At 34.2% G+C, this 57,671-nt stretch carries 61 protein-coding genes and 3 tRNA genes (1 of these 64 running past the window's edge); all 64 read left to right on the forward strand.

Annotated features, from left to right (window positions below):
* Positions 1–456 precede the first annotated feature (456 nt).
* Positions 457–1,527: a helix-turn-helix domain-containing protein gene (locus tag TEPIDINF_RS03535; protein WP_068723793.1), complete on the forward strand. Its 1,071-nt coding sequence runs from the start codon at positions 457–459 to the stop codon at positions 1,525–1,527.
* 6 nt (positions 1,528–1,533) lie between these two features.
* Positions 1,534–3,093 carry a RecQ family ATP-dependent DNA helicase gene (locus TEPIDINF_RS03540; protein ID WP_421691364.1) on the forward strand — a complete coding sequence of 520 codons (1,560 nt, stop codon included), beginning with the start codon at positions 1,534–1,536 and terminating at the stop codon, positions 3,091–3,093.
* The gene (locus tag TEPIDINF_RS03545; protein WP_068723795.1) at positions 3,071–3,652 is read left to right on the forward strand and encodes a CPBP family intramembrane glutamic endopeptidase; all 582 of its coding nucleotides are present in this window, start codon (positions 3,071–3,073) and stop codon (positions 3,650–3,652) included. The genes TEPIDINF_RS03540 and TEPIDINF_RS03545 overlap by 23 nt, the downstream gene beginning before the upstream one ends.
* A gap of 86 nt (positions 3,653–3,738) precedes the next feature.
* On the forward strand, positions 3,739–4,245 hold the full coding sequence (locus TEPIDINF_RS03550) for a LysM peptidoglycan-binding domain-containing protein (RefSeq protein WP_421691365.1): 507 nt from the start codon (positions 3,739–3,741) through the stop codon (positions 4,243–4,245).
* A 391-nt stretch (positions 4,246–4,636) separates the two neighbouring features.
* Complete coding sequence (locus TEPIDINF_RS03555) at positions 4,637–5,632, forward strand: 2-oxoacid:acceptor oxidoreductase family protein (protein ID WP_068723797.1); 996 nt, start codon at positions 4,637–4,639, stop codon at positions 5,630–5,632.
* A gap of 14 nt (positions 5,633–5,646) precedes the next feature.
* A complete protein-coding gene (locus TEPIDINF_RS03560; protein ID WP_068723799.1) occupies positions 5,647–7,926 on the forward strand; it encodes a thiamine pyrophosphate-dependent enzyme in 2,280 nt (759 codons plus the stop codon).
* An 82-nt stretch (positions 7,927–8,008) separates the two neighbouring features.
* Positions 8,009–8,410, forward strand: coding sequence for a hypothetical protein (locus tag TEPIDINF_RS03565; protein WP_421691366.1), 402 nt, complete (start codon positions 8,009–8,011; stop codon positions 8,408–8,410).
* Positions 8,411–8,513: 103 nt separating this feature from the next.
* Positions 8,514–9,422 (forward strand): MerR family transcriptional regulator, encoded by a 909-nt coding sequence (locus tag TEPIDINF_RS03570; protein WP_421691367.1) that lies wholly within the window; start codon positions 8,514–8,516, stop codon positions 9,420–9,422.
* Between the two features lie 304 nt (positions 9,423–9,726).
* On the forward strand, positions 9,727–11,367 hold the full coding sequence (locus TEPIDINF_RS03575; RefSeq protein WP_421691368.1) for a lactate permease LctP family transporter: 1,641 nt from the start codon (positions 9,727–9,729) through the stop codon (positions 11,365–11,367).
* Positions 11,368–11,471: 104 nt separating this feature from the next.
* Positions 11,472–11,547 (forward strand) — tRNA-Asn (locus TEPIDINF_RS03580).
* 40 nt (positions 11,548–11,587) lie between these two features.
* Positions 11,588–11,679: transfer RNA gene (locus tag TEPIDINF_RS03585), tRNA-Ser, on the forward strand.
* Between the two features lie 18 nt (positions 11,680–11,697).
* A tRNA-Ser gene (locus TEPIDINF_RS03590) sits at positions 11,698–11,788 on the forward strand.
* 171 nt (positions 11,789–11,959) lie between these two features.
* Positions 11,960–12,241 (forward strand): hypothetical protein, encoded by a 282-nt coding sequence (locus tag TEPIDINF_RS03595; protein ID WP_421691369.1) that lies wholly within the window; start codon positions 11,960–11,962, stop codon positions 12,239–12,241.
* Positions 12,242–12,554: 313 nt separating this feature from the next.
* Positions 12,555–13,145 (forward strand): genetic competence negative regulator, encoded by a 591-nt coding sequence (locus tag TEPIDINF_RS03600; protein ID WP_068723809.1) that lies wholly within the window; start codon positions 12,555–12,557, stop codon positions 13,143–13,145.
* Between the two features lie 35 nt (positions 13,146–13,180).
* Positions 13,181–14,116: a D-alanine--D-alanine ligase family protein gene (locus TEPIDINF_RS03605; RefSeq protein ID WP_068723812.1), complete on the forward strand. Its 936-nt coding sequence runs from the start codon at positions 13,181–13,183 to the stop codon at positions 14,114–14,116.
* A gap of 308 nt (positions 14,117–14,424) precedes the next feature.
* Positions 14,425–14,844, forward strand: coding sequence for a flagellar basal body rod protein FlgB (flgB, locus tag TEPIDINF_RS03610; protein ID WP_068723814.1), 420 nt, complete (start codon positions 14,425–14,427; stop codon positions 14,842–14,844).
* A 3-nt stretch (positions 14,845–14,847) separates the two neighbouring features.
* Positions 14,848–15,300 carry a flagellar basal body rod protein FlgC gene (gene flgC / locus TEPIDINF_RS03615; protein ID WP_421691370.1) on the forward strand — a complete coding sequence of 151 codons (453 nt, stop codon included), beginning with the start codon at positions 14,848–14,850 and terminating at the stop codon, positions 15,298–15,300.
* 16 nt (positions 15,301–15,316) lie between these two features.
* Positions 15,317–15,619, forward strand: coding sequence for a flagellar hook-basal body complex protein FliE (gene fliE / locus TEPIDINF_RS03620; protein WP_068723819.1), 303 nt, complete (start codon positions 15,317–15,319; stop codon positions 15,617–15,619).
* A 29-nt stretch (positions 15,620–15,648) separates the two neighbouring features.
* On the forward strand, positions 15,649–17,229 hold the full coding sequence (gene fliF / locus TEPIDINF_RS03625) for a flagellar basal-body MS-ring/collar protein FliF (RefSeq protein WP_421691371.1): 1,581 nt from the start codon (positions 15,649–15,651) through the stop codon (positions 17,227–17,229).
* A 10-nt stretch (positions 17,230–17,239) separates the two neighbouring features.
* Complete coding sequence (fliG, locus tag TEPIDINF_RS03630; RefSeq protein WP_421692138.1) at positions 17,240–18,250, forward strand: flagellar motor switch protein FliG; 1,011 nt, start codon at positions 17,240–17,242, stop codon at positions 18,248–18,250.
* Positions 18,243–19,049 carry a FliH/SctL family protein gene (locus TEPIDINF_RS03635; RefSeq protein WP_069798790.1) on the forward strand — a complete coding sequence of 269 codons (807 nt, stop codon included), beginning with the start codon at positions 18,243–18,245 and terminating at the stop codon, positions 19,047–19,049. Before fliG ends, TEPIDINF_RS03635 begins: the two co-directional genes overlap by 8 nt.
* The gene (gene fliI, locus TEPIDINF_RS03640; RefSeq protein WP_069798724.1) at positions 19,046–20,374 is read left to right on the forward strand and encodes a flagellar protein export ATPase FliI; all 1,329 of its coding nucleotides are present in this window, start codon (positions 19,046–19,048) and stop codon (positions 20,372–20,374) included. Before TEPIDINF_RS03635 ends, fliI begins: the two co-directional genes overlap by 4 nt.
* A complete protein-coding gene (gene fliJ / locus TEPIDINF_RS03645; RefSeq protein WP_069798722.1) occupies positions 20,371–20,808 on the forward strand; it encodes a flagellar export protein FliJ in 438 nt (145 codons plus the stop codon). The genes fliI and fliJ overlap by 4 nt, the downstream gene beginning before the upstream one ends.
* A gap of 14 nt (positions 20,809–20,822) precedes the next feature.
* The gene (locus TEPIDINF_RS03650) at positions 20,823–21,710 is read left to right on the forward strand and encodes a MotE family protein (RefSeq protein ID WP_421691372.1); all 888 of its coding nucleotides are present in this window, start codon (positions 20,823–20,825) and stop codon (positions 21,708–21,710) included.
* 44 nt (positions 21,711–21,754) lie between these two features.
* Positions 21,755–23,122, forward strand: a complete 1,368-nt coding sequence (locus TEPIDINF_RS03655; protein ID WP_421691373.1) for a flagellar hook-length control protein FliK — start codon at positions 21,755–21,757, stop codon at positions 23,120–23,122.
* A gap of 15 nt (positions 23,123–23,137) precedes the next feature.
* A complete protein-coding gene (locus TEPIDINF_RS03660; RefSeq protein WP_421691374.1) occupies positions 23,138–23,599 on the forward strand; it encodes a flagellar hook capping FlgD N-terminal domain-containing protein in 462 nt (153 codons plus the stop codon).
* Between the two features lie 11 nt (positions 23,600–23,610).
* On the forward strand, positions 23,611–23,997 hold the full coding sequence (locus tag TEPIDINF_RS03665; protein WP_068723839.1) for a TIGR02530 family flagellar biosynthesis protein: 387 nt from the start codon (positions 23,611–23,613) through the stop codon (positions 23,995–23,997).
* A 71-nt stretch (positions 23,998–24,068) separates the two neighbouring features.
* Positions 24,069–24,890 carry a flagellar basal body rod protein FlgG gene (gene flgG / locus TEPIDINF_RS03670; protein ID WP_421691375.1) on the forward strand — a complete coding sequence of 274 codons (822 nt, stop codon included), beginning with the start codon at positions 24,069–24,071 and terminating at the stop codon, positions 24,888–24,890.
* Between the two features lie 120 nt (positions 24,891–25,010).
* On the forward strand, positions 25,011–25,205 hold the full coding sequence (locus TEPIDINF_RS03675) for a flagellar FlbD family protein (protein WP_068723844.1): 195 nt from the start codon (positions 25,011–25,013) through the stop codon (positions 25,203–25,205).
* 29 nt (positions 25,206–25,234) lie between these two features.
* Positions 25,235–25,684 (forward strand): flagellar basal body-associated FliL family protein, encoded by a 450-nt coding sequence (locus TEPIDINF_RS03680; RefSeq protein WP_068723846.1) that lies wholly within the window; start codon positions 25,235–25,237, stop codon positions 25,682–25,684.
* 33 nt (positions 25,685–25,717) lie between these two features.
* The gene (fliM, locus tag TEPIDINF_RS03685; RefSeq protein ID WP_421691376.1) at positions 25,718–26,710 is read left to right on the forward strand and encodes a flagellar motor switch protein FliM; all 993 of its coding nucleotides are present in this window, start codon (positions 25,718–25,720) and stop codon (positions 26,708–26,710) included.
* A complete protein-coding gene (gene fliY / locus TEPIDINF_RS03690; RefSeq protein ID WP_421691377.1) occupies positions 26,703–27,890 on the forward strand; it encodes a flagellar motor switch phosphatase FliY in 1,188 nt (395 codons plus the stop codon). Before fliM ends, fliY begins: the two co-directional genes overlap by 8 nt.
* A gap of 34 nt (positions 27,891–27,924) precedes the next feature.
* Positions 27,925–28,287, forward strand: coding sequence for a response regulator (locus TEPIDINF_RS03695; protein WP_068723853.1), 363 nt, complete (start codon positions 27,925–27,927; stop codon positions 28,285–28,287).
* 10 nt (positions 28,288–28,297) lie between these two features.
* A complete protein-coding gene (locus TEPIDINF_RS03700) occupies positions 28,298–28,804 on the forward strand; it encodes a flagellar biosynthetic protein FliO (RefSeq protein WP_068723855.1) in 507 nt (168 codons plus the stop codon).
* Complete coding sequence (gene fliP, locus TEPIDINF_RS03705; protein WP_421691378.1) at positions 28,797–29,555, forward strand: flagellar type III secretion system pore protein FliP; 759 nt, start codon at positions 28,797–28,799, stop codon at positions 29,553–29,555. The genes TEPIDINF_RS03700 and fliP overlap by 8 nt, the downstream gene beginning before the upstream one ends.
* Before the next feature lie 15 nt (positions 29,556–29,570).
* Positions 29,571–29,840 (forward strand): flagellar biosynthesis protein FliQ, encoded by a 270-nt coding sequence (gene fliQ / locus TEPIDINF_RS03710; RefSeq protein ID WP_421691379.1) that lies wholly within the window; start codon positions 29,571–29,573, stop codon positions 29,838–29,840.
* Positions 29,841–29,855: 15 nt separating this feature from the next.
* Complete coding sequence (gene fliR, locus TEPIDINF_RS03715) at positions 29,856–30,635, forward strand: flagellar biosynthetic protein FliR (RefSeq protein ID WP_421691380.1); 780 nt, start codon at positions 29,856–29,858, stop codon at positions 30,633–30,635.
* 1 nt (position 30,636) lies between these two features.
* Positions 30,637–31,725 carry a flagellar biosynthesis protein FlhB gene (flhB, locus tag TEPIDINF_RS03720; RefSeq protein WP_421691381.1) on the forward strand — a complete coding sequence of 363 codons (1,089 nt, stop codon included), beginning with the start codon at positions 30,637–30,639 and terminating at the stop codon, positions 31,723–31,725.
* A 23-nt stretch (positions 31,726–31,748) separates the two neighbouring features.
* Positions 31,749–33,779: a flagellar biosynthesis protein FlhA gene (gene flhA / locus TEPIDINF_RS03725; protein WP_068723865.1), complete on the forward strand. Its 2,031-nt coding sequence runs from the start codon at positions 31,749–31,751 to the stop codon at positions 33,777–33,779.
* The gene (gene flhF, locus TEPIDINF_RS03730; RefSeq protein WP_068723868.1) at positions 33,779–34,870 is read left to right on the forward strand and encodes a flagellar biosynthesis GTPase FlhF; all 1,092 of its coding nucleotides are present in this window, start codon (positions 33,779–33,781) and stop codon (positions 34,868–34,870) included. Before flhA ends, flhF begins: the two co-directional genes overlap by 1 nt.
* Positions 34,871–34,872: 2 nt before the next feature.
* Complete coding sequence (locus tag TEPIDINF_RS03735; protein WP_421691382.1) at positions 34,873–35,742, forward strand: MinD/ParA family protein; 870 nt, start codon at positions 34,873–34,875, stop codon at positions 35,740–35,742.
* 10 nt (positions 35,743–35,752) lie between these two features.
* A complete protein-coding gene (locus TEPIDINF_RS03740) occupies positions 35,753–36,844 on the forward strand; it encodes a protein-glutamate methylesterase/protein-glutamine glutaminase (protein ID WP_068723870.1) in 1,092 nt (363 codons plus the stop codon).
* Positions 36,835–38,823, forward strand: coding sequence for a chemotaxis protein CheA (locus tag TEPIDINF_RS03745; protein WP_068723873.1), 1,989 nt, complete (start codon positions 36,835–36,837; stop codon positions 38,821–38,823). Before TEPIDINF_RS03740 ends, TEPIDINF_RS03745 begins: the two co-directional genes overlap by 10 nt.
* An 11-nt stretch (positions 38,824–38,834) precedes the next feature.
* Positions 38,835–39,314 carry a chemotaxis protein CheW gene (locus TEPIDINF_RS03750; protein ID WP_068723875.1) on the forward strand — a complete coding sequence of 160 codons (480 nt, stop codon included), beginning with the start codon at positions 38,835–38,837 and terminating at the stop codon, positions 39,312–39,314.
* A gap of 2 nt (positions 39,315–39,316) precedes the next feature.
* On the forward strand, positions 39,317–39,937 hold the full coding sequence (locus tag TEPIDINF_RS03755) for a chemotaxis protein CheC (RefSeq protein ID WP_068723878.1): 621 nt from the start codon (positions 39,317–39,319) through the stop codon (positions 39,935–39,937).
* Positions 39,934–40,419: a chemotaxis protein CheD gene (locus TEPIDINF_RS03760; protein ID WP_068723880.1), complete on the forward strand. Its 486-nt coding sequence runs from the start codon at positions 39,934–39,936 to the stop codon at positions 40,417–40,419. The genes TEPIDINF_RS03755 and TEPIDINF_RS03760 overlap by 4 nt, the downstream gene beginning before the upstream one ends.
* Positions 40,416–40,730: a hypothetical protein gene (locus TEPIDINF_RS03765; RefSeq protein WP_068723883.1), complete on the forward strand. Its 315-nt coding sequence runs from the start codon at positions 40,416–40,418 to the stop codon at positions 40,728–40,730. The genes TEPIDINF_RS03760 and TEPIDINF_RS03765 overlap by 4 nt, the downstream gene beginning before the upstream one ends.
* A gap of 17 nt (positions 40,731–40,747) precedes the next feature.
* Positions 40,748–41,518: a FliA/WhiG family RNA polymerase sigma factor gene (locus TEPIDINF_RS03770; RefSeq protein WP_068723885.1), complete on the forward strand. Its 771-nt coding sequence runs from the start codon at positions 40,748–40,750 to the stop codon at positions 41,516–41,518.
* Between the two features lie 26 nt (positions 41,519–41,544).
* Positions 41,545–42,966: a DUF342 domain-containing protein gene (locus TEPIDINF_RS03775; RefSeq protein WP_421691383.1), complete on the forward strand. Its 1,422-nt coding sequence runs from the start codon at positions 41,545–41,547 to the stop codon at positions 42,964–42,966.
* Between the two features lie 31 nt (positions 42,967–42,997).
* Entirely contained in the window at positions 42,998–43,249 is a 252-nt protein-coding gene (locus TEPIDINF_RS03780; RefSeq protein WP_068723887.1) for a hypothetical protein, read from the forward strand.
* Positions 43,250–43,272: 23 nt separating this feature from the next.
* Positions 43,273–43,683: a DUF2802 domain-containing protein gene (locus TEPIDINF_RS03785; protein ID WP_069798693.1), complete on the forward strand. Its 411-nt coding sequence runs from the start codon at positions 43,273–43,275 to the stop codon at positions 43,681–43,683.
* On the forward strand, positions 43,676–44,146 hold the full coding sequence (locus TEPIDINF_RS03790) for an MltG/YceG/YrrL family protein (RefSeq protein WP_068723892.1): 471 nt from the start codon (positions 43,676–43,678) through the stop codon (positions 44,144–44,146). Before TEPIDINF_RS03785 ends, TEPIDINF_RS03790 begins: the two co-directional genes overlap by 8 nt.
* Before the next feature lie 146 nt (positions 44,147–44,292).
* Positions 44,293–44,991: a 30S ribosomal protein S2 gene (rpsB, locus tag TEPIDINF_RS03795; RefSeq protein WP_068723895.1), complete on the forward strand. Its 699-nt coding sequence runs from the start codon at positions 44,293–44,295 to the stop codon at positions 44,989–44,991.
* 97 nt (positions 44,992–45,088) lie between these two features.
* Positions 45,089–45,739 carry a translation elongation factor Ts gene (gene tsf / locus TEPIDINF_RS03800; protein WP_421691384.1) on the forward strand — a complete coding sequence of 217 codons (651 nt, stop codon included), beginning with the start codon at positions 45,089–45,091 and terminating at the stop codon, positions 45,737–45,739.
* Positions 45,740–45,865: 126 nt separating this feature from the next.
* Complete coding sequence (gene pyrH, locus TEPIDINF_RS03805; protein ID WP_069798689.1) at positions 45,866–46,606, forward strand: UMP kinase; 741 nt, start codon at positions 45,866–45,868, stop codon at positions 46,604–46,606.
* A complete protein-coding gene (gene frr, locus TEPIDINF_RS03810; RefSeq protein ID WP_069798688.1) occupies positions 46,590–47,147 on the forward strand; it encodes a ribosome recycling factor in 558 nt (185 codons plus the stop codon). Before pyrH ends, frr begins: the two co-directional genes overlap by 17 nt.
* 118 nt (positions 47,148–47,265) lie before the next feature.
* Positions 47,266–48,042 carry an isoprenyl transferase gene (locus tag TEPIDINF_RS03815; RefSeq protein WP_068723900.1) on the forward strand — a complete coding sequence of 259 codons (777 nt, stop codon included), beginning with the start codon at positions 47,266–47,268 and terminating at the stop codon, positions 48,040–48,042.
* Between the two features lie 12 nt (positions 48,043–48,054).
* On the forward strand, positions 48,055–48,846 hold the full coding sequence (locus TEPIDINF_RS03820) for a phosphatidate cytidylyltransferase (RefSeq protein WP_068723902.1): 792 nt from the start codon (positions 48,055–48,057) through the stop codon (positions 48,844–48,846).
* A gap of 14 nt (positions 48,847–48,860) precedes the next feature.
* A complete protein-coding gene (locus TEPIDINF_RS03825; RefSeq protein ID WP_068723904.1) occupies positions 48,861–50,021 on the forward strand; it encodes a 1-deoxy-D-xylulose-5-phosphate reductoisomerase in 1,161 nt (386 codons plus the stop codon).
* A gap of 5 nt (positions 50,022–50,026) precedes the next feature.
* Entirely contained in the window at positions 50,027–51,277 is a 1,251-nt protein-coding gene (gene rseP, locus TEPIDINF_RS03830) for an RIP metalloprotease RseP (protein WP_235589065.1), read from the forward strand.
* A 26-nt stretch (positions 51,278–51,303) separates the two neighbouring features.
* Positions 51,304–52,365, forward strand: a complete 1,062-nt coding sequence (gene ispG / locus TEPIDINF_RS03835; protein WP_068723906.1) for a flavodoxin-dependent (E)-4-hydroxy-3-methylbut-2-enyl-diphosphate synthase — start codon at positions 51,304–51,306, stop codon at positions 52,363–52,365.
* 155 nt (positions 52,366–52,520) lie between these two features.
* Positions 52,521–56,825 carry a PolC-type DNA polymerase III gene (locus tag TEPIDINF_RS03840; RefSeq protein WP_068723908.1) on the forward strand — a complete coding sequence of 1,435 codons (4,305 nt, stop codon included), beginning with the start codon at positions 52,521–52,523 and terminating at the stop codon, positions 56,823–56,825.
* A gap of 186 nt (positions 56,826–57,011) precedes the next feature.
* Positions 57,012–57,473, forward strand: a complete 462-nt coding sequence (gene rimP, locus TEPIDINF_RS03845) for a ribosome maturation factor RimP (protein ID WP_069799946.1) — start codon at positions 57,012–57,014, stop codon at positions 57,471–57,473.
* 22 nt (positions 57,474–57,495) lie between these two features.
* A protein-coding gene (gene nusA, locus TEPIDINF_RS03850; RefSeq protein WP_068723910.1) for a transcription termination factor NusA crosses the window boundary here: on the forward strand, positions 57,496–57,671 show its 5' portion. Its footprint extends 862 nt past the window's final position; 176 of the gene's 1,038 nt are visible here — the first part of the coding sequence; the start codon lies at positions 57,496–57,498; its stop codon lies beyond the right edge, outside the window.

The following is a 57,671-nucleotide window of genomic DNA, read 5'->3' on the forward strand; positions in this document are numbered from 1 at the left end:
ACTTGAGATGAAGAGTAAGAAATCTTTACTTCAAATCACTCGCTGGTTAAAGGCTGCGATTTGGAAGCCAGCATATATTTGGTTACGTCGGTTTGACGAACGATCTAGCACATAAATAAAAGTATGATTCCTGTCACTTTTGCACTAAATGTATATATTTACCAAATGGACAGAATCACCTTTTCTTTAGGTTTTGTCCTTTTGGCTATAATTCACAAAAACATATTTACTGAAAATTTCGACTATATTTATGCAACGCTAGTGAGTTTTAGTATAAAAAAAACAAAAAGATAAATCTATGATAATATGTTACTAGAATGTTACACTTTTTATTGTTCATGATAGCCCACAAAAGTGACGAACTCATTCGAAGCATATTCCGATTACTTTTGTGGGGTCCCATTATAATAATGAAAAGAAAGTTTCTTTCTTTACAATTTAAAAAGGAATGATCACATGGTTCCCTTTTTTATCTTATGGGTGGTTTATCAATTAAATGGAGATCGCTCCATTACTGGGGTGGTGAGGATTTTAAAAGGATCGTATGCTAAGCAAACCATTCAAGATACGCAATTTTACAACCTTCATCCCTATTATGGGCTGTTTGATGGAATCTCGGCTAATGAAATAATAAATCAAATTGAAGAATTAACAAAACACCATTTTCTTTATATACAAAATGAACAATTGATCATTACTCCACAAGGTATCAATCAGTTAGATAAATTGAAGAGGAATATTGTTAAGAATCAACTATTTCATATCGAGCAAGATCATTCTATTTTATTAATTGATCGAACTACGAAAAATACGTTTTGGAAAAGATTAAGTTTGTTAATTCAAACATTATCTTATTTATCATACCATGATTTTCATTTTTCACCGGTGATTTCAGATCTTCCTGTTCAGAAATGGGTAAAGAAGCTTTTAATCTCGAATACAACAGATAGGGTGCAACGACTAACGAATCAGTTACATCTTGAAATGAATCAATTAAAAGATGATTTATCTGAACCAGAACAAAAAATACTTTTGTATCGTTTATCTGGACGACATCGAATGGCTTTTACATGGAGGCAACTTGAAGAAGAATTGGGCTATTCTATTCAAGAAATAAAGATTATGTTTAATAATTTGACCTATCGTTTGTTGCAAAAGGTTTATCATGACCCAACTCGTTTTAAATTATTGAATATGATATCAGAAATTGATAATAAAAGAAGTTATTTGTCTCCATCAACCATAAAAACGATGCAACTTTTAAATCATGGATTTTCAATTGAAGAAATTGCAAGGAAAAGAGGCTTAACAGAAGGTACGATTTATGATCATATCGTGGAGATCATTTTACATTCACCCATTGATCTCACAAGATTTACAGATGAATGGAAGATTGAACAAATTAGAGAGTTGTATCGATCTATAGGTTCAACAAATCTATCTGAATATAAAAAGAGGCTTGATCCAGCAATTTCATATCATGAAATACGTATGGTTTTAGCGGATCAAATAAAAACAAAAGAGTGATTGAAGATGTTAACAAAATATTTATCACGGTACTTTGGCTATGACTCATTTCGTGATGGGCAAGAAGAAATTATTCAGCATCTTCTAAAAGGGGAGCATGTGCTAGGGGTATTGCCAACTGGTGGTGGGAAATCAATATGCTATCAACTACCTGCACTTCTTTTTCCAGGGATAACGATTGTAGTATCACCACTTATTTCCTTAATGGAAGATCAAGTTATACAATTAAAAAATATGGGCCTATTTATTGCTACATATATCAACAGTCAACTTTCTTATGAAGAGATCGTTTATAGATTGAAAGGTTTAGAACAAGGGAAAACTAAAATTTTGTATGTTTCACCAGAAAAACTACAGCAAGAAGCATTTTTTAATCGTTTAAAAAAAATGAATATCTCTCTTTTTGTGGTAGATGAAGCTCACTGTATCTCTCAATGGGGACATGATTTTAGAACGGACTATTTGCGATTAAGAGATTATATAGTTCAACTCAATGAGCCTACAGTCCTTGCATTAACTGCCACAGCAACCCCAATTGTTCAGGAAGATATTATTGAACAATTAGGCCTACAACAAATGTATAAAATCGTTACATCCCTTGATAGGAAAAATATTGCTTATGAAGTGATTCAAGTAGACACGATCGAAGAGAAAAAGGTAGTATTGTTTAATTTACTTGAACATCTTCAAGGGCCGGGAATCATTTATGTAAATACTAGACTCACAAGTGAATGGCTATCTGATGAGTTAAAAAGAAATGGATTTAATCGCATAGAAGCATACCATGCTGGATTACCTAATGAAGATCGATTGATTATTCAACAACAATTTATGCGAGAGGATCTAAACGTTATTATTGCGACGAAGGCATTTGGTATGGGGATAAATAAGAAGAATGTCAGGTTTGTCATTCATTATGATATCCCAGCGAATATCGAAAGTTATTTACAAGAGACCGGAAGAGTGGGAAGGGATGGAAAACAAGGATATGCTGCTCTCATCTATCAAAAAGGAGATGAAGAGACATCTATCCATCTTATCGATAACGAATATCCCGATAAGGAAAAAATACAGTTGGTTTGTCAGCAAATCAATCAACAAAAGAAAGAAAATAATTTCAGAATAGAAGATTTTAAACAAGGGACAATATCTGAACAACAGTTAGAATTGATATTTTTTTATTTAGAAAAAATGGGTCATATTTCTTGGTTGAAAACAAAGAGTGGCTATAAAGTACAAAGGAATGAGGATATATTATCTTATCGGTGTATAAAAGAACTTGAACAAATTTTTGAACAACGCAAAAGAAAACGATATGGTGAAGTGAATCACATGATTCAATTTGTCAACCAAAAAACCTGTAGACGGTTAAGCATTTTGGAGTATTTTTACGAACAAAATCTGGATAAGCCGGCCTTTTGCTGTGATATATGTGGTATAAAGATAGAGAAGATCTTTGAAAAAAGGGAAAAAACGATACAATACAATGCATGGAGTTGGGAACAGGAGTTATCTAAATTGCTTCCCATATCAAGGAGCGCTTATGAAAAAGAGAGAAAAAATTGATATAGAATCATTACCTGTAAGAGTATTGGTTATCAATCTTTACCTGACTCAATTTATTTCAGTAGGACTTGCGTTTATCCTCTATTTAATTTTACACAGAATGAATCCCATTGAAGCTATTGTGTCCATTTTACCCGGCAAATTGATTCAACCTGTGTTGGTTGGTTTTCTTTTTAGTCTCGTTGTTATAGTTGTTGACATCATACTATCAAAGAAATTACCTGAAAAATGGTTAGATGATGGAGGCATAAATGAAAAATTATTTCGCCATTTACCCATCTGGCATATCGCTATTATTGCGGTAATGGTTGGTTTTGTTGAAGAATTTTTATTTAGAGGTGCCGTTCAATCCTATCTTGGCGTTTTTCTTACCAGTCTTATTTTTACTTTGATCCATTTTAGGTATTTAAAAAAATGGGTGCTCATTTCTATGACTTTTCTTATTAGTCTTGGTCTTGGATATTTGGTGATTTTAACTGGCCAATGGATTAGTGCATTTGTTGCTCATAGTATGATAGATTTTGTTCTGGGTATACTCATACGAAAGAATTGGTTATGAATAGCAAGCTTAAGCCTCAATGCAGGATTTTGGCTCATTTTATCGAATAAGAAGGTGGAAGAGGCAACAATCGAAAGGTAGATGTAATGATGGAACAGGTATGTAAACAAGAAAATATTGAATACAGTTCACTACCACCCAGGAAGACAATTCATAAAAACAAAAAGAAAGAAAAAAAATATAAAATTAATCTATTACAACTGATTGTTGGAGCTTTTATCCTTCTAATCTTTATAACAGGCTATATCTTATACCCTGATCATGAAGCAAGAAAAGAACAAAATGGGATTCCTATCAATCCTCCTAATTTTGAAGTCATACAACCACAGAGCAATCTTTCTTCTAATCAAAATTTAAATCCTAATCGTGAGAAGGATCAAAACGAGGTTGTTCAAGAAATAGAAACAAAAGAAGAAACTAAAGAAAGTATTCATATTGTTAAGCCTGGTGAGAATTTGTATAGAATTTCATTAAAGTATTATCAAAGTGGAAAATATGTCTCAGCATTAGCAAAATATAATGGTCTAAAGAATAGTGATGACCTATATGCAGGGTTTAAATTAAAAATTCCTGATAAATCATTGTTACAATAAACATTTTAAATTAATACATCCATTACATACGATTCATCTTTTATTGATGAATTTTTTTTGCAGAAAATGTCATTTATAATCTGTTATAGTCGCCAAAAATAATCTGTTATATATCTCATTATTTAGATAAAGATTAGTAAGTTTTTGAAAAACGTATTTGCACCAACAGTTTTCACTATGTACGTGTTGTTAACTAAGTGATAGATAAAAATTTTTCCGTATCTGTTGCTATATAATATTTATACTGTTATAATCAAAAATGAAAATAAGTTTTTATGTAATTGACTTATTTACACAGCGGATATAATCAAGAAATAGAAAATATTGTTATATCCTTTGTTAAGTGTCTGTTACACTATTTTAGATCTAATGGGTGAGGAGGTATATAAATATGTCAAAATTACCAATTAAAAATGAGCTAGGTTTTTTTGAAATTCGTTTAGAGTCTATTGGGGGACTTGGTGCTCATTTAGCAGGAAAAATGTTAGCAGAAGCTGGCGTACTTGGGTTAGGTCTTAATGGTGCCCACTTTTCTTCCTATGGGTCAGAAAAGAAGGGTTCTCCTGTAAAATCCTTCATTCGCTTTGGGGAAGGTGAAATTCGGGCAAGTAGTCCAGTAGAACGACCACACATTGTTGGGGTATTCCATGAAAATCTTTTTAAAACGATCGATGTTGCAAACGGTTTATATCCAGATGGAGTAATCATTGTTAACACAACAAAATCTCCAGATGAGATTCGTGAAAAACTTCATATTAAATCTGGAACAGTTGCAGTCATTGATGCTTTAGGAATTTCAGTAGAAGAAAAGACTCGTGTAAATACAGCAATGTTAGGTGCACTTTTCCGTTTTGCTGACTTCTTAAATCCAGAAGCCATGAAAAATGTAATTCGTGCTACCTTTGAAGAAAAGTATCCGAAATTAGTTGATTCCAATATTCGTACCTTTGACCGTGGATTTAATGAAGTTAAGTTTAAAACTTACGAAGCTGAAGAAGGGGCTAAGGCTGAATATGTACGTCCAAAGCCAGTATTAGGTTATGAAACTCAACCTATTGGTGGAGTGATTCTTAATCCAGGGAATAGTATTCTTAAAGACTTAAGTGGTTCAAGGGAAGGCTTCTTACCTGCTTTTGAAATAGAAAAATGTATTAACTGTGCTTCCTGTGACATTGCTTGTCCTGATGGTTGCTTTGTATGGGAAGAAAAAGAAGACAAGAAAGGTCGTCCACAATTATTCTTACAAGGAATCGACTATCAATATTGTAAAGGTTGCCTAAAATGTGTAACAGTATGTCCAACACAAGCACTCACTACATTAAGAGAAACTGAGGGATATGCTGATGAACATCGAGTACCACATCAATTTGTTTTAGCATCTAATTAAGGGGAGGGGTTATAATGGCTATCGAAGAAAAAGATTTAAAGATAGAACAAAAAGTAGATATAAAAACAGGTAATGAAATGGCAGCTTTATCTGTTGCACAGATTAACTTCCACGTGATGGGCTATTTTCCAATCACCCCATCTACTGAAATTGCAGAATTTCTAGATGAAATGAAAACACGTGGTGAACATGATATCGTCATGATCCCTGCTGATGGCGAACACGGTTCTGCTGGTATCAACTTTGGGGCTGCAACTGGAGGCGGACGTGTATTTAATGCAACTAGTGCAAATGGATTCTTATATATGTTAGAACAATTACCAGTTCAATCAGGTTCCCGTTTTCCAATGGTGCTTGATTTAGTTACTCGTTCTGTCAGTGGGCCTTTGAACATTCGTGGAGATCATTCTGACCTATACTACGGATTAAATATAGGATGGCCAATTCTTATTGCTAGAGATCCACAGGCTGTATATGATATGAATATTATCGCTACGCGACTAGCTGAACATAAAGATGTACGTTTACCTGTCATTGTAGCTTATGACGGTTTTGTGACTTCTCACCAAAAACGAAGAGTACACTATTTTAATGATCGTAAAATTGTTCAAGATTTTGTTGGAGAAATGCCAGAAGGTTTTGTTCATGCATTAGATCCTAAGAATCCTGTAACGATTGGTCCATACATGAATGATGATTATATCAATAATAAATATCAACAATCACTAGCTATTTACAATGCTGGAGAGGTATTTAAGCAAATTGCGGCTGAATATAAAGATTTATCAGGACGCGAATATCCTGTTTTAGATGAATATATGATGGAAGATGCGGAAGTAGCTTTATTCTTACTTGCATCTGCTGCTGAAACAGCGAAAGATGTAGTAGATAAGCTTCGTAAGCAAGGAATAAAAGCTGGGGTTATTTCACCTAATATTATCCGTCCATTTCCAGCAGAAGAAATCCGTAAATCCTTGAAAAATGTGAAAGCTTTACTTGTAGGTGAACGAGCTGACTCATACGGTTCTAATGGTGGTAATTTATCTCATGAAATTAAAGCAGCCCTTCAGGAAGATAAAGAAAACCAAACGATTGTATTAACTCGAATCTTCTCATTAGGTGGAAAAGATTTCTATTTCGATGAGGCTGAAGATTTCTTTAAGTTAGCTATTGATGCTGCAGAAAAGGGTTATGCAGAAGTACCTTTTGACTATTATGGTGTTAACCCTGGTGATCCTGATAAAGCACCTAAGCGCGTTCTTGAACCAGTAAATACTGATGAATTTAAAACAGGACTTATTAAGGTTGAAAAAGACGAAAATACTGGAAAATTGAATGTAAAAATTCCACCTTTACGTCAATTGATGAAAAAACCTAGACGTTTAGCTCCTGGTCATGGAGCATGTCCAGGCTGTGGAATTTTCCCTGGATTAGAAACGTTCTTTAAAGGAATTGAAGGGGATATCGTTGTTCTTTTCCATACTGGTTGTGGAATGGTTGTTTCTACAGGTTATCCTTATAGTTCACATAAAGGAACTTATATCCACAATCTTTTTCAAAACGGTGCTGCAACGCTTTCAGGATTAGTAGAAATGTTCTGGGAGAAAAAACGCCGTGGAGAAATAGAAGTGAGTGACGACTTTACCTTTGTGATGGTTACTGGTGATGGAGGTATGGATATTGGTATGGGTCCATCGATCGGTGCTGCATTACGTAACCATAAAATGATTATCATTGAATATGATAATGAAGGATATATGAATACAGGAAGTCAGCTTTCTTACTCTACGCCAATTGGGCATATGACATCTACATCTGGTGTAGGAGAAAAACAAGGTGGTAAAGAAACTCATCACAAAGACACGGCTCAAATTATGGCTGCAACAAATATTCCATATGTCTTTACTGCAACTGAAGCATTTCCTCAAGATTTAATTAAAAAGGCTGCAAAAGCACAATGGTATGCACAAAATGAAGGATTAGTTTATGGTAAAATTTTAATCACTTGTACGTTAAACTGGAAAGTGAAAGATGACCAAGGAGCTGCTATTGTTGGCACAGCTGTTAACTCTTGTTTCTTCCCACTTTATGAGGTTGAACATGGTGTAACGACTATCACTTATGATCCAGAAGAAAAAGGGAAAAGGGTACCCGTAAGTGAATGGTTAGGAATGCTAGGTAAAACAAAACATTTACTAAAACCTGAATACGAATCAACACTTAAAGCATTTGAAAATGAAGTGGAACTTCGTTGGCAGCGTCTAAAAGCTAAACACGAAAATCCATTATTGTAATCAAAGGAAGGACCTCAATGAGGTCCTTTTTCCGTTCTATCTAGCTTATTTTTTAATAAGCTAGATAGAGGGGGATGTTTTTATGTTTCCAATATTATATCTTTTCCAAGTTCTGATTGCCGCGATTTTAGCATGGTACACAGTTTATGGGTATGCTGGTCCACCTTCAACAGGAGATCAATTATCAGATTGGGTTTCTTTTTTTATTGCTGAAAAACAAAATCTTCTTTATACCTTTGCACTATTATATTTGATCATGTTTATTTTAAGTAAGCCTACAAAATATGCAATTAAAATTCTAAAAAATCGAAAAATATCTATGTATCAATGGAAAAAATGGCAAGCGATCAGCTTACTATTAATTATTTTTGATGTATATTTCTATCTTATTATTGAAGTTGACGTTTATTTTTTCATTCCTTTTTTGTTATTTTTGATCGTAAAAACTTTTATACGTAAAGAGCAAGGGCTATTTCAAAAATAGCTCTTTTTTATTAAATAAATTCATAAAAAATAAAAAAATTTTCAAAAACTTGTTATAATGAAAATAAATAGAATATTTAGATAAGATTCAGAGGGTGGGGCGAATGGAACGAGAATATTTAAAAAAGGGAATATATAATGTTAAAGCCATTTCAAAAAAGTTAGGAATACAACCTGGCACATTAAGGGCCTGGGAAAAAAGATACAAAATCGTTACCCCGAAACGAAATGAGGTTGGTCACCGAATTTATTCCGAACATGATCTAATGGTTTTAAAGTGGCTTGTAGATAAAGTCCAACAAGGTTTTACGATTAGTCAAGCGGTTGATTTACTTCTAGAAGAAGAGAAAAATTTAACTTCATTAATACCTTCGGATGGGATCTTGAATCTGAAAAAGGAGGAGATCCAAAAAAAGATATTCAATTCGCTTTTGGAATTTAATGAGGTAGAAGCTGAAGAATTGATCAATTATGCATTAAGTTTTTATCAAGTAGAAACCATCCTAATGGACATTTTATTACCGATTGCAAAATCAAGTGAGGGAATTACTAAATCGATCACAGAAGGTCAATTGAGATATATTAAAAATTGGATTCGAATTAAAACATTATCTATTTATCAACGAATCCCAATCCGGCCTATATTACCAAAAGTACTTACAATATCGACATCTGATGAACTAGATGAACTAGTGATTATCATATTATCTATTTTTTTAAGACTTAGAGGCTTCGAAGTGTATTACTTAGGACAATCTTTAGATAAGAAAATTATAATGACCTTGTTACATAAACTAGACCCGGTTTTCCTTTTCACTATCGAAACAGAAGAGCTTACAGTGATAAATCATCTTTTGCCTTGGTTATATGAAAACTTTCCACATGTGAAATTAGGAATTTTAGGTGCTAAATCAGAAGAGGGCCAAAAACATCATTTGGGAGAAAGTATGAAAGAATGGGAAAACTGGTTGAATGCTAACTTAAATACAAATGATATGTTGATGAATTCGTAAAGCTTCTTCGATGAAGCTTTTTCTTTTTTCAATTTTATTTACTATCTTAAAAGTTTTGTAAAAAAGAAAAATTTTGTATTGCTAACTAATTAAATTTATTATTTAATAGTAGTATAAAGCTAGAGCAGGTCATCAGATGACCGTATAATCATAATAACGCTTAACTTTTTTGTTGAAATGAAAGATAGCGCTTTCACAAGTCTAGCTTACTTAGTTAAGGGAAAATTAAGGAGGGAGGGACAATTTTATTTTTTTCTTGTTTTCTAAACTAGATAAATTGAAGTATGGGGGAGTGTAAAAGAATATGTGGAGTCAGATTTATGATCCAATGAATTCAATTTTTCTATCAGCCTTAATTACGGCAATACCAATTATTTATTTTTTATGGGCGCTTGCCATTAAACGAATGAAAGGGCATATTGCTGGAATTACCACTGTTATATTATCTCTTCTAATTGCAATTATCGTTTATGGAATGCCTGTAAAATTGGCATTATTAACAACTGGCTTTGGTGCAATGTACGGTATCTTTCCTATAAGTTGGATTATTATTACTGCTGTATTCTTGTATAAGATTACAGTTAAGACAGGTCAATTTGACATTATTCGTTCTTCTGTTGTTACAATTACAGAAGATCGTCGTTTACAAGCATTATTGATTGCGTTTTCATTTGGTGCATTTCTTGAAGGGGCGGCAGGGTTTGGTACACCCGTGGCCATTTCTGCTGCATTGTTGGTCGGATTAGGTTTTGAACCTTTATATGCTGCTGGGTTAGCTTTGATTGCGAATACAGCACCTGTAGCATTTGGTGCAATTGGTGTACCAATCATTGTAGCAGCTAATACTACAGGAATCGACGTAATGGCAATAAGCCAGATGGTTGGCCGTCAATTACCGTTTTTATCTTTCTTTGTTCCATTTTGGTTAATTTTTATTATGTCAGGGTGGAAGGGTGCAAAAGAAGTAATGCCTGCGATTCTTGTTTCAGGTGGATCCTTCGCATTGGCCCAGTATTTCACATCAAATTTTATTGGTCCGGAACTTCCAGACATTACTTCGGCGTTATTTAGCCTATTTGCAACTGCCTTATTTCTTAAAGTTTGGAAACCAAAAAATATTTTTAGATTTTCGAATGAAGAAAAGGGTAGATTATTAAACCCAAGTGTTGCTGCAGGAAAAGAAACTTATACTACAAGGCAAATCGTTAAAGCTTGGTCATCATTTTTATTATTAACCGGGTTCATCATTGTTTGGGGTATTCCTTCTATCAAAGATGTTTTATCGTTATCCAACATTCAATTTAATATTCCCGGTCTTCATGAAGCAGTTATAAAAACCACTCCAATTGTTACTCAAGATACACCATACGCTGCTACTTTTAAATTTGATTGGTTAGCCGCTGCTGGTACGGCCATTCTCTTTGCTGCATTAGTAAGTAAGTTTGTAGTAGGAATGAAATTTGGGGATTGGATCAAAACTTTTGGTGAAACTGTAAAAGAATTGATCTTCCCATTAATTACAATTGCTTCTGTTTTAGGTCTTGCCTATGTTTATAATTATTCGGGTATGAGTGCAACCTTGGGTTTAGCTTTGTCAAAAACGGGACATTTATTCCCATTTTTCGCTCCAATTTTGGGTTGGTTAGGTGTATTCTTAACTGGTAGTGATACATCTGCTAATGCTTTATTTGGTAACTTACAGAAAATAACTGCAAATCAGATTGGTGTTGACCCTATTTTAACTGTTGCCGCGAACTCAAGTGGTGGAGTAACTGGTAAAATGATATCACCACAATCAATCGCTGTAGCGACAGCTTCAACTGGCTTAATAGGTAAAGAAGGAGACTTATTTAGGTTCACATTAAAACATAGTGTTATGTTTGTGATCATCGTTGGAATTATGACTTATATTCAAGCATATTTCTTGACTTGGATGATTCCATAGAATGTTTTCAAAAAATGTATCCTTGTTATTGAGGATACATTTTTTACTTCATAAAAAATGTTGATTTTTTATCTTATTTCGTCTAATATATGTATTGTAATTGTTCCTCGTTAGCTCAGTCGGTAGAGCACTCGGCTGTTAACCGAGTTGTCGCAGGTTCGAGTCCTGCACGAGGAGCCATTTTTATCTCAATTTATGGAAATCTTTATCATCATTTTTTGGAGAGGTGTCCGAGTTGGCCGAAGGAGCACGATTGGAAATCGTGTAGGCGTTAAAAGCGTCTCGTGGGTTCGAATCCCACCTTCTCCGCCATCAAATTGGTAAAGATTTGGAGAGATACTCAAGAGGCCGAAGAGGACGGTTTGCTAAACCGTTAGACCGAGTTACCGGTGCGAGGGTTCGAATCCCTCTCTCTCCGCCATTACAATGAAGTAAGGGATTCTCACCGCGAGGGGTTCTCCCTCAGCAAGGGTGATGAATCGCAGGGATGTACCTAATAGGTACTTTTTTTATGTAAATTTTGGGGTGTATATAGAAATTCCTATATGTTAATTCTATAAATGAAAGATTTTCATATAGGGGTGAATCATTGATGTTCTGGAATAATCAAAGAAGAAAAAATAATTATTTCTTATGGGGTATGTTATTTGGAGTAATTGCCGGTGGATTTGTTGCCTATAGAATGATGAACCAACCGATGAAGACAGAAACATCCCAGAAAAAAGTTGAAAGTAAACCTTCAGTAGATCAATCCACGCATACAAACAATCAGAAAGGTATGGAAGTGGAGCAAAAAGACATGAAGCAGCTCTTTGATACATTTTTAAATGGTACTGAAGAAGAGTTACGAGCGAAAGCAAATGAACTGAATTAACTAAAGGATTTAAAAAAGCACTAATTTGTAAAAGCATCCAAACATTTGGATGCTTTTTATTGAGCTCTCCAGAAAAGTAGTCCGAAAACGATTCGAAGAAATTGGTCGCTTTTGAGGATTTTCTTATGCAACTCTTTTCAATTTGAAACGTAAAATGATGTATAAGCGTTAAATAATAAGACTTAGTTTTCAAACATATCATTTATTGTTATAATATAATTTATACTTTTATTTATTACATTTTCGAACTAAAGTAGGCTATTCATCATATTCTGTATTACAGGTTTTGTAATTTGAAAGGGGGGTCCCTATCATGCGCGTAGAACGATTAGGTAAAGACAAAATCAAAATCTTTTTAACCTTAGATGATTTGAGTGATCGTGGCATTAAAAAAGAAGATCTTTGGACAGACGTACCTAAAGTGCATGATCTATTTAATGAGATTATGGAAGAAGCTTATGAGGAATTAGGATTTGAATTATCAGGACCCGTCGCTGTAGAAATATTTGCTCTTCCTGCACAAGGGATGGTTGTAATTGTATCGAAAGGAAAAGAACAGATTTGGGCAGATGAAGAGACTGATGAAGATCTATTTGCTTTGGAAGTTACTTTAGAGGAATCAGATTCTATCATCTTTGCTTTTAAGGATTTTGAAGATCTAATCGAAGCAGCCAAGCGAGTAAATTCATATTTAATGTATGGTGGAGAATTATACTTCTATAAAGGACATTATATTTTAGTTTTTGATCAAATGGACGTTCTAGACAAAAATGTAGATGATTTCATTGCATTGCTTTCAGAGTATGGAGAAGTGTCTCCAATATCAAAAGCCGTTCTTGAAGAATATGGGAAAGTAGTTGTGAAAGAGGATGCAGTTAAAATTTTAATTAACCACTTTTCATAAATAAACATACAGACAGTCATGAGGAGTTGAATGGTTTGTTAAATGTTGCTGTGATTTATGGAGGAAAATCAAAAGAAAGAGAAGTTTCGCTAAGAAGTGGTAAAGGTGTAGCTAATGCGTTAAAAGCAAAAGGGTGTAATGTAAAAGAAATAGATTTTACGTCTATGGATTTTATATCTAGTCTTCAAGGAGTCGATCTCGTTTATTTAGCATTACATGGCCGATTTGGAGAAGATGGTCGGATTCAGGGCTTATTAGATATATTGGAGATTCCTTATGTTGGGTCTGGAGTCCTTGCAAGCGCTCTAGCTATGGATAAAGCGAAAGCTAAAAGAATTTTTGACTATGTTGGAATCCGTGTAGCAAAAGATTTATTCGTTCAAATAGAAGATAAAGAAAGATTGAATTTTGATGCGATTGAAGAAGATTTTGGATTTCCTCTTGTTGTTAAACCTAATCAAGAAGGCTCCACGATTGGTCTCTCCATTGTTAAGAATAAAAGTGAGTTAAAAGAAGCCATAAATCATGCATTTACCTTCGATAAACAAATTCTTATTGAAGAATTTATTTCTGGTACTGAAGTGACAGTGGCGGTATTAGAAACAGCATCAGAGATTCAAGCTTTACCAATCATTGAAATTATACCAAATAAGAATCAGTATTATGACTATGAATCAAAATATGCCCCTGGTGGTAGTGATCACATTATTCCTGCAAGAATTAATAAAGAAACTGAAGGTTTATTGAAAAAATGGGCAATAGAAGCACATCGCCAATTAGGATGTGAAACTTTGTCTCGAGTTGACTTTATTATTCCTAGCGATGGAAGTTTACCAGTTATTTTAGAAGTAAATACTTTACCTGGAATGACAGAAACTAGCCTTTATCCCGATGCAGCCAAAGCAATTGGGTTAAGTTATGAGGATATTGTATACAAATTGGTTGAAATTACATTGGATAAACAAAAATAATAAAATTGACCTATAAAAGACCTATTTTTTATAAAAACAGGTCTTTTTTTCTTAGTTCATATTATTTTTTTATAATGCCAACACTCTATTTATTGCTTTAGACCTAGATACAAAATAGGTCTTTTTGATTTGTTTGGGATTTGTTAACATTTTCAATATAGGCATTAACGCTTGATTATGTTAACAATGTTACACTTTTAGTCAAATTTACAGAGATTTTATAAAGAAATTGTCGAAACGTGAAGGAATTTAGTGCTACAATATGGAATGATGTTATCTTAGGAAAAACCTCTTAAGGAGGATTAGATATGAATATATTTTCAAACAATATCAATTTATTACAACGGGCGTTAGATGTATCATCTTTACGACAAAAAGTGTTAAGTAATAACATTTCTAATGTTGATACACCAGGATATAAAACATTGGACGTCTCTTTTGAAGATATCTTAAAAAATGAACAGGAGAAAAGTATAAAAATACCCAGGTTTAAAGGCTATCGAACTGATCCTAGACATATAGCTATCGGTTCACAAATGAACGATTTGTTTCAACCGAAAATAGTAGTTCAAAACCAGACTTCTATTTTTAATCATGAAAATAATGTTGATATTGAATCAGAAATGACCAAGTTAGCAGAGAATAACCTGTGGTATAATACCTTAACCCAAGTCACGAATAAAGAATTTGGTATGTTACGTTATGTAATTACAGAGGGGAGAAGATAATCAATGAAATTATTTTCGACTATGGATATTAGTGCCTCTGCTTTAACTGCCCAAAGACTAAGAATGGACGTTATTTCTTCTAACATTGCAAATGCAGAAACAACTAGGGATAAGTATGTTGATGGAAAATGGCAGCCTTATACTCGGAAAATGGTTGCTTTACAACCAAATACTAGCCTAAGTTTTGACACGGTTTTAAATCAGTATACTGCCGATACACCCTATGTAGCAGGAGTGAGAGTATCTAAAATTGTTGAGGACAAAACACCTTTTAAACAAGTATATCAACCTAACCATCCCGATGCAGATGAAAATGGTTTTATTTCCTTGCCAAATGTAGATATATTGAAAGAAATGGTTGATATGATATCGGCAACACGAGCTTATGAAGCGAATGTCACAGCATTAAACTCTACTAAATCGATGTTGATGAAAGCTTTAGAAATTGGAAAATAGAAAGGAAGTTTTTTAAATGGTAGAAAATATTAGTCTACTTACGGGCTTGTCGAATAATATAACAAATCAAAAATCTATACAATCTGTCCCAAATGCTTCAACTCCTTTTTCTGATGTTTTAAATAATGCTTTAAAACAAGTAGATGAAGATCTTAAAACAGCTTCGGTATTAAGTAATAAAGTTGCAACTGGAAACGTGACAGACCTTCATCAAGTGATGATTGGGCTCGAAAAGGCAAACCTGGGTTTACAACTAACTGTTCAGGTTAGAAATAAAGCAGTTGAAGCTTACCAGGAAATCATGAGAATTCAAGTATAATTCCTTGGTAGGTGAGGAGAGATCACATTGTGAATGATTTTTTGATGAAATATAAAACTAGATTTCTAAATTTCTGGCAACCATTAGAGAAAAAAAGAAAAATCATGCTCATTTCTACAGCGATTCTATTACTGAGTTCTTTAACTATTTATACGATTTTAGCTACTAGAACACAATATGAATTAGCATTTAGAGATTTGAATGAAAAACAAGCAGGGACAATTGTCAAAAAATTAGATGAGATGGGAGTTCCTTACCAATTAAGTGCTGGTGGGACAAGCATTCTTGTACCTGAAGCCCAAGTGTCAAAAGTGAAGGTCACCTTGGCACAGGAGGATGTTTTGGGAAGTGGAAATATTTATTCTAAGTTTTGGGATAATTCTTCTTTTGGAATGACTGATTCTCAATTTAAAGTTCTGGAACGAGGAGCAATAGAACAGGAATTGCGTGATCTAATCGTTAACGGAATAAAAGGTATAAAAGATGCACAAGTGATGATTACAGTACCAGAGGAAAAAGTTTTCTACAGTGAGGATCAGGATAAGTCAACTGCCTCTGTCGTAGTAGACGTTGATCCAAGTGAGCAATTAAGTCCAAATCAGATTAAAAGCATGTATAAATTAATATCTTTAAGCGTTCCTAATCTTCCTGTGGAAAATATTACTGTAGTAGACCAGTATGGGGAAACATTGGAATACATAACAAATGACCAAGGGTCAATAAATCTAAATTCATATGATCAACAGAGACAAATCCAATTAAAGTTTCAACAAGATCTTAAGAAAGATTTAGAAAGAATGTTAGGTACGGTTCTTGGACAAGATAAAGTAATTGTTACCGTTTTTGCAAAAATGAATTTTGATCAAGAAAAAACGGTTCAAAACCTTAAAGAACCTGTTATAGACGGTAGAGGAATTGAACGTAGTGTTGAAAAAATACAAGATTCTTTCACTGGGCAAGGAAGTACACCAGGTGGAATAGCTGGAACAGGGAATACACAAGTTCCTACCTATCAATCAGGAGATAGTAATGCCGGTAGTTCCGAACATCTTGAAGAAAGAATAAATTACGATGTGAATGAAATAACCAAGGAAATTGTCAGCAGTCCTTATCGATTAGAAGATTTAAGTATCAATGTAGTTGTTGATTTAAAAGACGACACAGATCCGAATTCACAAGCTGCACAAACCAAACAAGCGATTAGAGATTTAATTAAACCAATTGTTTTGGCTGCCATTGGTAATCAATCTGATAATACTTTAAATCAAACAGCAATCGATCAAAAAATAGCAGTTGTAGCTCATACCTTCCAAAGTCAGTCACCATTAGTGAACAATAATGGCGGGTCGATGAATCCCCTTCTATTCTATGGGGCAATTGGATTATCTGTATTAGCTATTGGTGGAGTTAGCTATACTGTCGTAAGACGTAGGCGTAAAAAGCGCGAAGATGAAGAAGAACTTGTATCAACGGAAGTAAATCCTCCAGAATTTGATTTTACCCCAGTGTTGAGTGAGGAAGCAGTACTTCTTCAAGAAATACAAAAATTAGCCAAACAAAAACCGGAAGAATTTACAAAATTAGTACGAGCTTGGTTATCAGAGGAGTAAGGGGGATCGAATAGTGAAATTACAAGAATTAACCGGTAAACAAAAAGCAGCAATTCTATTGATATCCCTTGGGCCTGAAGTATCAGCTCAAATTTTTAAATATTTGCGTGAAGAAGAAATTGAACAACTTACCCTTGAAATTGCGAATATGCGTAAAGTTGAAACAACAGAAAAAGAAAGAGTGATGCATGAGTTTCATCAACTTGCTATTGCCCAAGATTACATTACCCAAGGTGGGATTGAGTACGCTAAAGATATTTTGGAAAAAGCATTAGGGCAACAAAAGGCAATCGATGTCATTAACCGTCTGACTGCATCTTTACAAGTTCGTCCATTTGATTTTGCTAGAAAATCTGATCCAAACCAAATTCTTAATTTCATCCAAAATGAACATTCGCAAACCATTGCATTAGTTTTATCATATTTGCAAGCGGAACAAGCTGCCATGATCTTATCCGCATTGCCTCAAGATCGGCAAGCAGATGTAGCAAGAAGAATTGCTACAATGGATGCTACTTCTCCTGAGGTGATTAGTCAGGTAGAACGAGTTCTAGAACAAAAACTATCAGCAACAGTACAACAAGATTATACAAGTGCTGGGGGTATCGAGAGTATTGTTCAAATATTAAATGGTGTAGATCGTGGTACAGAAAGAACGATCTTAGATTCACTTGAAATCGAACATCCAGAATTAGCGGAAGAAATTAAGAAAAGAATGTTTGTATTTGAAGATATCGTTAATTTGGATAATCGTTCTATTCAAAGAGTGATTAGGGATGTAGAAAATGCCGATTTACAATTGGCCTTAAAAGTGGCAAGTGAAGAGGTTAGAGATGCAGTATTTCGTAATATGTCGAAGCGAATGGTAGAGACATTCAAAGAAGAAATGGAATTTATGGGACCTGTTCGATTAAGGGATGTTGAAGAAGCACAAACAAGAATTGTTGCAACCATTCGCCGTTTAGAAGAAGCTGGCGAAGTCATCATTGCACGTGGTGGAGGCGATGATATTATTGTCTAGAATATATAAATCGATTCAATATAAAACAGATCAGAAAAAAGTGATAAACCATATTCAAAAAATCTCGAACATGGTTCCTTCACTAGATTTAGAGGTAGAACAAGAAGAATCTAAAAACGATGAACAAATGACGAAGGTGGATCAGATATTAAAGGATGCCGAGGAAATGGCAGAAAGAATGCTCTACCAAACAAAGATCCAAATTGAAGAAATGAAGGGACAAGCTAAAAGAGAAATTGAAGATTGGTGGGAATATAAAAGACAAGAAGATGCTAATCTTATTGAAATAGTAAAAAAAGATGGGTTTCAGAGTGGTTATGAAGAGGGTTTAAAAAATGCAGAAGCAAAAATGCAAGAACAATATCTCTCTCTATTTGATCAAGCGCAAAAAATACTCAAGGAAGCCTATCAATTAAAAGAACAAATTATTAGTGAAGCTGAACCCATACTTGTTGATTTAAGTGTTTCAATCGCTCAAAAAATTATACTTAAAGAAATTGAAATGAATCCAGATATTATAAAAGCCATTACGAAAGAAGCTTTGAAGCAAACTAAAGAATTAGAAAAAATAACGATCAATGTAAGTCCCAATCATTTTGCGTATTTACATAATGCTAGAGATGAACTGCTTTTAGAACTTCATGGACAAGTTGAATTATTGATTTTCCCCGACCCTACAATCGATCATGGGGGATGTGTGATTCGAAATTCATCAGGTACATTGGATGCAAGAATCGATACCCAATTAGAAGAGATTAAACAAGTACTGATGGATGTAATAGGTAGGCGAATGGAATGACTTCAGGAATTGATGTTGAAAGTTTAAAAGATGCTGTCATTCACTCAAATCCAATAAGAATGTACGGTAGAGTAACACAAGTGATTGGCTTAACGATTGAATCTCATGGACCTGAATGTAAAATTGGTGATGTTTGTTTTATTTACCCTATTGATAGAAATCAATCGGTTAAAGCGGAGGTCGTTGGGTTTAAAAATAATCGAGTATTGTTAATGCCATTGGGAGAACTAGGGTCAATCGGTCCTGGATGCGATGTAATCAATACAGGTTATCCTTTAAAGGTTAAAGTTGGGCTTCCTTTACTTGGGAGAATTTTAAATGGTTTAGGTGAGCCTCTTGATCAAAGACCCCTACCACCTGGACTCGGATTATACTCAACAAATCAGCTTCCTCCAAACCCATTGACAAGACCTAGAATAACTGAACCCATCAGTTTGGGTATAAGAGCAATTGATGCACTTCTTACCGTAGGGAAGGGGCAAAGAATAGGTATTTTTGCTGGAAGTGGTGTTGGAAAAAGTACATTACTTGGAATGATCGCACGAAACACCTCTGCTGATGTAAATGTGATAGGATTAATCGGTGAGCGGGGAAGAGAGGTTAGGGACTTTATTGAGAGAGATCTAGGTGAAGAAGGGCTTAAAAAGTCAGTCATTATAGTAGCCACTTCAGATCAACCCGCATTAGTAAGAATCAAGGGTGCAATGATCGCGACTAGTATAGCAGAATACTTTCGCGATAAAGGTTTAAATGTCAATTTAATGATGGACTCTATCACACGTTTTGCCATGGCTCAACGCGAAGTTGGATTAGCAATAGGTGAACCTCCAGCTACAAAGGGATATACACCTTCTGTTTTTGCACTACTACCAAAGTTACTTGAACGAACAGGTACAAATCAATATGGAACAATAACAGCGTTGTATACGGTATTAGTAGATTCAGATGATATGAATGAACCTATTGCTGATGCTGTCAGGGGAATCTTAGATGGGCATATTGTCTTGGATAGAAAATTGGCACATAAAGGCCATTTTCCTGCAATTGACCTTTTAAGTAGTATAAGTCGCTTAATGAAAGATATTGTGGATGTAGAACAGAATGAAGCTGCTGAAAAACTAAAAAGACTATTAGCTGTATATAGAGATGCTGAAGATTTAATCAACATAGGGGCTTATCAAAAAGGTTCGAATCCTTTGATAGATCAGGCGATTGACCTATACCCAATGATTGAAAACTTTACGAAGCAGGGTGTTGATGAAAAAGCAATATTTGAGGATTCAGTAAAGGACTTAATCCATACATTTAAGGAGATTATGGTATGAGGAAATTTGAATTTCATCTTCAAAAAATTTTAGATATGAAAGAAAAAAAGAGAGAGCAAGAGGAATGGAATTATACAAAAATTTTACATCATTTACTAGAAGAAAAAGATCGTTTGACAGAACTTATGAACCAAAAAAATAAGCTGCAGGAGGAAATTATACTTCATCAAAGGCAAGGTATTTTAATCAATCAAATTCATCAGTCCCAGGATTATTTAAGTTATTTAGAAGTCTTGATTGAACAAAAAAAACAAAATGTAAAAAAAGTAGAAGAAGAATTATCTATTAAACAAAAAAAGCTACAGGAATTAAAAATAGATGAAAAGATTTGGACTAATTTGCGTGAAAAAAAATGGCAAGAGTTCGTTATCGAAAATAATCGTTTAGAACAAAAAGAGCTTGATGAATTGGTAACCCAACGTACTTATGTGTAGAAAGGGGTACGAAAATGGAACCAGCTGAACAGCAAAGTTATGGTAAGTTGGAATGGTTTTTTTATATTGTGATCTTACCAGTCTTGTTCATTGCTATCTTAACTGGCATTTTACTGTGGGCTTTAGATTACGATGTAAAAGAAAAAATTTATAGTGCTTTAAATCGAGTACCATATATAGAAAAATTAGTCCCTAGTGAATCAAACATACCAACACAGGATCAAAAAGTGAATAATAAGAATCCTGAACTTGAAACACAAATCAAGGAATTAAAGGCATCACTATCCGAAAAAAATAACTCCATACAACAATTAGAACAAAGTATTACAACTAAAGACGTTGAAATACAGAAGTTGAATCGACAAATTGTTGATCTAACAAAGCAGGTAGATGAAAAAAAATTTTCTGATCAATCTAGGGAACAAGATATTGCTAATTTAGCAAAAATCTATACAAATATGAGTCCGAAGAGTGCAGCGAATATTATTTCAAATCTAAGTAATAGTGAAGCGGTTTTAATTCTAGCACAAATGAATTTAGATGCAAAAAGTCAAATCTTAGAGAAGATGAATCCAGATAAAGCAGCTGATCTATCTATTCTTTTAAAAGATCAGGCTTATTCAAAAGACTTAGATATCCTTGCTTTACAAGAGAGGGTGAATCAATTAACTCAAGAACTTGATCAATTGAAAAAGGATCAAGTCGAATATCAACAGCTTGCATCTACCCTTTCGAACATGAGTCCAGACAAAGCGGCTCAGACAATAATTTCTATTTCTAATCAAAATTCAAATAAAGCTAGAGCAATTCTCCGTGTTATGGATCCTTTATCAAGGTCAAAAATCTTAAATGAAATGGAACCAAATATTGCGGCAAAATTATCTATTGGTTTAGTAAATTAAATTAAATTAAATTGAATCATTATCTTAGAAAGGAGGTGAACTAAATGGAGGCTGCTCAAATTACAAATATACAAGAGAATCAAACAATACCAGTTAAAGAAACGAATAAAAGGGAAAAACAACAAGAGACCTCTATCTTTGCAATGCTACTGCATGGGTTCCAGCAAGTTCAAGGAGAACAAGTCTTATCTGACGATTTACTTATGTCAACATTGAAAAATGATCAGGTAGCTGATCAATCTCTTTTGGAAGAGCAAGTAAAAGCAAAAGGGCTGTTAGAAAATCCAGCTTTATCTGGTTTTGCAAATGGTTCTATTCCTATTTTGACGTTTAATCTTCTTACTTTCACAGGAGATGTTAAGTCAGAAGAAGTAAATCTAGAATTAAGTCAGATTTTGGAGACTTTAAAAACGATAAAAAAACCTACTCCAGAATTGGTAGAAGTTCTCCAAAAATTACCTAATCAGCAGCAACAACTGTTTTCTCGTATTTTACAAGAATCTTTTAATACTCATGAATTAGAAGCCGTTCTTTCTAAGATCAAAATGAAAGATACAGAAATGCCATTAAATATAGTAAATCAATTAGAACAAAATGAGCAATTCAAGCTCCTTTTACAAAAAATAAAAGAGATCCTTAGTGAGAACAAAAGCTTATTTCCTAAATTTGCAAATGAAATAGGTGTTGATAAGATGGGGAATAATCGCAAGGATGATACCCCTGAAACAGGTAAAGTTTTAAATTCTGAAGAAAAAAGTAAGGCCGTCAAAGTAACTAGATTAGGGTCAATTTCACCAATTTCTTCCTCACTAGAATCTTCATCTAATTTGAATGGGATAAAGGATGAAGAAAAGCCTATTCAAAGCTTAGAACTTAAACATGTACAAAGCTATCAATCTGTGAATTTGGGGAAAGAAACGAAAGTCACAAATCAACTGCCTGTTGAACATTTACAACAAGACCAAAACTTCAGCTCTGAGTTAGGAAAAATTTTAATTCGAAATGTTAAATTGCCCAATGGTATTTCTGAAACCAAAATTCAATTACATCCAGAAGAACTTGGCCAAATGGTTGTAAAGATCTCCCATAATCAAGGTCAGATTTCTGCACAATTTTTGGTGGAATCAGGCTTAAGTAAGGAATTATTAGAAGGTCAAATCCAGCAACTAAAGCAATCCTTTATTCAACAAGGTTATCAGGTTGGACGGGTTGAAATACAGGTTGCTTCTCATTCATCCGCTTATGGTGCAGGTGGTGAATTGGGAAATCATTTTAACTTTTCCCAACAACATTCTTCATATCAACAATCGAAACAGAGAAGGATGAATAGCTATACTAAATCTTATTCGATTGAAGTTGAAGAGTTTTTGGGGGTAGATTCTGAGATAACTGGAATCGATTATACCGTATAAAAGGGGGAAGAACAGTTGAACGTAACTGAGAGCACTTCAACGGCAAGTAATGTAAATTCTCAGAGTGCCCTTTCAGAACAAAGTATTTTAGGAAAAGACGACTTTCTTAAGATATTTGTTACCCAGCTAAAAAATCAAGATCCTTTACAGCCATTGCAAGATCGTGAATTCATTGCACAAATGGCACAATTTAGCACATTAGAACAAATCGCGAATCTGAATAAAACAACAGAGAAAGTTCTTGAGATACAGACTACAATTGCTCAAGAATTTGCTAATCTTAAGGATCCGTCGCTTAATAACTATCAATTGATTGCGAGTTATTCTAATTTGATTGGAAAGAAAGGGTTTTGGTTAGACCAAAATGGAAACGAGACCTTTGGCTCAATACAAAGTATTCTTTTTAAGGAAAACCAGCATTATGTCAATATTGATGGACAAGAATTATTGATCTCTGACTTAGTCAAAATAGAATAGGAGGGGGTGAAATGAGTCAATCTTTTAACATTGGACAATCCTATTTTCCTAAATATCCCCTTCAAACAACAAAAACGGTATCAAAAAAGCATAATATCACAAATTTTAATACCATTCTGAGTGATAAACTAGATCAAGCTAACCAAGGTGTAAAATTTAGTGCGCATGCGCAACAAAGACTGACAAGCAGAGGGATACAATTAGATATAAAATCTATCGATCAACTAAATGAAGCGGTTCAAAAAGCAGCGCAAAAGGGAGCAAAAGATTCATTAATTCTTTTACAAGACCTAGCCTTTATAGTAAATATCCCTAATCGTGTTGTAGTGACAACGATTGATCAGACTTCAATGAAGGAGCATATTTTTACGAATATTGATAGTGCAATTATTTTATAAGGGCTGGACCCATAGTGGGAGGCCTTCACGCCGTTGAAAGATAGATACGGTGAACTAAAGGAGGAAAAAGAATGTTACGAGCATTATACTCAGGTATTTCAGGAATGAGAGGATTTCAGACGAAACTAGATGTAATTGGAAATAATATCGCGAACGTTAACACACCAGGTTTTAAGGCTGGAAGAGTATTATTCCAAGATATTTTAAGTCAGAAAATGTCTGGTATTACTGCACCTGAATTAGGTGTAAGGGGTGGTGTAAATCCTAAACAAGTTGGTTTGGGAGCAAGTATTTCAGCAATTGATACCATTCATACACAGGGTAGTTTTATGACAACAAACGTACCAACTGATTTAGCAATTGATGGAGACGGTTTTTTTGCGGTTAAACAAAATGGAGATGACGAAAATATTTATTTAACTCGGGCTGGAAATTTTACAAAGGATGCTGCTGGTAATCTTGTTACATCTCAAGGATATTTGGTTTTGGGTGAAGGTGGGGATCCAATTAGCTTAGATGGTGTTCAGGCATTTGAGATTGGTTCTAATGGTGGTATCTATGTGACAAATGCTGATGGTACGATCGAACCGGATCCAATTGCTACAATAGGTTTAGTTAAGGTACAAAATCCAGCTGGTTTGGAAAAGGTTGGTAATACGATGTATAAAATGACATTAAATGCTAACCCTGATGGAGAAATAGAGGTGATTACTCCACAAGATCCAGATCAGGGAACGGGAAGTATTGTTTCTGGACAACTTGAAATGTCTAATGTCGACTTGACCTCTGAATTCACTGAAATGATAGTTGCTCAGAGGGGTTTTCAGGCAAACTCAAGAATTATTACAACTTCTGATGAAATCTTACAGGAATTAGTTAATTTAAAGCGTTAGTAGATTAGAAGATTTATAGAGTCATCGTTTTATCAATTGTAACTGGGGAGTAAATCTCCCCAGCTTACTACCATACATAGGAATCCTCTTAGGTAAAAATTTGCGAAGGGGTTAAAATATATGATCATTGTTAACCGTCTAGATGGTTCTGAATTTGTGATCAATGCTTTATTAATCGAGTCAGTAGAAAGAACACCCGATACGATCATAACCTTAACCACTGGTAAAAAGTTGATCGTTTCCCAATCCGTCGAAGAAATTATTCAACGATTCGAGGATTTTATCAGAAGAACTCATATGATAACGTATAAGTAAGAATAAAGTGGATCGTTGGGAGGGTTAAAATGTTTAAAAATAAATTATTTAATATGGCATTAATTATAATCATCTCCATAACACTATTAAGTCTTGTTGCTTTCTTTCTTTATCAATATACGTTTAGAGATGTAAAGACCTCAGCTAGTGGTATTGTTGAAGTCCCAACTATAGATGATATTGTTCCATTAACTGTAAATGTACCGAAGATCAACACCAATTTAGGGGATTCTACCATTATCGTTCTTGAAATGACGTTACAAACAGATAATGAAAAAGCAAAGGTTGAAGCTGAAAAAAGAATGTTTCAAATCAAAGATCGAATCAATTTATTGCTAAAAAACTTAACTTCAGATTCTTTTGCAACTGAAGAGAAGATAAATCAATTTAAGTCTGATCTCATGGTAAGATTGAATAAAATTTTACAAGATGGAAAAGTGATTAGTATTGATATTACCCAAATTTTTCTTCAATCATAATTCTTCCATATTAAAGTTAGGGGGTGATAAAGAATGAGTGAAATTCTATCCCAGAGTGAAATAGATGCGTTATTAGCCGCTCTTTCATCTGGAGAAATGAATGCAGAAGAACTAAAAAAGGAAGAGGAAATAAAGAAGGTTAAAGTCTATGATTTTAAACGAGCTTTACGGTTTTCTAAAGATCAAATTCGAAGTTTGACTAGACTACATGAAAATTTTGCCCGTTTATTGACAACCTATTTTTCAGCTCAACTAAGAACGTTTGTTCAAATTACGGTTGTATCTGTAGACCAATTGCCATATGATGAATTCATTCGTTCCATCCCTAAAATGACCATATTAAATATTTTTGAGGCTCAACCTTTAGAAGGAAGAATGGTCTTAGAAGTCAATCCAAACATTACCTATGCAATGCTTGATCGACTTTTGGGAGGCTCTGGTAATGCTCCAAATAAAATTGCGAATTTGACAGAAATTGAATCAATGATCATGGAAAGAATGTTTATTCGTGTACTAGATAACTTTAAAGAAGCTTGGAAAAATATTATAGATCTAAAACCCAAACTAGAAGTGATGGAGATGAACCCCCAATTTATGCAGATTGTTTCACCAAATGAAACTGTGGCGGTGATCTCCTTAAGTACAAAAATAGGTGATACAACGGGGATGATGAACCTATGTCTCCCCCATGTGGTTTTAGAACCTGTTATGCATAAATTATCTGCTCATCATTGGTTTGCAGGACAAAAAAAAGTTGAATCAGCAGATTATGACAATCTTAAGAAAAGAATTCAATATGCAAGTCTTCCGATCAAAATTGAGTTAGGTACTTCAATGATTCGAGTTTCTGACTTAATTCAGCTAAAGGTTGGAGACGTTATACAATTGGATAAACAGGTTTCTGAACCGCTAAAGGCATTTGTTGGAGAAACACCAAAATATTATGTGCAACCAGGTTTAACAAAGGGAAAACTGGCTGTTCAAATCATCAATTTGGTAGAGGAAGGAGTGAACATGGATGAGTAGAGATATGTTGTCCCAAGATGAAATTGATGCCTTATTACGCCAAAGTCAAATTGATCAGGGAAATGAAGTTTTAGATATAAATCAATATTTTTCACCAATTGAACAAGATGCATTAGGGGAGATAGGTAATATTTCCTTTGGGAGTGCTTCAACAGCTTTATCTACATTATTAGGTCAAAAAGTAGAGATTACTACACCAAACGTTTCTGTCGTCCATAAAGATAATTTAACAAATGAGTTTCCATCTCCACATGTTGCAATTCATGTTGAATATACTGAGGGATTTCAGGGACTCAACCTTTTAGTCATAAAATCGATCGATGCAAAAATTATTGCGGATCTTATGTTAGGAGGTTCTGGTAAGGAACTTTTAAATGAGGAATTGACCGAAATGGACATTAGTGCTGTTCAAGAGGCAATGAATCAAATGATGGGATCAGCTGCAACTTCAATGTCCACTGTTTTTAACACGACTGTGAACATTTCTCCCCCAGGAGTTGATATTTTAGATTTAGAACAAGGACAAGGGGAAAATAATATTCCAAAAGAAGATGTCCTTGTGAAAGTTTCTTTTCGTTTAAAAATAGGAGAGCTTATTGATTCAAATATCATGCAATTAACAACGGTAAATTTTGCAAAAAATATGATAGGTATGCTAATGGGAACATATCCACCAGAAAAAGTTGAAAATAAACCAAATACTAGGAAGGAAAGCAATGATCATTCTGTTAAAACACCAGAACCAATGGTTACAGAAGTACCACCAATAAATTTTTCACAGCAAACTCATGGTTCTGTAGCACCTAAAACATATAATCATTTGGGATCTTCTGCGAATTACCATCAACAAGCAGCTAATGTAAATGTTCAACCTGCTCAATTTTCAGATTTTCAATTTCAACAGTTGTCCTCACATCAAGAGCCTAATTTAAACCTTTTGATGGATATTCCCCTACAAATTACTGTTGAGTTAGGGCGAACTAAAAAGTTGATAAAAGATATTTTGGAGCTTGCGCAAGGTTCTATTATAGAATTGGATAAATTAGCAGGTGAACCAGTAGATATTTTTGCTAACAATAAACTCATTGCAAAAGGAGAGGTAGTGGTTATCGATGAAAATTTTGGTGTCAGGGTCACTGATATAATTAGCCAATATGATCGAATTCAAAAATTACAATAGGAACCATTTAAGAAATAGAGAGGAGAAAGTATAAATGGGAAAAAGAATTTTAATTGTAGATGATGCAGCATTTATGAGAATGATGATTAAGGAAATCTTAACTAAAAATGGATATGAAATCGTTGGTGAGGCAAGTGATGGTTTACAAGCTGTAGAGAAATACAAAGAGACTTCACCTGATTTAGTTACAATGGATATTACTATGCCTGAAATGGATGGAATAACCGCCTTAAAAGAAATTAAGAAATCTGACCCGAATGCAAAAATAATTATGTGCTCAGCGATGGGACAACAAGCAATGGTAATTGATGCAATACAGGCAGGGGCAAAGGATTTTATTGTTAAACCATTTCAGGCTGACCGCGTTATAGAGGCAATAACAAAGGCATTAAGTTAGGAAGTTGAATATGATCTCTTTTACTTTAGTCCTACAATTTATATTTTCTCTTGGTGTCATCTTAGGTCTAATGTACATTGTCTTCCGATTATTAGCTAAAAAAAACGGAATGGCAAGGAAAAGTGCTTTTAAACACTTGGGGGGAGTCCCACTTGGGCAGAATAAATCACTACAGATTGTGGAAATAGGTAATAAAGTTTATCTTTTAGGGGTTGGTCAAGAGGTTCAATTGATTCATATACTTGAAACAGAAGAAGAATTGAATTCTATTAAACAATCTATACAGGTTGAATCTGAGCAAACACATCGTCTAATAAAATCAATTGATCAGATTCCTATACTTAAATATGTGAGAAATCAAATTTCTAAACAAAGACAAGGAATAGATAATATGAACCAATTTGAACATGTATTGAGTGAAAAACTGAATCAATTAAAAGAGCGCAGAAGAGAGACCTTTAATCAGTGGCTTGAAAAACATGATGAAAAAGTAGAGAAAAGGGATCAACATGAATAAACAACAAATTCGTATTCTAATAGGTGTATTATTGCTGATCTTACTTCCTATTGAGGCACATGCTGCTAGTGACGTGGTTATTCCCGGTTTGGATTTTAACATAAACACTTCAGATCATCCTGAAAACGTGGCCACGACGTTACAGATTCTTATTCTATTAACGGTTCTATCTCTAGCACCAGCCATTTTAATTTTAATGACTAGTTTTACTAGAATTGTTATTGTTTTGTCATTTGTAAGAAATGCTTTAGCAACTCAGCAGATGCCACCTAACCAAGTCATCATTGGTTTAGCCTTATTTATTACCCTGTATATCATGGGTCCAACATTAAACGAGGTAAACCAGAATGCATTACAACCTTATCTAGATGGGAAAATTACCCAAGAGGTAGCTTTCAATGAAGCGGCTAAACCATTTAAACACTTTATGATTAAAGAAACAAGGGAAAAGGATCTATTGCTGTTTTTAAATTATTCTAAGATGCAAAAACCAAAAAATATAGATGAAATGCCGTTAAGAGTTCTCGTACCAGCCTTTGCAATCAGTGAGTTGAAGACTGCGTTTCAAATGGGCTTTATGATTTTTATACCTTTTCTAATTATAGATATGGTTGTTGCTAGTACATTGATGGCAATGGGAATGATGATGCTACCTCCTGTTATGATTTCACTTCCGTTTAAGATTCTTTTGTTTATTTTGGTCGATGGTTGGTACTTAGTGGTGAAATCGTTACTAGAAAGCTTCAATTAGGAGTGTTGTTTAAAGATGTCGCAAAATTTTATTATTCATCTATTTGAACGATCTGTGTATACGATTTTGATTGTTAGTGCACCAATGTTAGGTTTAGGATTATTAGTTGGTTTGATCGTAAGTATCTTTCAAGCAACGACCCAAATCCAGGAACAAACTCTAGCATTTATCCCTAAGATTATTGCTGTTTTGCTAGCAATTGTTATTTTTGGACCATGGATGTTATCACATTTAGTAGAATTTACCGAGTCGATTTTTAATCAAATCGGGCAAAATCTTAATTAACTTGGTGAACAGAATATGTTTAATCTTTCGATGGTCTATCTCTTTTTTTTAGTTTTTGTTAGGATGACGGCCTTTTTTGTAACAGCACCTATCTATTCTTCAAGAGGGGTACCAAATCAGTTTAAAATTGGGCTCGGTTTTTTTACATCATTAGTGATTCTACCGACGATAGACGTTGAAATCCCAAATTTATCTATCGGTAGTATGTTTCTTGTTTTAATATTACAGGAAACCCTTTTCGGCTTGTTATTAGGATGGATTGCTCAATTGTTGATTACTAGCATTCAAATCGCAGGTTCTTTCATTGATATGCAAATAGGATTTGCCATTGCAAATGTGATTGATCCGCAGACTGGTGTTTCTTCTCCTTTGATGGGTAATTTTAAATATATGTTTGCTATGTTATTATTTTTAACACTTAATGGACACCATCTTTTAATTGATGGGATAGTGTCCAGTTACCAGTTTTTACCTATATCTGGGTCTTGGTTAACTCGATTAAATGATGAATCCTTGTTGTTCTTTGTTGTAAATGCCTTTACACAAATGTTTGTGATTGCATTAAAAATTGCTGCTCCTATCGTGGGTACTTTATTTTTAAGTGATGTCGCATTAGGGATCGTAGCAAGAACTGTACCCCAATTGAATGTCTTTGTGGTGGGGTTACCTTTAAAAATTATCATACATTTTCTGATTCTATTTATTCTCGTGCCCGGTTTTATCTATTTGTTCCAAGACCTTTTTCAAGAAATGTTTACCTCAATGAGACAATTGATGGATTTAATGGGGTCATAATATGCCTAAATTACGAATGAATTTACAATACTTTGCGGGAGAAAAAACAGAAAAGGCTACACCTAGGAGAAAGCAAGAATCAAGACAAAAAGGGCAAGTGGCGAAATCAGCCGAACTACCTTCTGCTATTATTTTTTTAATGATCTTTTTATTGTTTTATTTATTTGGTTCTGCCATCACCCAACAATTTCTTCTTTTTTTTAAAAAGATGTTAAACCAATATCTCACTTGGGAAATAACTTCAGATAATGTTCGATTGTTATTTTTAGAAGCAATGACCGATATGTTATGGGTTGTTTTACCTGTTTTTGGCTTAGCTATTATTGCTGGAATCGCAGGTAATTTAATTCAGGTAGGTTTTTTATATACAGCAGAGCCATTAAAGTTAAAGCCTGAACGCCTTAACCCTTTAGAAGGAGCAAAGCGAATCTTTTCTAAGCGCGCTTTAGTGGAATTGGTAAAATCCATATTAAAAGTGTTTTTGGTTGGTTATATCGCTTTTTCCGTATTGATGGATAAAAAAGCAGATTTACTTATTCTTTACCAATATGATTTAAAAGATGTAATGATTTTCGTAGGCAAATTATTGCTTGAACTTGGTTTGAAAACTTCGGCTATTTTAATCATTTTGTCACTGTTAGATTATATCTATCAAAAGTATGATTATGAAAAAAATCTGAGGATGTCAAAACAGGAAATAAAGGAAGAATATAAGAAAACTGAGGGAGATCCATTAATAAAAGGAAAAATCAAGGAAAGACAAAGGCAAATGGCAATGAGTAGAATGATGCAAGCTGTACCCGAGGCCGATGTGATTATTACAAACCCTACACATTTTGCTGTAGCTCTTCAATATAAACCTAATGAAATGGACGCCCCAAAAGTGATTGCTAAAGGAATGGACTTCATTGCATTGAAAATAAAAGAAGTAGCGAAGGAAAATGATATCGTTACCGTTGAAAATAAATGGTTGGCTAGGGCTCTCTATTTTCAAGTAGAAATAGATGATACGGTTCCATCTGAATTGTTTCATGCAGTGGCAGAGATTCTAGCCTATGTCTATCGAATAAAAGGGAAAATAAAATCTTGAGAATAAATTGGAGGTGAAATAAAGTGAAGCAATGGAAACAATTGATTGTTCCTATTGGAGTTGTTCTAATTGTCTTGATGATGGTTCTCCCTTTACCTACTTGGCTTTTAAGTTTTTTATTGATTATCAATTTATCCCTTGCATTAACAATTGTTCTCGTTGCTATGTTTACAAGGGAACCATTACAATTTTCGATTTTCCCATCTTTATTATTGATTACTACTTTATTTCGCCTATCTTTAAATGTATCAACAACAAGGTCGATTTTAAAAAATGGTGATGCTGGCCAAGTTATTGAAGCATTTGGTCAATTTGTTGTTGGGGCAGACCCTGTGATCGGTTTTATCGTATTTATCATCTTAGTGATTATTCAATTTGTGGTTATTACCAAGGGTTCAGAACGTGTTGCAGAGGTTGCTGCTCGTTTCACATTAGACGCGATGCCTGGAAAGCAAATGAGTATTGATGCGGATTTAAATGCTGGTTTAATTACAGAACAGCAAGCAAGGGAAAGAAGAAGAAATATTGAAAGAGAAGCAGATTTTTATGGAGCGATGGATGGTGCCAGCAAATTTGTTAAAGGCGATGCCATAGTTGGAATCATCATCCTAATCATCAATGTGATTGGTGGATTAATTATTGGGATGGTTTATTTTAATCTAAGTATTAGGGAATCTGCAGAAAGGTTTACCTTATTATCTGTCGGTGATGGGTTAGTTAGCCAAATCCCAGCATTACTTATTTCAACAGCAACAGGTATTATTGTAACTCGAGCTGCTTCGGATGGGAATTTAAGTGAAGATATCACTAGTCAGATCTTTGCTTATCCTAAATTACTATATGTAGTTGCAGCTACTATAGCAATTCTTGGCCTTACACCTATTGGACCCATTACCTTTCCGATTGCTGGAGTTTTAGCTTTTGGTGGTTACAAAATGCAAAAGGCACAGATTCAGGAATTGTCTATGACAGAACAATTAGAAGAAGAAAAAGAAATTGAGCAGGTTCGAAGCCCTGAAAATATCGTTCAATTATTACAAATCGATCCTATTGAATTTGAATTTGGTTATGGTCTTATTCCATTAGCCGATGCCAATCAAGGGGGAGATTTGCTTGATCGAGTAATTATGATTAGAAGACAAATTGCTCTTGAATTAGGATTGATGGTGCCTGTTGTAAGAATTAGAGATAATATCCAGTTAAAGCCAAACCAATATGTGATTAAAATAAAAGGAAATAAAGTAGCAGAAGGGGATATTTTATTAGATCATTATCTTGCCATGAATGCTGGAATCGAGGATGATTCAATCACAGGAATTCAAACTGTAGAACCAGCTTTTGGTTTACCGGCGTTATGGATAAATGATGAAATGAGAGAACAAGCGGAAATGGCAGGCTATACTGTCGTAGACGCTCCTTCTGTCGTTGCAACACACTTAACCGAAGTGATAAAGAAGCATTCAGCAGAATTATTAGGAAGGCAGGAAGTTAAAACGTTGATAGACCATGTAAAGGAATCACAGCCTGCATTAGTAGATGAATTGGTACCTAATTTGCTAACAGTTGGGGAAATACAGAAAGTATTAGCCAATTTGTTAAAAGAAAAGATTTCAATTCGTAACTTGGTTACGATTTTTGAGACCTTAGCAGATTATGCAACTTATTCTAAAGATCCCGGGATTCTAACTGAATATGTAAGGCAATCACTTTCTAGACAAATCACGTTACAATATACTGAACCAAACCAACCACTTAAAGTGATTACAATCGGCCCGGGCTTGGAGAAAAAAATTGCAGAAAGTGTGCAACATACTGATCAGGGTAGTTATTTAGCAATTGATCCGAATACTTCCCAGCTTCTTTATAAAAAACTAAATGAACAAGTAAGTCAATTAGTGCAAATAGGACAGCAACCAATTATTCTAACCTCTCCAATGACACGAATGTATGTCAGACAATTTGTTGAACGAATGATGCCTGAACTACCTATTCTTTCTTATAATGAATTGGAACCCTATGTTGAAGTTCAAAGTGTAGGAGTGGTGAATATATAATGAAGGTAAAACGATATGTGGTTGATTCATTACCTCAAGCGATGGAACAAATCAAAATGGAATTAGGAAAAGATGCAATCATTTTGCATACAAAGAAGATAAGAATTGGTGGATTTTTGGGTTTGTTTGGAAAAGAAAAAACGGAGGTGATTGCAGCAGTAGATCAAAAAACACCAATGTTAGCTGAAACAACAAGAATAGATAAACCTCTTAAACCTTCCAATACCAATGTTTTATTACAGGAAGTAAAAGATTTAAAGTCTTTTATGGTTAAAATGATGGTCAACGAGAATGAAACTATCCATTTTAAAACTGTTTATCAGAATGAAATGAAGGAAATATACAAACGTCTTATTGAACAAGGGGTAAAAGAAGAGGTTGCAGTTGAACTTTTAGAAGATACAATCAAAAGGATAGATCAGCAAGAAAACAAAGGAAAGATTATCGAAGAAGTTAAACAGAACCTTATCAATCGGATGAATGCGAAACATCGTGAAATACAAGATAAAACAAAAATTCTTCATTTTGTAGGTCCGACAGGCGTAGGGAAAACAACGACAATCGCTAAATTAGCTGCAGAACAAGTCTTAAAATATAAAAAACGTATTGCCTTCATTACAGCCGATACATACCGAATTGCAGCGGTTGATCAACTAAAAACTTATGCAGAAATTCTCAATAGTCCTTTAGAAGTCGTTTTTTCTCCACAAGAAACTCAAAGGGCAATAGATAAGCTAAAAGATTATGACTTAATTTTTATGGATACAGCAGGGCGTAACTACCACAATGAAATGTATATTTCTGAATTGAATCGAATTTTAGCCAAAACTGACGCAAGCGAAACATTCTTAGTCCTAAGTCTTACTCACAAATATGAAGATATGGTATCTATTTTGGGACAGTTTAATAAAGTAAAGATCGATAAGCTATTATTTACCAAATATGACGAAACATTGACATATGGTGCAATTTTAAACATTATCTCTTCCTTTCCATATAAAATTTCTTATATAACAAATGGTCAAAATGTACCTGATGACATTGAAGTATTTAATGTAGAGAAACTGGCTAAGGCTATATTGGGGGTTTAATTATGATTTATGATCAAGCAGCAGATTTGAGGAAAAAATTACAATCAACTCCTAATAAAATGGAACGTCTAACAAGGGTGATTACAATCACAAGCGGTAAGGGAGGAGTTGGAAAGTCAAATTTCACCCTAAATTTTGCCTTAGCGTTGTTGGAAAAGCAACATAAAACAGTTATCTTGGATGCAGATATTGGCTTAGCAAATATCGATATTCTTATGGGAATTGCACCAAAATATACTTTGCAGGATATGCTATACCAACATTTGCAAATCTGGGACATCCTAGAAAAAGGACCTAACGAATTAGAATTTATTGCTGGTGGGTCTGATTTAGAAGGACTTTTTGATATGAAAAAAAAATATTTTCCTTATCTATTTGAACAGTTTCTCTTGCTTAATGGTTATGTAGATACCTTACTAATTGATACAGGAGCAGGGATTACCCCAGAATCTTTAAAATTTATGTTCTCTTCAGATGAGATATTCTTAGTTACATCACCGGAACCAACTTCAATAACTGATGCTTATGCGATGATTAAAATGATTTTTTCTAAAAAGAAAGAAATAAAGATTTCTTTAGTAATAAATCGCGTTACCAACGAACAAGAGGGACATAATACGGCAAATCGAATCAAAGCAGTAGCAAAACGATTTTTGGACTGCGATATTGGCTTACTTGGGTTTATATATGATGATGAAATTGTTCCAAAAGCCGTAAAAAAACAAGAACCATTTTATTTATCTTATCCAAATAGTAGAGCTTCCAGAAGTATTAATAATTTGGTACAAAATTATTTAAGTAATCATGAATATGTTCACTCAAAAGGTGTTCGTAGCTTTTTAGAAAGAATGACATACTGGTTTCATAGATAGAGGTGATAGTATGAAACCTATTCGAGTTTTAGTTGTAGATGATTCATTTTTTATGAGGAAGCTCATTTCTGATTTTTTAGTAGAAAGTGGGATCATAGAAGTTGTAGATACAGCTAAAAATGGAATTGAAGCTGTAGAAAAACATCTTAGACTGAATCCAGATGTGATCACGATGGATGTCGAGATGCCTCAAATGAATGGGTTAGAAGCACTAGAGCAAATCATGAAAAAGAAGCCTGTCCCAATTATTATGCTTAGTAGTTTAACCAAACAGGGTACAGATATTACAGTTCAAGCATTACAAAAAGGGGCATTCGATTTTGTTGCAAAACCTTCTGGGGCTATTTCGTTTGATATAAAAAAGGTTAAAGATGAATTGATAAATAAAATAATAATTGCTCATCGTCAAAAGGAAAAATGGCATAAACACTTGAATTATAATGATAGAAAAGAAACAAAGGGAGAAACAAAAACGGTAAATTGTCTCGAGATTGAAACTGGTCATATAGAGGGAATCATTGCTATTGGAACTTCAACTGGTGGACCAAAGGCTTTACAAGAGGTAATCACAAAGATCCCAAAAAACTTCCCCTATGGAATTTTAATTGTACAACATATGCCAGCGGGTTTTACAAAATCTCTAGCCACACGTTTAAATTCACTATCTGAGATTGAAGTGCTTGAAGCAGAAGATCAGCAATTAATTAAGGCTGGGACAGCATATATTGCACCCGGAAATTATCATATGACTGTTCGGCAACTTCAAAAACAGTTTAAAATTGAACTTAATCAGAATGATCCAGTATCAGGACATCGTCCTTCCGTAGATGTTTTATTTCAATCCTTGGCCACAATACGTACAAAGAAAATCTTTGTTATTATGACGGGAATGGGAAACGATGGAACAAAAGGATTAACGATCGCAAAACAAGGGGAGCAAGTGATTACCATTGGCGAGGATGAGACAACCTGTGTGGTTTATGGAATGCCAAAGTCAGCAATCCAAAAAGGTTTAATTGATATGGTTATTCCGTTGCATCATATTACAAATAAAATTTTAGAATCTGTTCAAAAACAGAGGAGGTGGCAGTCATGGATTTAAATCAATATGTAGAGATATTTTTAGAGGAATCTAAAGAACATTTACAATCATTAAATGAGAAATTATTATTACTAGAAAAAGATCGACAAAATCTCGATTTGGTTAATGAAATTTTTAGATCTGCCCATACGTTGAAAGGAATGGCTGCAACGATGGGTTATGAAAGTATGGCTACATTAACTCATGAGATGGAAAACGTATTAGATCAAGTTAGAAACCATAAAAAACAGGTTGACCCGCGTTTAATGGATACGATTTTTCATTGTGTTGATTTGTTAGAACAAATGATTCTTTCAATTAGTGATGGTGGAGATGGTAACTTAGATAGTTCTACCGTAATCAATGAACTACAAGGGATCGTCTCAGGTAATTCAACATTGCCTAATGTAGCTACAGACGTGGAAATCAAGAGTGAGGATAGGAATCAGATAACATTTGATGAATATGAAAAAACAGTTTTACACCAATCCTTAGAATCAGGTTTTCTAGTTTATCATTTAAAAATTTTCCTTGATCAAGGAAGTATGCTTAAGTCTGCTAGAGCATATATGGTTTTTCGAGCATTAGAACAATTTGGTGAGATTTTAAAAGCTATTCCTTCAGTAGAAGAAATTGAAAATGAGGATTTTGATCATGAATTTTCAGTCATTCTAATATCAAAAAACCAGCAAGAAGATATTAAAAAAGAAATCTTACATATCTCTGAAATTGTTGACGTTCAAATTACAACAATTTCTAGTACTCTATTAAATGAACATGATAAAAAAGTAGAGACTAATTCGCAAGCTCAGCAAAATAATCAAAATATACAGCAACATCATAAAGGTCCAACAGGTAAAATGATCCGTGTCGATATTGAACGCTTAGATGAATTGATGAACTTGTTTAGTGAATTGGTCATCGATAGAGGTCGGTTGGAGCAACTATCTGCAGAAATAAGGAATTCTGAATTAACAGATACGGTTGAACACATGAGTCGAATTAGTAGTAATTTACAAAATATTATTTTGAATCTACGAATGGTCCCAATTGAACAGGTATTTAATCGTTTTCCAAGAATGATTAGAGATTTAGCTAAAGAACTTAATAAAAAAGTAAATTTAACGATTATTGGAGCTGAAACTGAACTAGATCGAACCGTCATTGACGAAATAGGAGACCCACTTGTCCATTTGTTAAGAAATGCGATAGACCACGGACTAGAATCGGTTGAAAAAAGAATTAAGAATCATAAACCTGAAACAGGAGAAATTTCTCTTAAAGCATATCATAGTGGGAATTATGTATTTATCGAGATAAGTGATGATGGTAGTGGAATTGATAAAGAAAAAGTTCTTAAAAAGGCAATAGAACGCAAGCTAATCAGTCAAGAAGAGGCAAGAAATTTGACAAACAATCAAATTTATAACCTTTTATTTGCTTCAGGATTAAGTACTGCTGAAAAGATTTCAGACATTTCTGGGCGTGGTGTTGGTCTTGATGTTGTAAAATCAAAGATTGAAGCCTTAGGTGGTTTTGTTTCTATTGAATCAGAATTAGGTAAAGGAACAACGTTTACTATTCAGTTACCTTTAACACTTTCTATTATTTCGGCTATGTTAGTTAGAATACAAAATGAAAAATATGCAATACCTTTAAGTTCAATTATTGAAACAGCCATCTATAGACCGGAAGAAATCATGTATGCCCATAAACAACAAGTGATTGATTTTCGAGGGCATATTGTGCCACTTGTTTCGCTAAAGAAAGTATTTGAAGTACCTGATGGGGATATTGAAGAAGAGGATATTTCTGTCGTAATTGTGCGTAAAGGAGAAAAAATGGCTGGCTTAATCGTTGATTCCTTTATTGGTCAACAAGAAATAGTACTTAAATCTTTAGGTTCCTATTTACCACATGTATTTGCTATTTCTGGTGCAACAATTCTTGGAGATGGTCAGGTTGCTTTAATTATCGATACAAATTCGTTAATAAAATAGGAGGGATTCATATGAGCAATACAGTAGAACAAAACAGTAGTGAAATTAAAGTTATTGTCTTTCGTTTAGGAAGTGAGGAGTATGGAGTAGATGTTCAACAAGTAAAATCTATTGAACGGATGGAACATATCACCCGTGTTCCAAACACTCCTCCTTTTGTAAAAGGGGTTATTAACCTTCGAGGAGTTGTTATTCCGATCATTGACCTAAGAAGACGATTTAGTATTGAACAAAAAGATTATAATGAATCTACCCGTATCATAATTGTAAATGTAGAAGAGATGGAAGTGGGATTAATAGTAGATGCAGCAAATGATGTAATTGACATCCCTGTTCAAGCGATTGAACCACCTCCAAAAGTGGTTGGTGCTGTCGAGGCTATTTATCTTCGTGGTGTTGCTAAATTATCTAATCGCCTACTTATTTTGCTTAATTTAGATAAAGTGCTAAATGTGGATGAAATGAAAGAATTGGAAAAATTCGGTGCATAGTGATGAATAAATTAAATCAATTAAAAGATTTACAACTTGACCTGTTAAAAGAAGTAGGAAATATAGGAGCAGGACACGCTGCGACTGCCCTTTCCACTATGATTGAGAAAACGATTGAAATGAATGTCCCTAAGGTGAAAATTCTCCCCTTTTCCGAGATCGAAGAGTTTTTAGGGGGAGAAGATCAAGTCATGGTTGGAATTTTTTTAAGAGTAGAAGGCGATGTTCCTGGCAATATGTTTTTTATGATGACGAAAGAATCTGCAAAGCAATTATTAAAATATATGTTAAACAGTGATGATGTAAAGCACGAAGGATTTACAGATTTGGAATATTCAGCTTTAAACGAATTAGGGAATATATTAACAGGTTCCTACCTTTCATCACTAGCAGATTTTACAAACCTTAAAATGAATCCTACTGTTCCATCTATTGCAATTGATATGGTAGGTGCGATTCTAAGTTTTGGTTTAATTCAAATTAGTCAATACAGTGATGTAGCGATTGTAATTGATACCACATTTCTTGATGGCAATAATTTAGTAGAAGGCCACTTCTTTTTGATTCCTGACCCAGAATCATTTCAGCCTCTATTTTCAGCTTTAGGAGTACCATGGGAATGAGTGTGATCAAAGTAGGCATGGCAGACTTGAACATCGCAATCACCCCAGATCGACTTAGAACAACTGGATTGGGTTCTTGTGTGGGAATTGCGATTGTTGACAAGGTTAACCATATAGGTGGTTTAGCCCATATAATGCTTCCATCTTCTGAAATGGTTAAAATAGGTCAACTTAATAAAGCTAAGTATGCAGATACTGCGGTGCCATTATTAGTTGAAAAAATGGTTCAATTGGGTGCAAAGAAAAGTTTAATGGTTGCTAAATTAGCAGGTGGCGCACAAATGTTTCAGTTTCAATCTCAAAATGATATGATGAGAATTGGCCCAAGAAATGTGGAGGCCTCAAAAGTATCTCTAAAAGAATTAGGTATTCCTATCATTGCAGAAGATACGGGTGGGAATTTTGGTAGAACAATAGAATTGGATATTTTAACAGGCATACTTTATATTAAAACAGCTAATCAAGGTGTAAACGAGATATGAAAGTTGTTAAAGAATTGTTGTTTGGAGTTGTTCTTGGTTGTTTTGCTTTCTTGTTGGTTTTTATTCTAAATTGGAAAGTGAACTTGTTTTATACTTCTTTGATTCGAGGACTTTTTGCTTTTATCGTGTTTACAGCTGTGGGTATCATTATTGGATTTTTATTGATACCACAACAAAAACAGCATATTGATGTAAAAGCCTCAATAAACGATGAAGATTTATTTCAACCTCTTCATTTTCCAAAAATAGAAAGTGAAGATGAAATAGAGAAATATGTAAATGGGATTCGAAACTTGTCTCAAGATGAATAGAAAGTTGGTGTCATCATATGAAAAGCCTAGAACAACAAAAAATAAATCAACTTTGGCAATCATGGCGAGATAATGATGATCCAAAAGCCTATGAAGAATTGGTAGAGCATTATATGAGGTTAGTAGAGCAAATTGTAAATAAAATGAAAAAATCATTATCAAATCAAGTTACTTTTGATGAATTAAAAAGTCATGGTGTGATTGGTTTACTTGATGCTTTAACAAAATTTGACCCTCATAGAGGCTTACAATTTGAAACTTATGCTAGTCTTCGTATTCGTGGAGCAATATTGGATGGAATACGTGAAAACGATTGGATCCCACGTTCTATTCGTGAAAAGGCAAAAAAAATTGAACGAGCTTACCAAGAATTGGAACAAAAATTTTTAAGATCTGTTTCTGATCTAGAAGTAACACAATATCTAGGAATGGAACTAGATGAGTTTTATCAAAGCATTAAAGAAACCGCTTTTCTAAGTTATATATCTTTAGATGAACCGATTGATGAGGAAGGGGAAAATACCCGTTTATCTATGCTTTCAGATTCAAGGCAGGTTATCGAGGAAAAAATTAATCAGCAAAATCTCAAGGATATTTTGTCAAAAGCAATAGATCGTTTGCCAGAAAAAGAAAAATTAGTGGTTTCATTATATTATTATGAGGAATTAAATTTAACGGAGATATCAGAGATTTTAGAATTATCAACCTCAAGAATATCACAGTTACATACAAAGGCAATCTATCGACTAAGAGGATCTTTAAGTAGGCAAAAGAAAAACATTTTCTAATCTTAATTATTTTTTTGGGGGGCTATATGATGGACAATCAACTTGAAATGGAGAAATTGTCAACGATCATTGAAGTCACTATTTTGAATTCAGGTATGTTGGCAACTTTAACTTTTGTTTACGATGATAGAATCAATAGCCCTATTCCCAGTGAGTTAATGAAAGAATATTTAGAAAAACATAAGGTTATCTATGGTTTGGATGAGCAACAACTTTCATTAATATGTGCTCATCCATTAACATATATAGGAAAAACTGTTAACATCGCTCATGGTTTGGCTCCGCTTGATGGAAAAGATGCTCGTATAGAATGGGGTGAATTTTATATTCAAGAAAATACTGGACCAAAGGAGTTAAGTGATGGGAGAGTAGATTATTATTCAGTTAAGAGAATTCTTAATGTTAAAAAAGGTGAATTGATCGCTCAAAAGATTCCTTTTACTGAAGGAGAGGCAGGAAGAACAGTATCAGGAGATCTTATTCCTGCAAAAAAAGGAAAAGATGTCTATTTAAAACCGGGGAAAAATGTGGTAATGAATCAAACAAAGGATAAATTTTATGCTGCAATTGATGGTCAAGTCGTTGTAACAGATCAGGACAAAATTAATGTTTTCCCTATCTATGAGGTGAATGGAGACGTAGATTTTAGTGTTGGGAATATTGATTTTGTCGGTACTGTCGTAATTCGAGGGAACGTACCGGATGGTTTTAAAATTTGGGCAACAGGAGATATTCGAATTTATGGAAATGTAGAGGGATCAAAACTAATAGCTGGTGGAGATATTATTATTCAACAGGGAGTAATCGGTCATAATAAATCTTTGATTAAATCGAAAAAAGACGTAATAGCTTCTTTTATTCTTGAAGGGGACATTCATGCTTATGAGCATGTTTATGTTTCGCAAAGTATTATGCATAGTAATGTTAGTGCTGGAAAGCAAGTCACTTGTTCTGGAACAAAAGGTTTAATTGTCGGAGGTAAGATACAAGCAGGTGAGAAAATTTCAGCTATCACAATTGGCAATCAATTAGCGACTTCAACAATACTAGAAGTAGGGATGAATCCTGAATTAAGAAGTGAATTAAATCATCTTCAGACTGAAAAACGAGAAATCTTTCATTCTTTAGATAAAATAAAAAAAGCACTTCATTTACTAGAAAAAATGCAGAGAACTACTAATACATTACCACCAGAAAAGAAACAGCTACAGGTGGAGTTAATCAATCAACAGATATCTATGGAGAGAAAGATAAAAGAAATCATGGAGCGAGAAAAAGAAATAGAAAGCCAATTTAATCGTATTGAACGGGCAACCATAGAAGTATTTAAGGTGATTTATCCAGGAGTGAAGTTAGTGATTGGTAAAACAAACAAGTTTATTAACCAGGAATATAAGCATATAAAATTTGTGCAAGAAGAGGGAGAAATTATTGCTAAACTGTTATAAATCTTTGTAATATTGTAAGGGGTGAAATACTATGAGCCTAAGGTCACTTGAACTTCATTTGACTTTCCCTAAAATGCAGGAAATAAGCAAGTATCAACAAAACATGCAGCAAAAAGCAATCGTTGAGCAAAGCTTATTTCTTACAGAGACAAAACAGTTAGACAAAGAAAAACGTAAAAAAATTGACAAAACAAATAAATCTCAATTAAATGAAAATAATTCAACAAGAACACCAAGAAATAATGACCCTAACAAAGGAAGAATGATAGATATTAAACTATAACTTATCCAGTAAAGGTGATATAAATGAACATCATTTGGTTACAATTCATTCTGCTTTTTATTGGTATTGTTTTTTTAATTATTTCTTTTTTCAAGCCGAATCAGGATTCAATTATTGATGAAAAAATTGAAAAAGTATTTGATGAATTTACGATTCAATTGGATTTTGAAAATCAAGAGTTATTTAAGCAAATAAAAAAGTCACAACAAGAATATTATGCAGAATTAAACAGGAAAATGAAAAATGTGGAAGAACGTTTAGATAAAATAGAACGAGATAAAGGAACGAATCATGTAAACCCAAGATATGCGCAAATCTTTGAACTCTATCAATCAGGAGCCTCAATTGATGCGATCGCAAAAAAAATGAAAATGGGGCATGGGGAAATCGAGTTGATATTAGAACTTGCTAAGAAAGGACTAAAGTATGTTTAGTAACAAAAACTTTTTGAAAGGCATGGGAATTGGTTTTATCTTAAGCAGTATATTTTTATTTTGGTTTGTTAAACCTCCTTCTGAAACCCCAACTCCAACCCCAGCCGAGTTAATCAAAAATATTTCAATCGAGGAACTTAAACAACTTATCACTGAAAAAGGGTATGTTATTTACAAACCTGAAGAAATTGAAGCTTTAAAAGAAGAAAACAAAGAAACAGATTCTAAGACACCAGAAAAGGTTCAATTTGTGATCAAAAAGGGTATGACATCTTATAAAGTTGCTGATCTATTAGTTTCGTCAAATATAATTAAAGATAAACAGCAGTTTTTAAACATATTAAGCCAATATGGACTAATGAAAAATATTCAAATCGGGAATTATACTTATCATTCAGATATGACTTTAGATGATTTGATTTCACTCATAACCCATAAAAAAGTGGAAGAATGGAAAAAGTAAATAAGTTGCATCCTATTGCTAATTATGGTATATTAAATCTCGGTGTTAAAAACACACGCTTACCAATTTAATTACGGGTGCTATATGATTAGTTGTAATTAAAAATGAAGTAAGCGGAGGAAAAAAACCAAAGGAGGTGTTGAGATATGGCAGTTATTTCCATGAAACAATTATTGGAGGCAGGGGTTCATTTTGGTCACCAAACACGCCGTTGGAACCCAAAAATGGAACGCTATATCTTCACAGAAAGAAATGGTATTTATATTATTGATTTACAAAAAACAGTTAAGAAAGTAGAAGAAGCTTATAACTTTATTAAAGAAGTTGCAGCTTCTGGTAAGAGCATTCTTTTTGTCGGAACAAAAAAACAAGCTCAAGATTCTGTAAAAGAAGAAGCAGAACGCTCTGACAGCTTTTATATCAATCAACGTTGGTTAGGTGGTACTTTAACTAACTTTGCAACAATTCAAAAACGTATTGACCGTTTAAGTCAATTAGAAACAATGGAAGCTGACGGGACTTTTGATGTCCTTCCTAAAAAAGAAGTAATCATTCTTAAAAAAGAAAAAGAACGTCTAGAAAAATTCTTAGGCGGTATTAAAGGAATGAAAGAACTTCCTGGTGCATTGTTCGTTATTGATCCTCGTAAGGAGCGTATTGCTGTTGCTGAGGCACACAAATTAGGGATTCCAGTTGTAGCAATTGTCGATACAAACTGTGATCCTGATGAAGTAGATTATGTCATTCCAGGTAATGATGATGCAATTCGTGCAGTGAAATTATTAACTGAAAAAATGGCAGAAGCTATTTTAGAAGGCAGACAAGGTGAACAAACAATCGCTTAATCATATGAAGGGTGGCCTAAGGGTGTTATACCCTTTACCACCCTTTTAAAATAGTACATAATGCATAGTATTATTTATTAGATCAAGGAGGATAAGAATGGAAATTACAGCATCGATGGTAAAAGAGCTTCGTGAAAAAACTGGAGCAGGAATGATGGATTGTAAAAAGGCATTAAATGAAGCAAATGGTGATATGGAAAGAGCAGTAGAGATTTTACGTGAAAAAGGTATCGCATCTGCTGCAAAAAAAGCTGGACGTATTGCTGCTGAAGGAATGGTAGAATCTTATATACATGGTGGAGGAAGAATCGGTGTTTTGGTTGAAGTTAATTGTGAAACTGACTTTGTTGCCAAAACGGACGAATTCAGAAGTTTTGTTCGCGATATAGCGATGCATATTGCTGCCACAAATCCTAGATATTTAAAGCGTGAAGAGGTTCCTCAAGAGGATATTGAAAAAGAACGCGAAATACTTAAAGCTCAAGCATTAAATGAAGGAAAACCTGAAAAAATTGTTGAGAAAATGGTAGAAGGTCGTATTGATAAATTTTATAAAGAAAACTGCCTATTAGAACAACCTTTTGTTAAAGATCCTGACAAAACCATTGAGAGTTTAGTAAAAGAACAAATCGCAAAAATTGGTGAGAATATTAATATTCGTCGTTTTATGAGATACGAACTTGGTGAAGGTCTAGAAAAGAAAGTAGACAATTTTGTTGAGGAAGTTATGGCACAAGCAAAGATGTAATTTGCTTTAAAATAGGGAACACCTTTGTGTTCCTATTTTTTTAAATTATTAGGTTTTCTTGATTAACACTTTATTAGAGCAGGAATATGATTATTGATGTAGAATAATGAACGGGGGTTCAAATAAATGGAACGTCCACAATATAAGAGAATTGTTCTTAAGTTGAGCGGAGAGGCTTTAGCAGGTCAATTAGGTTATGGAATCGACCCAAAATTTATTTTTTCTATTGCAAATCAAATAAAAGATGTTGTTTCACTTGGTGTTCAGGTTGCGATTGTGGTTGGTGGTGGCAACATTTGGCGGGGTATTTCTGGAAGTGCACAGGGTATGGATCGTGCAACCGCAGATTATATGGGAATGTTGGCAACGGTCATGAATTCTTTAGCACTACAAGACGCTTTAGAGAACATCTTGGTCCCTACAAGGGTACAAACTTCTATCGAAATGAGACAGGTTGCAGAACCCTATATTAGACGAAAAGCAATAAGACATTTAGAGAAAAATCGAGTAGTTATTTTTGCTGGTGGAACAGGCAACCCTTATTTTTCCACGGATACAACCGCTGCTTTAAGAGCGGCAGAAATCGAAGCCGATGTTATATTGATGGCTAAAAATAAAGTGGATGGTGTTTATTCATCTGATCCGCAAAAAGATAAAAACGCTACGAAGTATGAATCCTTAACCTATTTGGATCTTTTGAGAAAAGGGTTAGGAGTAATGGATTCAACTGCCTCTTCATTATGTATGGACAATCATTTACCACTTATTGTTTTTAATATTTCAGAAGAGGGAAATATTAAAAAGGTAGTATTAGGTGAAAAAATTGGAACGATTATTGGGGGGAATGAGGATGCCTCAAACAATTAAAAAGAATGCACAAGAAAGAATGGAAAAGGCGATTAGTACGTTAAAAAAAGAATTGGCAAGTGTAAGAGCTGGTCGAGCTAATGTTTCTCTATTGGACAAAGTACAAGTTGAATATTATGGAGCTCTTACGCCTTTAAATCAAATGGCGAATATTACAACACCTGATGCCCGTACACTTGTTATCCAACCTTGGGATAAGAGCATAATGGGTGAAATTGAAAAGGCGATTTTGAAATCTGAATTAGGAATCACCCCAACAAACGACGGTTCAGTGATTAGAATCAATATCCCACCTCTTACCGAAGAAAGAAGAAAAGAATTGGTAAAAGTAGTTAAGAAGATGGGGGAAGAAAGCAAAGTTGCTATTCGCAATATTCGTCGCGATGCAAATGAAGAATTAAAAAAGAAAGAGAAGAATGGGGAGATTTCCGAGGATCAATCCCATCGTACACAAGAAGAGATTCAAAAACTAACAGATAAGTTTATTGGTGATGTAGACACTGTTGTAAATACAAAAGAAAAAGAAATTATGGAAGTTTAAAGACCCTCCCTCCCTTTCATAAGGGAGGGCATTTTTTCAATCGTAAAGAACATAGTAACTTTTTCTATATGTTTAAATTTGTGGATCTGTTTAATTGTTTTGGAGTGGAGGACGAATGATGTTAAAGGGTTTGTTTGCAAAGAAAAAAGAAAATGGTTTAGACAAAAATAAACTTAATATAAAAGACCTTGACCCTTTAAATATTCCTAAACACGTTGCTATTATAATGGACGGCAATGGAAGATGGGCGAAACAAAAAGGTTTACCAAGAATTGCTGGACATCGTGAAGGAATGAAAACGATTAGAGAAGTGGCTCGAGTTGCAAATGAAGTTGGGATCAAAATTTTAACCCTTTATGCTTTTTCTACCGAAAACTGGAAAAGGCCGCAAGATGAAGTGAAATTTTTAATGGATTTACCTCAGGAGTTTTTAAGAAAAGAGCTTGACGAATTAATCGAACAAAATGTTCAGGTCAAAATGATGGGATTTGATCAACAACTCCCTGAACATACTTTAAATGCAGTACATGAAGCAGTAGAGAAGACAAAGCAAAATACTGGACTTATTTTAAATTTTGCTTTAAACTACGGTAGTCGTTATGAGATTATCCATGCGATAAGAAATATTGTTGATGATGTTTTAGCTGGCAATATTTCTAAAGATGAAATTGATGAGAAATTAATGAATCAATATCTATTAACGAAATCATATCCAGATCCTGATCTACTTATCAGAACAAGCGGCGAACTTCGAATTAGTAATTTTTTACTTTGGCAGATAGCCTATACTGAATTATGGTATACTGATGAATTTTGGCCTGAATTTAATAAACAAAGCTTATTACAAGCTATCTATGAATATCAACAAAGATCGAGGCGATTTGGATCACTATAAAGGGTGGGCTTAATGAAACAAAGGATTTTGACAGGATTAATCGGTGGAATTGGTTTTATCTATTTAGTATGGTTGGGGGAGCTTCCCTATACAATTTTAGTAATATTATTAGCATTGATAGGGTATTATGAATTTTTAAGAATGAATCAAACACCAGTATTTTCATGGCAAGGACTTATCGGACTCAATACCGTTCTATTTATCATCCTAACTCAAAATTCGCTTTTAGCTGGTATAGATCGACAACAATTAATGTCACTTTTACTTGTTTCTTTGTTTTTGTATCTTGCTTTAATTGTGATAAAGAAAAATGAAATCAATTTTGATCAGGTTTCTTATCACTTGTTTGGTGCAATGTATATTGGCTTTGGTTTTTCCTATATGTTAGAAACAAGATTGATGGAACATGGATTCCAATTTAGTCTTCTTGTTTTTTTGGCTACTTTTGCTTCTGATTCAGGGGCTTATTTTACTGGAAAATATTTAGGCAAAACTAAACTATGGCCTGAAATTAGTCCCAAGAAAACCATTGAAGGATCTATTGGAGGCATTGTCTTTGCAATTATTGTAAGTTTACTTTTAAATGCAATGTTTCAAATTACAGAGCATTTTATGCTAATGATTTGGGCAGGCATTCTTATTGCAATAACTGGACAATTTGGGGATTTAATCGAATCCGCATTAAAAAGGTCAAAAGGAGTAAAAGATTCTGGATCACTTTTACCTGGACATGGTGGAGTTCTAGATCGATTTGATAGTTTAATCTTTGTCTTTCCCATTTTGCACTTATTACATATACTTTAGATCATGGGGGTAAAGTGATGAAATACTTAGCAATACTAGGATCAACCGGCTCTATTGGTACACAAGCGTTAGAAGTCGTTCAGGCTCATCAAGACAAGTTTCGTGTTATTGGTTTATCAGCAGGATCGAATTTAACAGTCTTAAAAAAACAGATTGCAACCTTTTCTCCAAAAATCGTTTCTGTTCGTTCAAAAGATTTAGCAGAAAAACTTCGAACTGAAGTACGAAGCGATGTAAAAATCGTTTATGGGGAGGAAGGGCTTATTGAAGTTGCCACTCAGGATGATGTTGATTTTGTGATAACTGCATTAGTAGGAAGTATTGGCTTAAAACCAACAATAAAGGCAATTGAAGCAAATAAACAGATTGGTTTAGCAAACAAAGAAACCCTTGTATCTGGTGGACATTTAGTCATGGAACTAGCGAAACAATATGACGTTCCGATTATTCCTATAGATAGTGAACATTCTGCTATTTACCAAAGCCTAAATGGTGAAAAAAATACTCAAGTTAATCGAATTATCTTAACAGCATCTGGAGGCCCTTTTAGAAATAAATCTAGAGAAGATTTGAAAAACGTTACGATTGCAGATGCTTTAAAACATCCAAACTGGACAATGGGAGCAAAAATAACGATTGACTCAGCAACAATGATGAATAAAGGATTAGAGGTTATAGAGGCACATTGGTTATTTCAAATGCCTTATGAAAAAATTGATGTCATGATTCACCCTGAAAGCATCATACATTCTATGGTAGAATATATTGATAGAGCAATTATTGCTCAATTAGGAACTCCTGATATGAAGGTTCCTATTCAATATGCGATCTCTTATCCGGATCGTTTAAATCTAAATATTGATGCGCTTGATTTAACTCAGATTGGGGCATTGCACTTCTTTAAACCGGATTTAGAGAGGTTCCCTAGTCTGAAAATGGCATACCAAACAGGAAAAGAAGGAGGAACGATGCCTACAGTACTAAACGCTGCTAACGAAGTAGTAGTGGGCGCTTTTTTACAAGGTAAAGTTCCGTTTATGGAAATAGAAAGTATAATTGATGCTATTTTAGGACAGCATCAAAAGGTAAAGCATCCTTCAATTGAAGAGATCATGGAAGCTGATCGTTGGGCAAGGGTAGCAACGTCTACACTTATCAAAAGTAAAGGTTGGTGATCAGATTGAATATTGTTTTAATTCTTGAGATTGTTCTTGTTTTCGCAGCACTAATGTTTTTTCATGAATTAGGGCATTTCCTTTTTGCTAAAAAAGCAGGAATCTTCGTCAGGGAATTTTCATTAGGACTTGGGCCCAAACTATTTTCTTTTAAAAAAAGAGAGACCCAATACTCCCTTAGGATTCTTCCTTTTGGTGCATATGTTCGAATGGCTGGAGAGGACCCTGAGGTTGTAGAGATAAAAGATGGTCAAACTTTAGCCCTTAAGCTTGATTCTAAAGGAAAAGTGACAGATATTTATTTTGATGAAAAAGATTTTAGTAAAGGAATTATAATAAGAGTCAAGAGTGCAGATCTTGAACGTGAATTAACCATTAAGGGATATGACCAAGACGAACATTTAGTCAATTATTCTCTTTCACGAGAAACAGTTATGCATTATGAAAAACAAAGTGTGCAAATTGCACCATGGGATCGACAATTTGGTTCTAAATCGATCTTAGATCGTTTTGCAACCATTTTAGCTGGACCTGTATTTAATATTATTTTAACGATTGTGTTATTTTTTGTTGTTGCGATGATGGTTGGAGTACCCTCTGAGCAAGTTAGTTTTGGAAAAGTAAACCCTGGATCACCTGCAGATAAGGCAGGGATTCAGCAAGGGGATATTGTCTTGTCGGTCGATAATACGCCTATTAAGAAAGATACGGAACTAATAGAAAAGATTCAAAAATCCCCTGGAAAAGAACTCATTTTAAAAATTGAAAGAAATGGGACAACAAAGGAGATTACAGTCATACCAGAGGAGAAGTCGGGAAAAGGGTTAATTGGGGTAGAGGTTGGACACCTTCGTGAGGAGGCAACAATTCCCAAGGCAGCATCTTCCGCAGTAACAAATACGGCTAAAATGACAGCACTTATTTTGGATAGCTTTAGATTACTTTTCTCGGGTAATGTTGGTATGAATGATTTAGCTGGACCTGTAGGAATTATGAAAATTACAAGTGATGCTGCGAAACAAGGTATGGCTACATTGATTAACTGGGCAGGGATGTTAAGCCTATATCTTGGAATATTCAATTTATTACCGATACCTGCTTTAGATGGAAGTCGTTTATTATTTCTTACCATTGAGGGTGTACGTGGCAAGCCGATTGATCCCCAAAAAGAGAGTATGGTACACCTTGTTGGATTTGCTTTATTGATGCTTTTAATGATCATTGTTACCGTGAATGATGTATCTAAAATATTTTAAATTTTGTTCTTTAGGTGGTGCTAACATTGTATAGGCGTGAGGAGACAAGACCGGTTTATGTGGGAAATGTACAAATAGGTGGTCAAAGTGATGTAGTCATCCAATCGATGGCAACAACAGATACGAGAGATATTGATGCCACAGTATCTGAAATAGAAAGACTAGCAGAAGTAGGTTGTCAAATTGTTCGGCTTGCTGTAATCAATGAGGATGCGGCTAAAGCGATTGAACAAATCAAAAAGCGTTCACCACTTCCATTAGTTGCGGATATCCATTTTGATTATAAGTTGGCATTAATTGCCTTAGAAAGTGGTATTGATAAAATACGTATCAATCCAGGAAACATTGGTTCAATTGAAAAAGTTCAGAAGGTAGTAGAAGCTTGTCGAGCAAGAAATGTACCTATTCGAATTGGTGTAAATTCTGGCTCGATTGAAAAAGAGATATTAAATAAATATGGTCATCCAACTGCAGAGGGATTGGTCGAATCAGCCTTAAAGCATGTAGAAATCTTAGAACAATTAGACTTTTATGACATGGTCATTTCTTTAAAAGCATCTAACGTTCCGATGATGATTAAAGCTTATCATCTCATGGCAGAAAAAAGAAATTATCCCTTACATGTTGGTGTAACTGAAGCAGGAACTATTTTTTCCGGAAGTATTAAATCAGCAGTGGGTATTGGCTCTGTTCTTTCAAGTGGAATTGGTGACACTATTCGCGTCTCTTTAACAGGAGAACCGACAGAAGAAATCAAGGTAGCTAAAGAAATGTTGAAGAGTTTGGAGATTAGAACAAATGAACCAGAAATCATTTCTTGTCCAACCTGTGGTAGAGTGCAAATCGACTTAATCAGTTTAGCTAATAAAGTAGAAGATGCGATCCAGAAAATTGGCCAGCCCTTAAAAGTAGCAGTAATGGGATGTGCAGTTAATGGCCCAGGTGAAGCAAGAGAAGCTGATGTTGGTGTAGCAGGAGGACATGGTGAAGGCCTGATCTTTAGAAATGGTGAAATTGTAAGAAAAGTAAAAGAAGAAGAGCTTTTTGAGGAATTGATGAAAGAAATTGAAGATATCACAAAGAAATGATAAAATGAAAGGAAAAATGGTACAATCTTTAGGTTGTACCTTTTCTCTTTTACCGCACTATTTTAATGAGATCCCACAAAAGTAATCGGATTTATACTTCAAAGGAAGTCGCTACTTTTGTGGGCAATCTAAAACGCTAGATAAAAGGTGATAAGATGGGAAAACTAGCAGAAAAATTAGATCATTTTACTATTTTATTAAATCATGCCAATATTCCTTTGGAAATTAGGGAAAATTATTTCAATGGGACAAAAATAGAAAAAGTAGAATTAAGTCGTAAAAATAAAGAATGGACTTTTTATCTTCAATTTCCGAGTTTGGTACCTTTTCAAATATTTGAACAAGTAACACAGCAAATCATTCAAAGTTTTCAACATATTGCTAAAATTCATTTCGTTGTTAGGTTTTCTACCGTTTCGTACATAGAGATACTCTCAGAGTATTGGCCGAAGATTATTAAACCTCTTAATGCTTTACCAAGTATTTATAATCTATTAAAAGAAGCAGAGTGGAAACTAGAAAATCAACAACTTCTAATCTTTATTCCAAATATGATGACACAAGAAATGTTTCAGCGAAAACATATTGATCTTAAAATTGCGGAATCGTTAGCGGAATGGATCGAAGAACCGATTAAAGTTGTATTTTTCCCTGCTGAAACAGATCAGAAGCTATTAAAATTTAGAGAGGATCTTAAACTAGAAGATTTCAACTATGCAAAAGAGGCACTATTACAAATCCCTGAGGCGGATGATGAAGAAGAATCAAAGATCAATGTTAATCGAACGATAAAATACGGATATGAGATTAAAGAACTACCAGTACCATTGAAACAGGTCATAGAGGAGGATAAAAATGTCATTATACAAGGGAGCGTATTTTCAGTAGAATTTAAAGAATTAAAGAGTGGACGTCATCTTTTGACCTTTAATCTAACAGATTTTACTGATTCGATAGAGGTCAAAGTATTTATAAAGGATGCGAAAGAGGATCTTCCTGTATTAAAAACAATCAAAGAAGGCCAATGGTTAAAGGTAAAAGGTCATGTCCAATTTGACACCTTTTCAAAAGAATTGGTAATGATAGCCAATGATATTAACCAAATTGAGAACAAAGGCAGAGAAGATCTAGCAGAAGAAAAAAGAATAGAATTGCATGTACATTCTACAATGAGTGCGATGGATGGAGTTGCCTCTATAAAAAAAATAGTAGAACAAGCGGCAAAGTTTGGTCATAAAGCGATAGCGATTACTGATCACGCAGTGGTTCAAGCTTTTCCTGAAGCCTATGAAGCTGGACAAAAATATGGGGTAAAAATTGTATATGGGGTAGAAGCAAATGTGATTGATGATGGTGTACCTATTGTACACCATGAAGAATCTAGAAATTTGCTAGAGGACACCTATGTTGTTTTTGACACAGAAACAACAGGTTTATCTGCCGTTTATAATACGATCATTGAGATAGGGGCAGTAAAGGTTAAAAACGGAAAAGTAATAGATCAATTTAAAATGTTTGTGGATCCACAAGAACCAATCTCTAGGAAAATCACTGAGATAACTGGGATCACAGATGAAATGGTAAAAGGTGCTCCTTTACTTGAAGAGGCTTTGCCCAAATTTAAGGAATTTATCGGTAATGCTGTATTAGCAGCACATAATGCCCGTTTTGATATGGGATTTTTGAATATGGGGTTAAAACGAATTGGGTTAGAATCATTATTGAATCCTGTCATTGATACAGTGGAATTAGCAAGGTTTTTATATCCAAAAATGAAAAATTATAAGTTGAATACGTTATGTGATGCTTTCAATATTGAATTGAATAATCATCATAGGGCATATCACGACGCAGAAGCAACAGGATATTTACTTTGGAAAATGCTTCTTGATTTACAAGAAAGAGAGATTACAAATTTAAACGAAATTAATCAACATGTAGGTAAAGGCGATTACCACCGACTACGTCCATTTCACGTAACTATTTTGGTTAAGAACGAAATTGGGTTAAAAAATCTCTATAAATTGATTTCAAAATCACATATCGAATATTTTTATCGGAATCCAAGATTACCTCGAAGTGAATTATTAAAGCATCGAGAAGGACTTTTGTTTGGTACCGCTTGTGCGCAAGGTGAATTATTTGAAGCAATGCTTAGCAAAACTCCAGAAGTAGTAGAAGAAATTGCTAAGTTTTACGACTACTTAGAAATCCAACCGATTTCCCATTATCGTCATTTGATCAAAAATGGGATTTTACAAAATGATCAAGATATTAAAAATATTCATCAACGAATTATTGAAATGGGTGAAAAATTAAATATACCTGTAGTAGCGACAGGAGATGTTCATCATGTACATCCCGAAGATGAAATTTATCGTAAAATTCTTGTCTTAAATCACAGTAGTGGTTTTAGATATCATCATGTGGATGATTTGCATTCTGCTCATTTTCGTACGACAGACGAGATGCTTGCTGAATTTGACTATTTAGAACCTCATATTGCGAAGAAAATTATTGTGGATAATCCTAAGAAAGTAATTGAAGATGTCGTCGAATTAAAGCCTTTCCCAGATGATCTTTTTACTCCTGTAATTGAAGGAGCGGAAGATGAGATTCGGAACATGAGTTATGAGACAGCTAAACATATTTATGGAGATCCTTTGCCTGAATTAGTGGAGAAAAGATTAGAGAAAGAATTAAATAGTATTATCAATCATGGATTTTCCGTAATCTATTTGATTGCACATAAACTTGTAAATAAATCCCTAGAGGATGGTTATTTAGTAGGTTCTAGGGGGTCTGTAGGTTCATCATTTGTTGCGACGATGACAAGAATAACTGAAGTAAATCCCTTACCCCCCCATTATGTATGTTCTAATTGTAAACATAGTGAATTCATTTTGGATGGAAGTGTTGGCTCAGGTTTTGATTTGCCTGATAAAAATTGTCCACATTGCCAAACAAAAATGAAAAAAGATGGACATGACATCCCTTTTGAAACCTTTATGGGCTTTAAAGGAGATAAGGTTCCTGATATCGATTTAAATTTTTCAGGTGACTACCAGCCAAGGGTCCATAAATATACAGAAGAGTTATTTGGTTCTGAATATGTTTATCGTGCTGGGACAATTTCAACTGTGGCTGAGAAAACGGCCTATGGTTTTGTAAGAAAATATGTGGATGAACAAGGGTGGAATAAACGAAATGCCGAAATTAATCGTTTGGTAACAGGCTGTACGGGCATTAAACGAACTACTGGACAGCATCCTGGTGGATTAATGGTTATTCCTCAATATAAGGATGTATATGATTTCACACCTATTCAAAGGCCTGCTGATGACTCAACGTCCGATACGATTACCACTCACTTTGATTATCATGCCATTAGTGGTCGTTTGTTAAAATTGGACCTGCTTGGGCACGATGATCCTACAGTGATTAGAATGCTACAAGATTTTACAGGAATTGATCCTAAAACGATTCCTATCGATGACCCGAACGTATATGAGATTTTTAGAAGTACAGATACATTAGGAGTCACACCTGAACAGATAGGAACCACTTTAGGCGCTTTAGGGATACCAGAGTTTGGGACTAAATTTGTTAGACAAATGCTTGAAGATACAAAACCAACAACGTTTGCCGAATTGGTTCGTATCTCTGGTCTTTCACATGGTACTGACGTTTGGCTTAATAATGCTCAAGACCTAATTAGAGAGGGTAAAGCAGTTTTGGCAGAAGTGATATCTACTCGTGATGACATCATGGTATACCTTATTCAAAAGGGTTTGGAGCCATCCGTTGCATTTAAAATCATGGAAAAAGTGCGTAAAGGTAAAGGACTTCAGCCTGAAGATATTGAAGAAATGAAAAAAAATCAGGTGCCTGATTGGTATATTGATTCATGTCAAAAAATTAAGTATATGTTTCCAAAAGCTCATGCAGTTGCTTATGTTTTGATGGCGATTCGTATTGCTTATTTTAAAGTTTATTATCCTATTTATTATTATGCTACTTACTTTACAGTTCGAGCAGATGAATTTGATGTAAAACTAATGATGTCTGGTTCTAAATCGATAAGAGATAAAATTCAAGAGATCACCGAAAAAGGAATTCAAGCCTCACCAAAAGAAAAAGGACTACTTACCGTATTAGAATTGGCGCTAGAAATGATTGAACGAGGTTTTTATTTTAAAAACGTAGATTTATATCGGTCTGATGCTACGAAATTCATCGTGGAAGAAGATGAAAAAGGTTTAATCCCTCCTTTTTCAGCGATACCTGGTATTGGAGTTAACGCGGCCCAAAATATTGTCCAAGCTAGAAACGAAGGAGAGTTCTTATCGATTGAAGATCTACAAAATCGAGCTAAATCCTCAAAGACGATTATTGAATTGTTAGATGAGCATGATTGTTTAAAAGGATTACCTAATACCAATCAACTATCCTTATTTTAATACATCTTATTTAAGTGGATTTTTATGATGCATAATGACGAAAAAACTTATTTGATAAGGAAAGATGTGTTATGATATAATCTTTTTGGTAATACTGTGTATAGAAACGTTCTTAAAGAGTGGGGAAACCCACTCTTTAGATTTATGTACATGGATCTTCGAAAAGAGTAAAAGAGAGGGAATGATATGAGTTTAAATGTTACTCAAATAGTTGAAAAAATGGTATTGCCGATATTAGAAAAAGAACACTTAGAATTAGTGGACATAGAGTACAAAAAAGAGGGGAGTAATTGGTTTTTAAGAGTTTTTATTGATAAAGAAGATGGGGGAGTTGATATCGAAGATTGTGGAAGGGTAAGCGAAGCATTAAGTGCTGAGTTAGATAAAAAGGATCCTATTCCAAATTCATACTTTCTTGAAGTTTCATCACCAGGTGCTGAGAGACCATTAAAAAAAGAAAAAGATTTCTTAAAATCAATTGGTAAACAGGTACATATTACAACTTATGAGCCTATTTCAAATCAGAAAGTATTTGAAGGGAAATTGATTCATTTTGATACAAAGATACTTGTCATTGAAGAACCTAAAAAACAAGTTGAAATCCCATATGAAAAAGTTGCTAGTGCTAGATTAGCATTGTTTTTTTAAAAAAAGAAAGGAGGAGAAACTTTTGAATAGTGATTTCATGGATGCACTTATACAGTTGGAAAAAGAAAAAGGAATTAGTAAAGATGTTTTAATTGATGCGATAGAGGCTGCTCTAATTTCAGGATACAAAAGAAATTTTCATTCTGCACAAAATGTCAGGGTAGATATTAACCGGGAAACTGGTAATGTAAAGGTCTT

Source organism: Tepidibacillus infernus (assembly GCF_048898065.1).
Classification (GTDB): Bacteria; Bacillota; Bacilli; order Tepidibacillales; family Tepidibacillaceae; genus Tepidibacillus_B; species Tepidibacillus_B infernus.

Coding starts and splice junctions, on each gene's coding strand:
- TEPIDINF_RS03770 (WP_068723885.1), top strand. CDS start 40,748: ATGAAAAGCCTAGAACAACAAAAAATAAATCAACTTTGGCAATCATGG.
- TEPIDINF_RS03560 (WP_068723799.1), top strand. CDS start 5,647: ATGGCTATCGAAGAAAAAGATTTAAAGATAGAACAAAAAGTAGATATA.
- TEPIDINF_RS03760 (WP_068723880.1), top strand. CDS start 39,934: ATGAGTGTGATCAAAGTAGGCATGGCAGACTTGAACATCGCAATCACC.
- TEPIDINF_RS03545 (WP_068723795.1), top strand. CDS start 3,071: ATGAAAAAGAGAGAAAAAATTGATATAGAATCATTACCTGTAAGAGTA.
- TEPIDINF_RS03535 (WP_068723793.1), top strand. CDS start 457: ATGGTTCCCTTTTTTATCTTATGGGTGGTTTATCAATTAAATGGAGAT.
- TEPIDINF_RS03740 (WP_068723870.1), top strand. CDS start 35,753: ATGAAACCTATTCGAGTTTTAGTTGTAGATGATTCATTTTTTATGAGG.
- TEPIDINF_RS03750 (WP_068723875.1), top strand. CDS start 38,835: ATGAGCAATACAGTAGAACAAAACAGTAGTGAAATTAAAGTTATTGTC.
- TEPIDINF_RS03695 (WP_068723853.1), top strand. CDS start 27,925: ATGGGAAAAAGAATTTTAATTGTAGATGATGCAGCATTTATGAGAATG.
- TEPIDINF_RS03665 (WP_068723839.1), top strand. CDS start 23,611: ATGAGTCAATCTTTTAACATTGGACAATCCTATTTTCCTAAATATCCC.
- fliE (WP_068723819.1), top strand. CDS start 15,317: ATGGTAGAAAATATTAGTCTACTTACGGGCTTGTCGAATAATATAACA.
- fliP (WP_421691378.1), top strand. CDS start 28,797: ATGAATAAACAACAAATTCGTATTCTAATAGGTGTATTATTGCTGATC.
- TEPIDINF_RS03570 (WP_421691367.1), top strand. CDS start 8,514: ATGGAACGAGAATATTTAAAAAAGGGAATATATAATGTTAAAGCCATT.
- flgC (WP_421691370.1), top strand. CDS start 14,848: ATGAAATTATTTTCGACTATGGATATTAGTGCCTCTGCTTTAACTGCC.
- TEPIDINF_RS03595 (WP_421691369.1), top strand. CDS start 11,960: ATGTTCTGGAATAATCAAAGAAGAAAAAATAATTATTTCTTATGGGGT.
- TEPIDINF_RS03575 (WP_421691368.1), top strand. CDS start 9,727: ATGTGGAGTCAGATTTATGATCCAATGAATTCAATTTTTCTATCAGCC.
- TEPIDINF_RS03820 (WP_068723902.1), top strand. CDS start 48,055: ATGAAACAAAGGATTTTGACAGGATTAATCGGTGGAATTGGTTTTATC.
- fliY (WP_421691377.1), top strand. CDS start 26,703: ATGAGTAGAGATATGTTGTCCCAAGATGAAATTGATGCCTTATTACGC.
- fliJ (WP_069798722.1), top strand. CDS start 20,371: ATGAGGAAATTTGAATTTCATCTTCAAAAAATTTTAGATATGAAAGAA.
- flhF (WP_068723868.1), top strand. CDS start 33,779: ATGAAGGTAAAACGATATGTGGTTGATTCATTACCTCAAGCGATGGAA.
- TEPIDINF_RS03755 (WP_068723878.1), top strand. CDS start 39,317: ATGAATAAATTAAATCAATTAAAAGATTTACAACTTGACCTGTTAAAA.
- TEPIDINF_RS03790 (WP_068723892.1), top strand. CDS start 43,676: ATGTTTAGTAACAAAAACTTTTTGAAAGGCATGGGAATTGGTTTTATC.
- fliR (WP_421691380.1), top strand. CDS start 29,856: ATGTTTAATCTTTCGATGGTCTATCTCTTTTTTTTAGTTTTTGTTAGG.
- TEPIDINF_RS03555 (WP_068723797.1), top strand. CDS start 4,637: ATGTCAAAATTACCAATTAAAAATGAGCTAGGTTTTTTTGAAATTCGT.
- TEPIDINF_RS03765 (WP_068723883.1), top strand. CDS start 40,416: ATGAAAGTTGTTAAAGAATTGTTGTTTGGAGTTGTTCTTGGTTGTTTT.
- pyrH (WP_069798689.1), top strand. CDS start 45,866: ATGGAACGTCCACAATATAAGAGAATTGTTCTTAAGTTGAGCGGAGAG.
- TEPIDINF_RS03840 (WP_068723908.1), top strand. CDS start 52,521: ATGGGAAAACTAGCAGAAAAATTAGATCATTTTACTATTTTATTAAAT.
- TEPIDINF_RS03745 (WP_068723873.1), top strand. CDS start 36,835: ATGGATTTAAATCAATATGTAGAGATATTTTTAGAGGAATCTAAAGAA.
- TEPIDINF_RS03680 (WP_068723846.1), top strand. CDS start 25,235: ATGTTTAAAAATAAATTATTTAATATGGCATTAATTATAATCATCTCC.
- TEPIDINF_RS03550 (WP_421691365.1), top strand. CDS start 3,739: ATGATGGAACAGGTATGTAAACAAGAAAATATTGAATACAGTTCACTA.
- TEPIDINF_RS03675 (WP_068723844.1), top strand. CDS start 25,011: ATGATCATTGTTAACCGTCTAGATGGTTCTGAATTTGTGATCAATGCT.
- TEPIDINF_RS03700 (WP_068723855.1), top strand. CDS start 28,298: ATGATCTCTTTTACTTTAGTCCTACAATTTATATTTTCTCTTGGTGTC.
- frr (WP_069798688.1), top strand. CDS start 46,590: ATGCCTCAAACAATTAAAAAGAATGCACAAGAAAGAATGGAAAAGGCG.
- TEPIDINF_RS03655 (WP_421691373.1), top strand. CDS start 21,755: ATGGAGGCTGCTCAAATTACAAATATACAAGAGAATCAAACAATACCA.
- fliM (WP_421691376.1), top strand. CDS start 25,718: ATGAGTGAAATTCTATCCCAGAGTGAAATAGATGCGTTATTAGCCGCT.
- TEPIDINF_RS03785 (WP_069798693.1), top strand. CDS start 43,273: ATGAACATCATTTGGTTACAATTCATTCTGCTTTTTATTGGTATTGTT.
- tsf (WP_421691384.1), top strand. CDS start 45,089: ATGGAAATTACAGCATCGATGGTAAAAGAGCTTCGTGAAAAAACTGGA.
- flgB (WP_068723814.1), top strand. CDS start 14,425: ATGAATATATTTTCAAACAATATCAATTTATTACAACGGGCGTTAGAT.
- TEPIDINF_RS03565 (WP_421691366.1), top strand. CDS start 8,009: ATGTTTCCAATATTATATCTTTTCCAAGTTCTGATTGCCGCGATTTTA.
- rpsB (WP_068723895.1), top strand. CDS start 44,293: ATGGCAGTTATTTCCATGAAACAATTATTGGAGGCAGGGGTTCATTTT.
- TEPIDINF_RS03815 (WP_068723900.1), top strand. CDS start 47,266: ATGTTAAAGGGTTTGTTTGCAAAGAAAAAAGAAAATGGTTTAGACAAA.
- fliQ (WP_421691379.1), top strand. CDS start 29,571: ATGTCGCAAAATTTTATTATTCATCTATTTGAACGATCTGTGTATACG.
- TEPIDINF_RS03650 (WP_421691372.1), top strand. CDS start 20,823: ATGGAACCAGCTGAACAGCAAAGTTATGGTAAGTTGGAATGGTTTTTT.
- TEPIDINF_RS03600 (WP_068723809.1), top strand. CDS start 12,555: ATGCGCGTAGAACGATTAGGTAAAGACAAAATCAAAATCTTTTTAACC.
- TEPIDINF_RS03540 (WP_421691364.1), top strand. CDS start 1,534: ATGTTAACAAAATATTTATCACGGTACTTTGGCTATGACTCATTTCGT.
- flgG (WP_421691375.1), top strand. CDS start 24,069: ATGTTACGAGCATTATACTCAGGTATTTCAGGAATGAGAGGATTTCAG.
- fliI (WP_069798724.1), top strand. CDS start 19,046: ATGACTTCAGGAATTGATGTTGAAAGTTTAAAAGATGCTGTCATTCAC.
- TEPIDINF_RS03735 (WP_421691382.1), top strand. CDS start 34,873: ATGATTTATGATCAAGCAGCAGATTTGAGGAAAAAATTACAATCAACT.
- flhB (WP_421691381.1), top strand. CDS start 30,637: ATGCCTAAATTACGAATGAATTTACAATACTTTGCGGGAGAAAAAACA.
- TEPIDINF_RS03780 (WP_068723887.1), top strand. CDS start 42,998: ATGAGCCTAAGGTCACTTGAACTTCATTTGACTTTCCCTAAAATGCAG.
- TEPIDINF_RS03775 (WP_421691383.1), top strand. CDS start 41,545: ATGATGGACAATCAACTTGAAATGGAGAAATTGTCAACGATCATTGAA.
- rimP (WP_069799946.1), top strand. CDS start 57,012: ATGAGTTTAAATGTTACTCAAATAGTTGAAAAAATGGTATTGCCGATA.